This is a genomic window from Elusimicrobiota bacterium, from assembly GCA_028718185.1.
In the GTDB taxonomy this organism is placed as follows: domain Bacteria; phylum Elusimicrobiota; class UBA8919; order UBA8919; family UBA8919; genus JAQUMH01.
On the sequence record JAQUMH010000001.1, the window covers coordinates 865,073 to 922,743 of the forward strand.

Below are 57,671 nucleotides of genomic sequence, written 5' to 3' on the forward strand. Positions count from 1 at the left end.
TTTATTTTCACTTACTATTACGATATCAAGGTCGGAATAATTCTTTACTGTATCTGTTATGCGAGAACCAAATACACGAACTTCACAATTAGGAACATATTTATGCAATATCTCTTTTATAATTTTTAAATGGAGTGGAGAAACACTAATCATTTTTTGTTTCTAATACTTTCAATAGTGCCTTTGAATCTTTAACAAATTTGACCGCAGATTCATATACATCTTCCGCCTTTGTTTCATTATATGTGTGTGCCGTTTCATTACGGGATATATTATAAACAATCCATGATTCAACATTATCAATAAGCTGACTTTCAGCTGCCATCCTAAATAGTTCTTTTCGCGTAATTCCATCTACATTTGCACCAGCAACATTTAATTCAAGCCAGCGTTTTATAAATTTCCAGCATAGTTCAAATGTAAACTCAAAATTCTGTATTACTCCAGCACGGATAACTTCTTCCTGATCTGTATTAACTGGTCCTTTAATAATAGCAGAAGCAACTTTAGCAGCACGTTCTAATGAATTGACTGCCCTTCGTAAACTGCTCAAATCTAATGCCATAACATACACTCCTATATATCATTTTAGTAAATATGTCTCAATAAATAACTGAATTTTTTACAATAGTTTAGTTAAATTGTTTTTACTATTTCTTTTAAGTAATTGCACAGTTTTTTTTCTGTTCGCTTTCCGACTTCAATTACTTCCATGTGGTTTAACGGTTGTTTTGAAATACCGGCTGCCATATTTGAAATGTATGAAATACCGAGAACCTTTATACCACAATGATTAGCAACAATCGCTTCAGGAACTGTAGACATACCGACAACATCAGCTCCCAAAACTCGCGTCATACTTATCTCTGCAGGTGTTTCATACGAAGGTCCTGTAACCGCAAGGTAAACACCTTTTTGGATTTTAATTCCCAATTTTTTTGCTGATATTTCTGATTTTTTCATCAGCTCATTTCTATAGATTTCTGACATATCAGGAAAACGACTTCCTTGTAACACTCCTTCCTGACCAACAAGCGGATTGCCACCCATAAAATTTATATGGTCCGTTATCAGCATTATATCACCGGGTCTGAATTTTTTATTAACCGCTCCTACAGCAGATGTAATTATTAGTTTTTGCACACCCATATATTTCATTAACCGAACCGGGTATGTTACATCTTTAAGCGTGTGCCCCTCATAAAAATGCAGGCGACCTGCCATAATTATTATTTTTTTACCGGAAAGTTTTCCTAGAACAACTTCGCCTTTATGTCCTTCAACAGTTGATTTGGCAAAGTGCGGGATTTCGGAAAATGGGATTTTCATACTATTTAGAACAGTATCTGCAACAGACGACAACCCGGAACCTAAAATCAGTCCGATTTCCGGATTTATATCCGTTTTATTTTCAATAAACTTTTTTGATTCTTCAAGATTTTCAAGAAGACCCATATTATACCTAGCCAAAACCTTTCTTTATGTTTTATTGTAGTTGCACGCTCTTGGCGTGCATTATGTCCAACAAAAACTTATTCCTAATAATATCTGCTTGCCAAGGGCAAGCAACTACAAAACATCAGGACTATAAGGTGTTGCAACTACAACTTTTAATATATTTGTTAAATTATGTTGTTTTTACTAAAATGTCACCTATAATATCTGCTGATTCGGCTGCTCTGTCGGCTGCATTGGAAAGATGTCTGTAAATTTCTCTCATTTTAAGAATTTTTACTACATCCGATTGCTTGAAAAGTTTAGCAAGTCCTTCTCTATATTTATGTTCAATAAAATTTTCAGCTTTTCTCGCTCTTACAATATGTTCAGCACAAACCTTGGGATGCTCTTTCATTTCTTTTAGTGCGTAAGAAATATCTCTAGTCGCATCATAAAGCGCATCTACCATTTTTTTAAGAAATTCATCAGTACCAACTTCAAAAAGTGTCATCTCTTCAACAGTTGATTTGGCATAATCCAGGATATCATCAACAGACCTGGAAAGCGCAAATATATCTTCCCTGTCAATTGGTGTAACAAATGATTGGTTTAATTCATCAACAAGTACTCTTCTTATTTCATCAGCTTCTTCCTCCATATCACTTACCCTTCTACCCTTTTCCGGCGTAGGATCATAAACAAAATCCTGCAATGTTTTTATGCCTTCTTCAATCTTTGACATCTGCTCTGAAAGCATTTTAAAAAAATCTCTTTTCTTGGGAAATGGCCACATAACTTCAAATCCTCCTTTTAAATTAATGTTTTATTCAAAATATAAAAAATTAAACCTGCCATAATTCCACTTGCAGGAATGGTAATCAACCACGCAACCATCATATCCTGAGCAACCTGCCATCTAACCATTTTAGGCCGGAAAGCACTGCCGGCACCCATTATGGATGATGAAACAACTTGAGTAGTGGAAATCGGGTATCCAAAAAGTGCAGTAAAATAGATTATTAAAGTTGAGGCAGTTTGTGAAGCAAATCCGTGTATCGGTCTTATTTTGTAAAGTTTATTGCCTAATGTTTTAATGATTCGCCAACCACCGACCCCCATTCCTAGAGAAATTGTCAAGGCACAGGAAATAACAACCCAGTGGGGTACTAACATCAGTTGACTTCCTGAAATGTTATGTAATCCTAAAATAACAAGTGCAAATGTAATAACACCCATTGTTTTCTGAGCGTCATTTGTACCGTGTGCAAGCGCCTGGGTAATGCACGAAACAATTTGCAGTTTTTGGAAAACCCTATTTGCTTTTGGAGATGACCATTGCGAGAAAACCAAAGTAAACCTTGTGAAAATATATGTTATAATTAGTCCTGCAAAAGGTGACAAAATCATAATCAAAACTATATGCCATACCTTAATCCAGTTAATTACTTTAGGACCCCAACCAAAAAGAAAAGCCCCGATAAGACCTCCGATTAAAGCATGAGAGGAAGATGATGGAATACCAAAATACCAAGTACTAAGATTCCATAAAATCGCACCGATTAAAGCGGAAATAATAACTATTACACCGGAAGGACCTGTCTGCAGAAGTCGCGGATCGACTATGCCTTTAACAATTGTTTCTGCAACAGCAGTCCCTAAAAAGTAGGCGCCAATAAATTCCGAAATCGCAGCTAATGTCAGAGCTACCTCAGGTGTAAGCGCATTAGAAGAAATAACAGTAGCAACCATATTTCCCGAGTCATTAAAACCATTAGTGAAATCAAAAAACAAGGCAAGTGCAACAACAAACCCGGCAATTAAAATTACTGTATCCATATCTTCGCTTCGCTCAGAAACACGAATTATCACGAATTTCATAATTCCTCACGAATTCATCACTAATATTCGTGTGATATTCGCGATTTTCTGTTTATTCGTGCTCATTAGTGTACACTAAATCCTTTTTAAAACTTTCACCATTATGTAATTTTTCTATATTAAAAATATCTGCTATTGTCTGGCCTAAATCTGAAAATGTTTTTCTTACACCAAGATTAACGCTTTTTTTTAGTCTCTTACTATAAACCAGCAACGGAACATATTCTCTTGTATGGTCAGTATGTTTTGTATAAGTCGGGTCACAGCCATGGTCTGCAGTAATAAATAAAATATCTTCATCTGCCATTGCATCATAAATTTTTGGTAAAAATTCGTCAAACTCTTTCAAGCCGTTATAATATGAATTAACATCTCTACGATGTCCCCAAAGCATATCAAAATCAACTAAATTAGTGAACACCAAACAGCGATCCAAACTGCGTTCACGTGTTGACATGTTGATATGTTCATGTGTTGATGGGTTAACTCCTAAACAGCGTTCACGTGTTGATATGTTCATTTGTTGATTCGTTGATGCGTGAACATGTGAACCAATGAACTCGTGAACGATTTTTAATGTCTCGTCCATGCCATCTTTATTGTTTTTGGTATGTATGGATTCGGTGATACCTTTATTATTGAATATATCTTTAATTTTCCCTATTGCGATAACTTTTATATCTGAACTTTTTAACTTATCAAGTAATGTCGGTTCGGGCGGATCTATAGAATAATCGTGACGATTTGATGTTCTTTCAAAATTTCCGGGAGTTCCTACAAACGGTCTTGCAATCACCCTTCCGACATTTAGCATTTTTCTCGCAATTTCGCAGATTTCATAAAGCCGCTTTAATCCAAAAATCTTTATATCTTCATGGGCAGCGACCTGAAAAACACTGTCTGCAGAAGTATAAACTATTGGATACCCGGTTTTGCAGTGTTCAGCCCCAAGTTGTTTTATTATTTCAGTTCCTGAAGCAGCATAATTGCCTATTGTTTTAGTCCCAATCGCCTTTTCATATTTTTTTATGAAATCTTCCGGAAAACCTTTTGGATAAGTAGGAAGCGGCTTTTTTGTGATTATGCCGGTTATTTCCCAATGCCCAATCGAGGTATCTTTACCATTTGATGCCTCGGACATTTTGCCGTAACTGCCGGTTAGTTCAGAGTTAATAGTTGGGAGTTCATAGTCAGGTAGTAAATTATATAAACCTAATTTTGCTAAGTTAGGTAGGTTAAAATCTTTTATAGATTTTGCTATATTACCCAGAGTATTTGTCCCCTCATCATTATATGCTGCTGCATCAGGTAAAAAACCTATACCGGCAGAATCTAAAACAATCAAAATAACTTTCACAATAATAAAAGCACCTATGCCAACCAAGGTTGGCAACTACATAAAAATTGTAGTGGCAGAGCCTGACTGCCGTCAGGCAGGCTTGCTCTGCTAACATCTTTCAAACTTACTTAATAAATGATGGCTTGCCGAGGGCAAGCCACTACATTCAGGTTAGGATTTCTTCATCTTAATTACTTTCTTTGCTGCTTTATAAACATCTTCTGATGTACAATTAAATGCTTTCATGAGTTCGCCCGGCTCACCTGACTCACCGAATTTATCAAGCACACCGACTCTTTTCATTGCAACCGGACAATTTTCAGAAAGAACCTCAGCCACCGCACCACCCATACCGGCTGTAATTTGATGTTCTTCAACTGTAACAACTGCTCCTGTCTTTTTTGCAGATTTAATTATTGTTTCTGCATCAATTGGTTTAATCGTATGAAGATTTATGATTTCTGCGGAAATATTATCTTTGTCAAGTTTTTCCGCTGCTTTAAGTGACTCATAAACCATCGCTCCACAAGCAATGATTGTAACATGTTTGCCTTTCTGGATAACATTAGCTTTACCTATAATAAATGGTGTTTTGTCATCAGTGATCACCGGGATAGGTTCCCTGCCAAATCTGATATACACAGGACCTTTTATATCCTTCACTGATGCTATCGTTGCTTTTCTTGTTTCTATCGCGTCACATGGAACAATTACGGTCATATTAGGCAACACTCTCATTATTGCTATTTCTTCTAATGCCTGATGTGTTGCACCGTCAGGTCCGACTGAAATCCCGCCATGTCCGCCGCCAATTTTAACATTACACTCATTATAACAAATTGTTGTTCTTATCTGGTCCCAGCATCTTCCGGCAGCAAAAACACCATATGTACAAACAAACGGAATTTTTCCTACCATTGAAAGTCCTGCTGCAACACTCATACCATTCTGTTCCGCAATACCTAATGAAAAAAATCTATCGGGAAATTTTTCTTTAAACATATTAGCTGTCGTTGAGGATGTTATATCCATTCCTATTACCACGATATTAGGATTTTGTTCACCTAAAATCACAAGTCCCTCTCCATAACCGAATCTTGTCGCTTTCATTTCAACCATAAATAAATCCTCCAATCACCAAAATCTGCTATTATACAAAGAAATAATTTTATATAACTCCCAACTCTTTCAAAGCCATCGCTGCTTGTTCTTTGTTAGGTGTCTTACCATGCCAGCCAGCCTGATTTTCCATAAACGAAACACCTTTACCTTTTACTGTATTTGCAATAATTACAGAAGGTTTTTCTTTTGTTAAAGATGCCTTATCATATGCGGCAATTACTTCTGACATATTATGCCCGTCAATTTCAATAACATTCCAGCCGAACGCAAGCCATTTATCCGGAAGAGGTGCAATATTCATAACATCTTTTACCGCACCGTCTATCTGAAGTTTATTGGAATCAACAATCCCACAAAGATTATCAAGTTTATAATGTGCCGCAGACATAACTCCTTCCCAATTTGAACCCTCTTGCAATTCACCGTCACCCATTAAAACATAAACCCTGTTTGACTTTTTGTCAAGTTTAAAACCCAAAGCCATCCCGACACCCGCTGACAGTCCTTGTCCAAGAGAACCGGTTGAAATTTCTATTCCAGGAAGTCCTTTGTTTTTACCGGGATGTCCCTGCAACCTAGTACCTAATTTTCTTAATGTCATCAGCTCATCAGTCGGGAAATAACCCGTTTCCGCAAGACATGCATACAAAAGCGGGCAGGCGTGCCCTTTTGAAAAAATAACTCTATCACGGTCTTTCCATTCCGGATTTTTCGGGTTATGTTTCAATTTTTCAAAATACAATCCTACCATTAAATCTGTCGCCGAAAGCGACCCGCCCGGATGACCGCTTTTTGCTTCAGCTAACATCCTGATAATGTCAGCTCTTACAATTTTTGCCTTCTTTTCAAGTTCCTGAACTGTCATTTTTCCCCCTTTATATATTTTAATTTTCTCAATTTCCAAGTGTTTTTTCTGCTAATCTTTGTATTTGTTTAAGCAAATCTGCCGGTTCGAACGGTTTTAAAATGTAACCATCGGAACCAGCCATAAGTCCCCGCATGACTTCCATGTCCTGTCCAAGTGCCGATAAAAATAAAATTGGGATATTCTTTGTTTCAGGATTTGCTTTAAGATTTTTACAAACTTCTATACCATTCATTTCCGGCATCATAACATCAAGAAGAATTACATTTGGTTTTATCTCTAATGCTTTTTTAATACCATCGCTACCGCGATCACAGAGAGTAACACTGTAACCATGTTTAGTTAATAAAAATTCCAAAAGTTGTAAAGTAATGATGTCGTCATCCACCACTAATATTTTGTACATGCTTCCTCCTTGATAACTTTTTTTGTTTCGGTAGCAAAAAAGAAAAAGTTGAACCCTGGCCGAGATCCGAATCAATCCAAATCTTACCGCCATGAAGTTCTATAACTGTTTTAACAATAAATAAACCAAGACCGGTTCCGGAAGCAGCGCGAGTAGGAGATGAATCAACCTGGTAAAATTTATCAAATATTTTTTGATGTTCTTCTTTAGGAATTCCAATACCCCTATCAGATACAGAGGAAATAATATAATCACCTTTATCCTTTACAACAACATTTATTTTTCCATTAATATTGCTAAATTTTATAGCATTTGAAATAAGATTATTATAAACTTGAAGCAACCGCAAGTGATCAGCATCAATTTCAGGCAAGTCATTATCAATATCAACTTTTAAATCAATTCCTTTAGATTGAACCAGACTGGTATTAGTTATAACTGATTTCTTTGCTATATCCGACAAATTAACTCTTTCCAATTTTAAAGTAATAAGTCCGCTCTCTATTTTCGATAAATCAAGTAAATCTGAAATTAGTATATTAAGATGGTCTATTGACTGCTTTGCAATACCGAGAAATTTTTTCTGCTGTTCATTTACAGGACCAGCTTCGCCGTCACAAACAACATGAACAAAACCTTTTATTGCAGTAAGCGGTGTTCTCAACTCATGAGAAACCATCGCCACGAAATCATCTTTAACTTTATTTAACCGTTCAAGTTTTATATTAAATTCTTTAAGCTGACTATGGATTCTAGCATTCTCTACTATGACAGCTATCTGACTCCCTATCAATTCTGCAATACGCACTTTTTCTTCCTTAAAAAAGTTATGTTCCGTAGAACAAAAACAAAAGAGCCCTATTTTTTTATTCTCAACCTTAAGCGGGACGGAAAGATAAGAATTTATTTTAAAAGTTTTTTGTAATTCTTCCAACTCATTCTGGAACTCTAAATTTTCAAAAGATTGCACTTTACCTTCCAGAAAACTTTTCACAATGACAGAGGGACTTTTAATATTCAAATTCATTTTTTGAATACCCGCATAGTCGAGCGGAAATTTAGGCACAAGTTTTTCACCTGTTTCATCTAATAGCCAGCAAACAGCATAATCAGAACCTAAGACTTTCATCGTCTTTTCTGCTATTATCTCAATAATTTCTTCTAATTGCGGTTCAGTTCTTATAGTATCGGATATGTCCCTTAATGTAGTCAACTCACTAACACGCTGGTTAACCTGTTCATAAAGTTTTGCCCGGCAAATAAGTTCTGCTATCTGTGACGCAATTATCGATAAAAATCTTATGTCTTCATGCGAAAATTTACCAACCATTTTATTGCCAAGCACAAAAAGTCCGATGACTTTCTTTTCCAATAACGGGAGCGCGACTAAAGCTGTAACTTTATAATTCTTATAAAGGTTTTGTAAATCAGGAGCAGTCTCAACAAATAATTCATTTGAAACATAAGAAGTAACTTCCTTAAATGTTTTAACCAACACACTTCCGTTATTATCTGAAACTTTCAAGTCAAATCCTTTAAGGTCTCCATAACCCACAAGCGTATCCAAATCATTATAAATCATAAAACCGACAATTGATGTGTTTGAAGATATTTTTATTTTTTCAATTACTGATGAAAATATTTCTTCTATTTCAGATTTACTATTTGCAGAAAATATTATATCATTCAATGCTTTCATTTCTTTGACTTTTGAAATCAAACGGAGATTCGTATTCATAAGCTCTTCAGTCGTGGATTCTACTTCTAACTCGAGCCGTTTATTAAATTCCTGTATCTCCTGATACATTTTAGAATTTCCTATTGCTATTGCTAAATAGTTTGTAAGCGTTGTTAAAGTCTTGACTATTCCTGCATCAAAAAAGTTCTTTGTTTTTGAAGCAACACTGAGAATTCCTATTGATTTATCATTAACTATTATCGGAATATGTACAAACGATACAATACCTTCCTGGCTAACAATTTTTTCAGTGGCAGGATTTTTTTCCTTTGCAGTGTCGTTAACTATTATGGTTTCCTTACTTGAAAATGACCGGCCGCAGAAACCTTCGCCTGCTGCCAAATGAATATTTTGTATGAAATCTTCCGAGAAACCGCGGGATGCTTTAATTCTCAAAATTCCATCACTATCCTGAAAAGTAACGCTAGCTAAAGACATCATCATTTTATCGTACACTAAATCTAAAAGCATATTAATTACATCATCTATTTCAGTACGGGAAGTGATTGTTTTAGAAGCTGCAAAAAGAATATTAAGTGATTCTTGTGAAATCATCAGACGGTGCAAAAGCGAATTGAGGTCATAACCAACTTTATTAAAAACTGCTGGTTCTCCACCTTGGGAGTAATCACCATCTAAAGCATTGTTCAACATTTTTTCAAGTAATTTCACAGGTCTAAATATTAAACTATATCCTAATATTGAAATCACTAAACAAAATAAAATTAACAACACATTGCTTTCAATATTTTTTGCAAATATATGAGTCACTATAATCAATATTAAAAATACTAATATACAAAAACTCAATTTTATTCCAACATTCTGTTTTGTTTTCATATTCAAATTATGTTTTTGTGCCTTTTTAAACAAAAACTATATTATTTTTCCTGTTTGTTTCGTGAAATATCCTTATGTACAAGCAATGTTATATCCAAAGTAACGTTTAAATACTTATATTGTTTTGCCAAATCAGAATAAGGTATTATTTCTGCTGAAATATTATTCGTTTCGCAAATAGTCGTAATCATATTTGTAAAATCATCTTCTGAAACTGAAGTAGCCGGCGGCGGACCCAGTAAAATTATTATAGACAGATTATTAGTTTTACATAATTGAACAAAAAGTGAATAATTTATTTTTTTATCTGTTGTATAACTTTTATCAAAAACACCGCTAAGGCGAAATTTCAATTTGTGTTTCTTTATAACTTCCTTAAATAATTCTTTCATTTTTTCAAAATCATTTTCATGACCTTCCGGATAAAAATAACCTACTTCTACTGGTTTTAATAAATCATATTCGTTTTTAGCAGCATAAACAGGTGCAGGCGTAACCGGCAGAGGCTCTTCTTTAACCGGAATAACCGGCTCATTAACAACTTTTTCTTCAGTCGCTGTTGGAGGCAACGTGGGTTCAGCTTCTGGCATGACTGCAGGTGCTGGTTTGATTACAGGTGCTGGCGTGACTGCAGGTGCTGGTTTGATTACAGGTTCTGGCGTGACCACAGGTGCTGGCTTGATTACAGGTTCCGGCACGACTACAGGCGCTGGCTTAGCTTCAGCTGCTGGAGTAACTGCGGGTGCAGGGGATGAAGAAACTATTATTTTCTCTACTTTCTCTATTTTTTCTATTTTTTCTTCTTCAGGCAAAAGATCACCTATCAACTCCTTAACCAATTCCAAATTTAGCGTTGTATTACTCATCTCTATATATGCTTTAAGTCGTTTTAAAAAACCTTCGAGTTCCCTAACATTTGATTTTAACTTACTAGCAATATAAATTAATATTTTTTCATCAACTTCTAAATTCTCACGTTGTCCTTTTCTTTTTAATATTGCAACCCGAGTCTCCAAATCAGGAGGTTTTATATCAGCAATAAGCCCCCATTCGAAACGTGATTTCAACCGGTCTTCTATACCCGCAAGCTTCTTTGGCGGTTTATCTGATGTCATAACTATTTGTTTCTGATTTTCATGCAGAATATTAAATGTGTGAAAGAATTCTTCCTGCGTGGACTCCACTTCTGATAAAAACTGAATATCATCAATAAGAAGCACATCAAGTTCTCTATAATGTTCCCTAAAATCCATCAATCCGCCAGTTTTTATCGCTTCAATAACTTCTGAAGTAAACTTTTCAGTTGTAATATAAAGCACTTTCGATGACGGATTTTTGTCTTTAACAGTGTTCCCTATTGCTTGCATAATATGCGTTTTTCCTAATCCAACACCACCATAGATAAAAAGAGGATTGTATGTTTTACCGGGACTTTGTGAAACACCCCATGCAGCGGCATGAACAAAACGGTTATTCGAACCAACAATAAATTCATCGAAAACATACTTTAAATTCAGTTTTGGTTTCCAGCCTCCTCCTTTACTAACTTCTTTTTCTATAAAAGTTTTTTCTGCCATCTTTCCTATAGTATTTTCTGTTGCCTTTTCTGCTGTCTTTTCTACTACCTTTTCTGCTGCCTTTTCTACTGCCTTTTCTGTTACCCTTTCTACTGCCTTTTCTGCTACCTTTTCTGCTGCCTTTTCTGTTTTTTTAATATCTTCATGTTTAATTACCGGTTGTTCCAGTTCAGGTTCTTCTATTCCTGCTATTTTTTCTAAAATTTCTTCCAAATCCTTACCTTTAGATGTTCCTCCAACTTTTCCACTTTCACATTTGCTTTTTAAAAACTTTTCAGTAGCAATTTTCTTTTCTTCAGATACATTATATATATAAATTGCAAAATTATATTCCTGCGAAAGAGGAGTAAAAGGTTTGCCTGCATCCTGACCAAAATATTTTATCACATCGGCAAGACTATCATCTGTTGAGGAAAGCAAAAGTTTAAATCTATTTATATCCCTGTCACACGGAGATGGTACTAAATCCCATTTTTTAATCATAATTATATATTAGTGATACTGAACAATTATGTTCAGTATGATTTTTATCCAGGTTAACCTGGATAAAAATCATTTTTCTTCTTTTTCAATTCCTGTAATTTTTAACATTAAATCATCAGGATTTGTTGCGTTTTCTAATGCTTCTTCAAGTGTTATCTTTTTTTCCTTATAAAGATTAATTATATCCTGGTCAAAAGTATTCATACCATAATATTCGCCTTGCTCCATAAGCTTATAAATCTCAGTAGATTTAGCATCAGCAATATTTTTTCTAATAAGTGACGTTCCAATAAGAATTTCAGTCGCGGGCAAACGCACATCGCCTTTAATTGTTGGTATTAGTCTTTGCGCAACTATGCCTTTCAATACATTTGAAAGTGAAATCCTTACTTGATGTTGTTGGTGAGGCGGAAATGCGTCAATAATTTTATCTATTGTTTGAACTGTATCCATATTGTGAATGGTTGACAAAACAAGATGTCCTGTTTCAGCAGCAGCAATTCCTGCGGATATCGCCTCAAAATCACGCATTTCACCGATACAAACAACATCCGGGTCCTGTCTTAACACATATTTTAAACCCTTACCAAACGATTTTGTATCAACACCAACTTCCCTTTGACATACAAATGATTTTTTATCCTTGTGAAAATACTCAATAGGGTCTTCAATCATAACAATTTTATATGCAAATTTTTCATTTATATAATCAATAACCGCATTCATTGTCGTAGTTTTTCCCGCACCTGTTATACCTGCAAATAAAATAAGACCACGAGGAACTTCAGCAAGTTTTTTTAATATGCGTGACGGTAAATTAAGTTCTTCAAAAGGTTTCACTTGTAATGGAATTACTCTTAATGTAAGCGCAAGAGTTCCCCGCTGGCGATATATATTTATACGGAATCTTGAAACATCATCCACACTGTAAGATACATCTATTTCGTTTTCCGCTTCAAACCTTTTTTTCTGTTCTTCGTTCAAAAGCCCGTAAGCAATTTCCTCTACATGTTTTGAAGAAAAGTTTTCCAAACCAGTTGCAGCAAGGTTTCCATTAATTCTTACCACCGGCGAACTTCCTACTTTGAAGTGAATATCTGAAATCCCTTTTCTTAACATCGTTTGTAAAAGTTCAGATACATTCATAATAACTACCCTCGCTTCGCTCGGGAACACGAATTATCACGAATTTATAACACCTCACGAATTTATTACAAATATTTGTGTTATTTTCGCGATATTTTATTATTTTATCCCGCGATACTACCTACTATCCTACTATCCCACAATCCCACAATCCCACAATCCCACAATCCCACAATCCCACAATCCCACTATCCCACGATTCTATGACCCCACGATTCTACAACTCTTTCATTTTCCTAAAACAATCGCTACTGAAGCAGACGCCCCTATACGGGTTGCTCCTGCGTTTAACATTTTTACGGCGTCATCCTGAGTTCTTATTCCACCAGATGCTTTAATGCCCATATTCGGTCCTACTGTTGCCCGCATCAGCAGAATATCTTTAACAGTCGCACCTGATTGGGCAAAACCGGTCGATGTTTTAACGAAATCCGCACCCGCTTTTTTTGCTAACAGGCATACTTTTATTTTTTCCTTTTTTTCAAGAAGTGCTGTTTCTAATATTACTTTTAAAATTTTACCACGGGTTATTTTACGAACAGCTTTTATATCATCAAATACTAATTTATAATTACCACTTTTCAGTGCCCCTATATTTAAAACCATATCAATTTCATCGGCACCGCTTTTAATTGCATCTTTTGCCTCAATTGCTTTCACAGTAGAAGTTGTTGCACCAAGCGGGAAACCGACTACAGTACAAACCTTTACAGATGAATCAACAAGAAGTTTACCGGCAAGTGAAACATACACAGGGTTAACACATACGGATGCAAAATTAAATTTTTTTGCTTCAACACAAAGTTTTCTAATATCCTTTTCAGTAGCGTCTGCTTTTAATAATGTGTGGTCAATGAAAGCAGCAATGTGTATACTAATATTCTTCAAATTCATAACAAAATAAATGCGAGCTCTACTTCAATTCCTCCGCCTGCTTATACAACTCTTGTGCTTCTTTTATTTTGCCGGAGGACGCTAATTGTGCGGAATCAAAAAAATATTTCTTCTTTCTATATGCGAGGTCAAGCCCGATATCTTTGATTTTTGTATTAAAAAATGCGTCATGACATTTCATAAAAACTTTTGCAACCTTAGTATTATCAGAAATTGCATTAATGGCAAATTTATTTATTTCTTCTTCCATATCTTTTATCTGCTGGTACTTTGCAGTTGTTTCTTTTGCTTGTTGTTCCTGGTCATTCTGTAACGTAATTTTTGCTTCCAGTACTTTTATTTTTTCATCAGACAGTTGTATTTCTTTTTGTTTTATATTGGCTTCCTTAACAAGAAATATCCCTTCTATAATTACCGTAATTAAAAGAATTAATCCACTTATATAAAATATATTAGTTCTTCTATAAGAGGGGATTTCTCTGGTTTTATTTTTCTTATCGCTTATTGTTTTCAGCTGCTTTTCTAATTCTTGCTTCTCAAGATAAATATTGTCGCGGTCAGAAATAACATCTTCATAGTCAGAAAATATTTGTAATTCTTTCAGCCCTTCAAGAATTACCATCTGTAGGAAAGGAACTTTAGAGCTTTTTTCTTCTTGTAAGATTAATTCTTTTCTAAGTTCTACAAAAATCTTTTGATTTTGATTATATAATGCAATTTTAACCAGCGCCTCTACGGATTCAGCACGAACCTCAGCATCGGTATCATTTCTTGAAATATTTAACAGGTCATCATACAACTCAAGGCTGCAAATCCTCGCTATGGCGTGAATTGCTTCAATCCGTACTCTTCTATCTTTATCTTCAAGCGCTTTACGCAAATATGGAAGATATTTACTGCTACCTATCATTCCAAAAGCAGATATAACAGAAGCACGTATAACAGCAGATCCTTCAAGTTTTTCTATGAAATAACCGACACCCACCTCATCACCTATGTTACCAAGTGTCTTTATAATTTCAGACAAAACCACTTCATTTTTCTCTTCATTTAAAGCATCTATAAGAACTGTTGTTGCTTTTTTTCCATATTCGCCAAGCTGACTTACTGCTGATAAACGTACTTCTGAATTTATATTATTTTTTAATGTTGCAGTCAGCTCCCGGATATGAATATCCGCATCTGAGAAATTTTCAACTATCAATGAAGATTCTACATTAGTAGTTTTCTTTTTCTGTTGCATAATACAATTTATAATTTTATATTACTGAAATTAACAAAGATCCATTAACTTTAGGTCAAATTTGTTCTTGGATGGTCACTACTTTTAAAATATTTTCAAGTGAGGCTGTAATAACATCTGCTCACTACCATACAAACCGGCGGGCAGGCCACGCCACTAATACTTTGGCGGGCAGGCCGCGCCACTAGTACTTTGGCGGGCAGGCCGCGCCACTAGTACTTTGGCGGGCAGGCCGCGCCACTAGTACTTTGGCGGGCAGGCCGCGCCACTAGTACTTTGGCGGGCAGGCATCTCTGGCAAACACCTCACCGAAAAATCCATCACAAAATGTTAGCGGATTAATCTTTACGCTTTTCCGCCTTTGGTTAAACATTGCCTTCCGGCTTTACCGGGGCATTTTCTGCATAGGCGAGTAAATATCACTGTAATTCTTTCCAAATGGTTTTTAAAGATTTCTTTAATGAACCAACAGTTATCCCAATCGCTGTATTTATATCCAATGCTTCATATGATTCAGAATCACTCCAAACAACTTCACCTAACGAAACATCCGTAATTTTCGCGGAAATTGAAACAGATGCAGACACACTGAAAACACTTGCATCTTCTATCCCTAATGCAGAACCGGATGGCGAAACCGTTGTACCGCTTATAGGATAAACTTTATCCGAAATTATAACATTACCCTTATCTTTGAATATTAATAATTTATTGGAAGGGTTAAATTCAAGAACGTTCCCGGAAACAACTGCATCTACGCCCAACGATTTAATATCATTTATATATTCAACATCTGTTCTATCAACAACACTTATCCCTGCTGATATAAATTGCCTTATCAATTCATTACTTACTGCCTCGCCGCCATTACCTGATAATTTCAAGATAGCAATCTTTTTTATATTTGAAAAACTAAAGTCTTTCTTAACAACTGCTTTGTTTGAAGCACATCCGGTAAATGCAGTAACGAGCAATAAGCAAAAAATAATATGAATAATATTTCGTAATCTAACTATATTCATTGTGTACCTCCCAAGAACTGTATGTGTTTCTTGGCTATATCTTTTAATTTGGAATCTTTCAAAAGCTTATTCCAATGCTGAATTGCATTATCTTTCTCGCCTTTTTTTTCACAAAGAAGCGCTAAAGTATATTGTAATGCGGGAATTTCAGGATTAATTCTTTCGGCAGATTTGAGATGAATTTCCGCCTCCCATAAACTACCCTTTTGCAAAAACATCATTCCTAAAGCGATGTCCGGGAGCGGAGATTGCTCATCCAATTTCTTTGCTTCTAACAAAACCTTTACCGCTTCTTCGTATTTTTGCTCTTTAATAAGTTTCCTACCATCAGCTAAAAGCTGGGAAATATCACCATCCTGCGAATGGCAAAATGTAGAAAAAAGTAAAAAGGTAAAAAAACAAATAAATAATTTACTGTATTTATTTTCCATTTATCCTCCCTCGTTTTTCAATTTTTATTATTTTACTCACCCTTTTTAAGTGGCGACCACCTTCAAATTTTGCTAAAAGGAATTTTTTTATTGCTTTTTTAACACCTTCTAAAGGGAAATCTTCAGAAAAGCAGATAATGTTTGCATTATTATGCCTTACTGAAAACTCTGCAGCTTTCTCAGAATAGCCGATTGCAGCTCTTATACCTTTAACTTTATTTGCGGCAATACAAATCCCGTTTCCTGAACCACAAATTAAAATACCCCGCTGAAACTTTCCGGAAGAAACCGCTCTGCCAACTTTATAAGCAAAATCGGGATAATCACATGATTCTTCAGAATAAGTTCCAAAATCTTTTACCTTATTATTTTTAGACAGGTATTTTATAATTTTATCTTTATACTTAAATCCCCGATGGTCACTTCCAATCGCTATTTTCATAAAATAATTACCTTATCACCGTTTTTTATTCCAGAAGCATTAGCTTCGTCTGTATCCACATGAAACTCTAATGCCATATCCTCTCTTACTCGGGCAATAACATTGTCAAAAATAAGACCTCTTTCACCTTCAACTTTAACTTTTATATTTTCACCGTTTTTTATCTGAAAATTTTCTGCATCTTTCGGCGTCATATGAACATGCCTTTTTGCGACAACACAACCTTCTTTAAGTTCAACAATACCGGCAGGACCAGTAATTGTTATTGAACCGGAATTTTCAACATCACCGGATAGCCTTAACGGGGCGTTTACCCCAAGGAAAAACGAATCTGTTCTTGAAATTTCAACTTGAGTCGCTTTTCTTAAAGGACCTAACACCCGGACATTTTTTATTTCATTTTTATTGCCCTTAATTAAAACAGTTTCTTTTGATGCAAACTCTCCCGGCTGCATTAAATCTTTTATTTTTGTAAGTTTATAACCGTTACCAAAAAGTTTTTCCAAATCCGCTAAACAAACGTGCATGTGCCTGTTTGAAACATTTGCGATTATCGGCATTTGTGCCCTCTTTTCCTGCAATTGAGTTTTTTCTGTCATATAATTTACAGGTTTTTAATATTTTACCAGTTTAACAAAATCATCCGCTTTCAGCGATGCTCCGCCGACAAGAGCTCCGTCTATATTAGGTTGTTTCATTATTTCCGAAACATTATCCGGCTTTACTGAACCGCCATATAATATTCTGATATTCTCCGCAGTAGCTTTGCTATATATATCTGAACAAATCTTCCTGATAAACAAATGGACTTCTTCTGCTTGTTGGGGAGTGGCTGTTTTACCGGTTCCTATCGCCCAAACCGGTTCATATGCAATAACTAATTTTGCTGATTGTTCGTCATTTAAACCGGTAATACCAACTTTTACCTGTTTTTCAATTATCGCAAATGTCTCATTTTTTTCACGCTGCTGTAATGTTTCACCTACGCAGACAATCGGAATAAGTGCATTCTCATATGCAGAATGCATTTTTTTATTTACACTTTCATCTGTTTCGCCAAAATATTGTCTTCTTTCAGAATGTCCGATAATAACATATTCGCAACCCGCATCCTTTAACATTAAAGGTGAAATTTCTCCAGTATATGCACCTGATTTCTCAAAATACATATTCTGAGCACCCAATTTTATGTTTGAATTTTTTACAACTTCCTTAACTGCACATATAGAAATAAAAGGTGGACAAACAAGAACTTCCCGCTCTTTAACATCAGATAATTTCTGCTTGAGAGCAGTAACCAATTCTACCGATTCCTTAATCGTTTTGTTCATTTTCCAATTGCCGGCAATAAGTGAAACTCTTTTACTCATTTTTTCTCCCCACTTATAGAATTTTGGTCTTATATGTAACCAATTAATTATATATAAATATACAAAAAAGTCAATATTATTTTAAAATATTTTTTGATTGTTTTCTCACAAATAAAAAGAACCCTCACTCTCTAAAATATAAAATGAGGGTTCTTTTAGTCCTGCTTCAAAAACAGCGAATTATTTACGTGCCATTTTTGCTTTGGAAACATCACCTTGCTTGTCAAGAAAGTATAGATAGCCCTTCTCTTTCTTCACGCCAACTTTTGCAACTTTCTCAGGCTTCGTTTTCTTGCCGCCTTTCTTGCCGCGCGCCATCTTCGCTCTGGAGACGTCACCTTGCTTGTCAATATAATACAGGTAACCATCTTGTCTCTTTACACCTGCTTTCGCAACTTTTTGTGCCATTTTTATCTCACCCCCTTTTCTATTAAAATCGCTTCCCGATTAACTCGGGTTTGCCCGTTCTCAGGATAAACATAAATCTCTTTCTTCCAGTTTCTTATAATAATATTACTTTTACTCTTTGAAATTATATACTCAGGTGAAACAGGTACTTTTCCGCCACCGCCGGGAGCATCTATCACATACGTCGGCACCGCATAACCTGTCGTATGCCCGCGAAGTGATTCAATTATTTTAATACCGGCAGCTATGGCTGTCCTGAAATGGGAAGTGCCGGGCGCCAAATCACATTGGTAAATATAGTAAGGTTTAACTCTCATTTTCATTAACTCGTGCATAAGCCGCACCATAATTTTAGGCGTATCATTTATACCTTTTAACAGAACGGTTTGACTGCCTAAAGGAATCCCGGCATCTGCCAGCATACTACATGCTACTTTTGTTTCCGGAGAAATTTCTTTCGGATGATTAAAATGTATTGAAACATAAAGAGGATGATACTTTTTAAGTATTGCTGTTAATCCTGATGTAATCCTTTGTGGCAGAGTAACCGGTATTCTCGTACCAATCCGAATTATTTCAACATGTTCAATGGAACGTAAACTTTTTAAAATTGATTCTATCTTTTCATCAGATAATATAAGAGGGTCACCGCCGGAAATAAGAACATCCCGTATTTTTTTATTTTTCCTAATATATTCGTAAATAGCTTCCAAATGCTCCTGCGAAAGCGATATCTCTTTCTGCCCGACTATTCGTCTTCTTGTACAATGCCTGCAATACATTGAACATAAATCAGTGGCCAGCAAAAGCACTCTATCCGGATAGCGATGAACCAGCCCGTGAACAACCGTATCTTTTTCCTCGCCGCAAGGGTCGGCAAGATCATTTTCGGAAATATTTAATTCTTGATGTGTTGGAATCGCTTGTTTTCTTAAAGGACAGTTTGGGTCATTTTTATCAATTAAAGAAAGAAAATGAGGTGTTATTGACATTTTAAGCCGTGAATTTACAGCGAGCGCCATTGTTTCGCTTTCTGTAAGATTAACCATCTTAGAAAGTTCCGCAACATTTGTTATACGATTTTTTAATTGCCAACACCAGTCACTTTTCAGAAAGCTTCCATCACTCACTTATTTTGCTCCTTTTCAAAAAGTCCCATTTGTGGTGGTTTCGGTATCGTAATTATTTTTTCTTTCAGCCAATTATTAATAACTTCTTTCGAAAATCTGTATTGCCTTCCAATTTTAGAAGCAGGAATTTTATTTTGCCTGATTAAATTATAAATTTTAGATTTACCAAGCCCAAGATATTCCGCAAGTTCCTTTATTGACATCACATCTTTTGTCTCTGCCATATTATTTTTACCTTTCTAACCGCAAACGACTGCTATATTTTACCATGTTTTATCTTATTCTGTTATTAGTATATATATTTTATCAAGTTTTGTCAAGTACTTTTTTACTTTTGAAAATTTTTTTATTTTGAGGTAAGCCACAAGCAGTTTACATAATTGTGGTAAGCAGTGCTATGTTTTACCATTAAGTATGTTTAAGCACTTTTTAGAATTTTTATACAAAATAAAAAAGCCAACCTTTAAAATTGGCTTTAAAATAACAAGTTACATTAAGATTTAAAATTGTATTCTAAGTTTGAGAAGAGAAGCTTTTAAAATAACCTCAAGTTTTCAATGCAAGATTTCTATTGAATGTCTGAGAAATCAAACTTACTCCGCAATAACTGCCCCGACTTTCCTTTTATTTGTTAATTTTCCAACCGCAGCTAATTGCTTCTTTATTTCATAAATCGAGATAGGATGCCATTCTTTATATTCAAAGACTTTTAACGCTTTTTCATAGCATTCTATTGCTTTGATATATTCTTGTTTTTCTTGATAGATGTATCCCAAACTATAATAAAGTCCCGCCCATTTATTATCTAATTGTACTGCTTGGTTCAGAATTCTTATGGCATAATCATATCTTTGTTGCTTAAGGTAAGTATTTCCAAGCAACCAATATCCCAAAATACTTTTGGGATGTCTGTCTATCAATTCCTGAGATTCTTTAATGGCTGAGCTGTAATCCCCTTTATTCACGTAAGCATACGTTAATAATTCTTTAGCTTCTTTATCTTTAGATTTAACCTTTAATATTTTATCGCAGGTTTTAATTACATCATCATATTGATTTGTTACTAAATATAAAAAAGCAACATCTTTAAGAACTTGTAATGAATTAGGGTATTTTTCAAGAAGTTTTATATGTATTTTTTTTACTTCATTATAATTTCTATCTTTCATATAATTTCTCGCTTTGTTAATAAGAATGTATTTTTCGTCGTAAAATAAAAAGAAATAAATCCTTTTTAATAAATTATCTATAAATATTAGCAATTTTCTTAGTAATTTAATCATAAAACATATCGTTTCCCATTTATCTTTTCTATCTGCTCGTTAGTTGTGTAATGCACCCTTGATTTACCATGGCACAATTGAAAACTTCCGTTCAACCCTTGAATAATCATAACAAAATTAAAACTCAAAATTTATTGCAAAAATATATATTGTCTTTTTAGTCGTTATTAAAAATTTTGATTACTGGTAGAGAATGCCTAAGGTGTGTCCCTCGCTGTGCTTGGGGTTAAAATTTTGAATTTCAGTAGGGAACTTAATTTATTATCCCGATTTTTTTATAAAGAAATAAGTGATGGGGGTTGCATACTCGTTCGGTGCAGTAGCTCCGAACTCCTATAATAAGGATATATACCTAGTCCTTATAACAGGACCAGGTATTAAAAATTTTGAATTTCCGTAGGGAATGTAAAATTTTTAAAGCGGGTGATGGGAATCGAACCCACATATCCAGCTTGGAAGGCTAGTGTTCTACCACTGAACTACACCCGCATTGTCCGCCACTACTACTTTGGCGGATTCGCCACTGGAACAGCGGCGAAAACTACACCCGCGTAGAGACAGTAATTAGAAATTAGTAATTGGTAATTAGATGCGGGGACGACGAGATTTGAACTCGCGATCTCTGCCTTGACAGGGCAGCATGTTAAACCAGGCTACACCACGTCCCCAAAAAACCTATTAAAAGATTGAAAGATTAAAAAATTAAAATCTTTCCAATTTTTTAATCTTTTAATTTTCGTTAAATGGGCGATGCAGGGTTTGAACCTGCGACTTCCACCTTGTAAGGGTGGCACTCTCCCGCTGAGTTAATCGCCCATGTAAAACAGTTCCAAGGTTCTTATGTTCCGATGTTCAACGAAAAAAATTTAAACTAAAGAACTTAAGAACTCAAGAACTATTGAACTGTATTTTGTATGCCCCCAACCAGAGTTGAACTGGTGCTACCACCTTGAAAGAGTGGTGACCTAACCGCTAGTCTATGGGGGCAGATATAGGAAACCCCGATGTTAAACTGTGCCACAACCTATTAATTTTTAATGTTCAAAAACATTGTAGAGATAGATATTTTGTCTACCTACATATGACATGCCAAGGGTCTACGACAACTACAATTGTGACACAACTGTTACATCGAGACGGAAACTAATTATATATAAAAACTACTGCTTGTCAAGATTAAGATTCACGTTTAGAATACCAAATGGCGCCAACTACCACTAGCGTAGCTAAAACTACTATAACAGTTAAACCGGGTGTAACATGGTTGTATTGAATAATTATTGGTGCGGCAAGCACTGAAACCAAGTTTATAACTTTAATCATAGGATTCAATGCCGGACCGGCTGTGTCTTTTAACGGGTCACCTACGGTATCTCCAACAACTGCAGCTTTATGGTTTTCCGAACCTTTGCCACCATATAAACCATCTTCAATTAGTTTCTTGGCATTATCCCATGCACCACCTGCATTAGCCATAAATACTGCTAAAAGTTGTCCTGAAACAATAACACCGGCTAAAAAACCACCGAGAGCTTCAACTTGTAAAACTAACCCAACTATAATTGGTGTTAAAACCGCCATTAAAGCCAACCCGATAAGTTCTTTTTGTGCTGCTGTTGTACATATACCTACTGCCTGTTTATAATCCGGCTGAACTTTTCCTTCCATTAATCCCGGAATTTTGAACTGCCGGCGGACTTCGTTGACAATAAGCATCGCTGCTCTTGATACAGCGTTAATCAGTATTGATGAAAATAACCACGGAACAGCTGCTCCTATTAACATACCTATGAATACTTTAGGCTCTGAAACTCTGATACCTATTGTCAATAACTGTTTTAAAATATCCACACCCATTTGGCCTTGTACTTTTGAAACATCTGTAAGATACGCGCCAAACAATGATACTGCTGCAATAACTGCAGAACCGATTGCAACACCTTTTGTTATCGCTTTTGTAGTATTGCCGACGGCATCCAAATCAGCCATTATTGCTCTTGCATTTTTATCCAATCCTGCCATTTCGCCGATGCCATTAGCATTATCTGCAATAGGTCCAAAAGAATCCATTGCAACATTATTACCGGTTAAAGTCAACATCCCGATACCGGTCATTGCCACACCATAAAGCACATATGAAACAGGTTGCCCCCAGTAAATCAGGACTGATGATAAAATAGTCGCCGCGATGACCAGGATGGACCAGACAGTTGATTCAAACCCTACCGATAAACCTGTAAGTATAAGTGTAGCCGAACCGGTTGTAGATGATTTTGCAATATCCTGAACCGGTTTATGAGTTGTGTGAGTAAAATGTTTTGTCAGTTCGTCTATGACAATGGCTAATATAATACCGGCACCTACTGAAAAGAAAGCACGCCATTCATGCATGTAGTAATGAGCTATAATTGCAAACGCAACCAAACAAAGAGCAGCTGATGTATAAAACCCTTTGTTAATAGCGGCAAGCGCATTGTTTTTTTGCTGTCCCTCTTTACCTTTTACCAAATATGTCCCGACTATTGAAGAAAGGACTCCGATACCGCGAACCAACAACGGGAAAATAATCCACTTGATTTCTCCGGTAATCGCTACAAGAGATAATCCTAATATTAATCCCGATACGATAGTTACTTCATAACTTTCAAAAATATCAGCTGCCATACCCGCGCAGTCACCAACATTGTCGCCTACCAAATCGGCAATTACTGCCGCATTACGCGGGTCGTCTTCGGGTATACCGGCTTCAACTTTACCTACTAAATCAGCACCAACATCCGCTGCTTTTGTATATATACCACCGCCGACTCGCATAAATAATGCAAGTAATGTACCGCCGAATCCGAAACCCAAAAGAGCATCAGGAGCCGCTTTTTTGAAATACATAAATATAATAGTTCCGCCTAACAAACCCAGTCCATCGGTAAGCATTCCGGTAATCGTACCTGACCTGTAAGCGATTTTTAATGCTTTATCAAAACTTGTACGGGCTGCAGCTGCTACACGAACATTTCCCTGGACAGCCATTCTCATACCGAACTGACCAACCATTAGTGAGAACATAGCGCCCATTATAAATGCAATTGCTCTTCCAAACCCTATTATTACTTTTACTTGTTCCGGTGTATTACCGGCAAACCTCTCAAGCGCCTCGGGTGACGGCGGAACAATATAAACGCTCAAAAACAAAGCGACAGTTAAAACAATTATCAGAGGAATTATGGTTTTAAGCTGCTGACTTAAATATGCATCTGCACCTGTCCTTATGGCATTCCAAACTTCTTGCATCTTGTCTGTACCTTTATCATAAGCCATAATCTGTTGTCTTAAATAGAGTGCATAAATAAGCCCCAATACGGCAATACCCAAAACCACCCACAAAGAACCCATTTCAAACAACGTCCACGGAATCATGAAAAATCCTCCCTTTATTGTTTTGCAAGTTAGGCACGCCAAGGGCGTGCAACTACATCAACTTTCCAAACCTACCCGGTGACAAATTCTTAAACAGTAAATTATATATATTTTTATTTATAAGTCAAATTTTTTTAGGATTTGATTTGGAAAAATATCTTTTTCAAATTTATACTGCTTCAACTGATTTTACTTCAGGAACTTCTTTCTTTAGTGCTTTTTCAATACCATTTTTCAATGTCATTGAAGCCATAGGACACCCGGCACAGGCAAGAAGAAGCTTTACCTTTACAACACCGTCTTTTGTAACATCAACCAGTTGAACATCTCCGCCATCATTCTGCAGGAACGGCCTGATTTTTGCCAACGCTTTCTCTACTTTTTCTCTCATACATTCCCCCAAATCTTTCTTGTTAAGATAATACTATAATTGTAGTTAAATAATGATTTTTGTCAAGTGAGTGCGATTCAATTGTCAGGACTTAGAACAAAAATATCTTCAAGAATCATTTTACTTTCACCGTATTGGATTTGCGAGACTCTGGCAGAAGAAATAAGGTTATATTTAGAAAAATACTGGTTCTTTAAATCAAGATACTCCTTTTGCATTCCTTTGTCCTTGTATGCGACAGCAAGATTCCCGATATAATCAACAAAATTGGGATTTAATTCCGATGCCTTTTTAAAATTAATAATTGCCCTGCTAAAATCACTTTTCATCCAGTAGATAAACCCTAAATTATTCCAGGATTTTGCATCTTGTGGATTTTTTTCAATCGCTTTTTTATAATAATTTTCATCAATAGAAATAGGAACAGCATATGAATTCAATATTTTTGCTATTTTGTATTTTCTATCATATTCCTGTGCTAACTTTATGTGGCTGATTTGTTGATTTATCTCACTTAAATACTTATATGCATAATAATTGTTGGAATCCCCCTTTATAACTCTACCAAATTCTGAAATTGCAGAAACACTATCTCCTCTCTCCCAATAAATAAGACCTAACTTCAACTTCGCAGGAGTGTATTCAGGGTTTATTTCAAGACATTTTTTTAGATATCTTTCGCCATTTGAAACAAACCCCATAAGATAATTTAAATAATAATCTTGCGGATTTTTGTCAAGCAACTTTTTATAATCACTTAATTTTATATCATACAATAACCAGGAGTATCCAATATTACCGACAGGTTTAAATTGTTTTAACCATTTATGCGGTTCTTCAATACAAAATACGTCCTGTAAATTATTAACATTTATCAAAAATCTGCCGACAACCGGGTCTGTAGGATTTAATTTGATATCCGGATTTATTTTAAGATTTTTTATTACTAAAAACCTGTCTTGCCCCCAGTCAATATTTGAATCTGCAAGATATTTATAGCCATTTTTGGGTCCCCCTATGAACTGGTTAAAATACGCAAGATAATGCGGGTGTATTAAAACACTTTCTATAGCAAACCATACTAACAGAAACCAAATTATTACGGTAAAAACCTTCTTACGTATATTAACCAAATCGCTAATATAAACAAATAAAAACGGAAAAACCGGCAAAAGATATCGTAAACCAGGATTGCTATTAGTAAATAAAACAAACGGTAAAGTTAAACAAACTATAGGTATCAACAAATTAGATTGCTTCCCACCACTGAACCGTTGGCGGGCAGGCGCCATTTCATTCCTCGCAATGACTGCAGATCGAAGCACAGCAAAAAATATTAATAATAAAAAAGGTATCGGCACTTTAATTAAAAATGCGATTATGAAATAATACCACCAGCCTTTAATGCTTCGCTTGCCAAGTAAAAATGTGGGATGTCCTACCTCGGTAGTATGTTTCTGGATATCAAAACCATAGATAAACGGTTCCGGGATCGGAAGCGGGATTTTTGATAAAACTTTTAATCCTGATAAATCTGAAAAAAATTTGCTTTCAAACGAAAAATCTTTCAACGGTTTGAAACTACCCGTAAACTTATAACCGGCATTCAGAATAAATAAACCAACAACAATAACAATGATGAATTGTTTAAAATAATTCTTTAAACTAACTTCTTTTAAAAATAATTTTCTCAAACCAAGCAGTAGATAAATAGGAACCAAAAACACACCGGTATATTTTGATAAAAGCGCTAAACCGAAAATCAGACCTGCCAAAATTGATTTTTTAACACTTTTAATTTTTTCAAGCGAGTTTTGATATGTATAAAATCCTAAAAATATGAAAAATGCAACTAACATATCCGGAACTATCAGGCAGGAAAAAGCAATTATATTAGGACACCAGGTAAAAAGAAAAAGTGCTACAAGTCCTGACAGTTCCCCGAATTTTTCCTTTGAATATTTAAATATAAAAAAACCAAAAATAACAGGGAAAACCGCCATAATCAGCCGCGCATTAAAAATCTTGTCATCCAGATTCTTAAAACTTTTACCTTTTAATAAAAAACCGTGTATATAATAGGAAAGCGGGGAATGGAAAACAGAGGCTTCAACTACCCAGCCGGAACCGGAAGTTAAATACTCGCCGGCTCTGAGACATTTTATTTCATCATATGTCTCACTTTTAACTTTTATAGTTGAAACAATCCTGAAATAAAAAACTGAAAGAAGAATTGCGACTGCGAAATATGTAAGTTTTCTATACATTCGGGGTTTTTAGATGATAACCGGTCTGTTTTTGAAAATTATAGCCAACTTTTAAAATAGTTTTTTCATCAAACGGTTTCCCCAAAAGTTGAAGCCCTATCGGCATATTATTAGATGAAAAACCGCAGGGAATGCTTATCCCGCAAATCCCGGCAAGATTACAGGAAATTGTAAAAATATCAGAAAGATACATTTGAAGCGGGTCAGCTACTTTTTCACCGATTTTAAATGCTACTGACGGCGATGTAGGAGTTAAAATAACATCAACATCTTTAAAAACTTCATCGAAATCATTTTTTATTAGAGTACGAACTTTTTGAGCTTTTAAGTAATATGCATCATAATAACCGGAGGATAGCGTGTATGTTCCAAGCATTATTCTTCTCTTTACTTCGTTTCCAAAACCTGCGGACCGCGTTTTTTCGTACATTTCAATCAGCGTTTCTGATTCAGCACGCCTGCCATACCTTACACCGTCATATCTAGCTAAATTCGCAGATGCTTCAGACGGTGCAATAATATAATAAACACTGACGGCATATTTTGTATGGGGAAGAGAAACATCTTTTATTTGTGCTCCTAATTTTTCAAAAACTTTTATCGAATCTTTGACAGAATTTTCAACTTCCTTATCAACACCTTCTATAAAATATTCTTTGGGAATCCCTATTTTTATGCCTTTGATATCCTTTTTAATTTCGGTCAAATAATCATCCACAGGTAAATCCACAGATGTGGAATCTTTTTTATCATAACCGGAAATAGCCCTTAAAATTAAAGCACTATCTTCAACATTCCTGGCAAAAGGACCTATCTGGTCGAGTGAAGAAGCAAATGCGACTAACCCATATCTTGAAACCCTGCCATATGTCGGTTTTATACCGGCAACACCACATAAAGAAGCCGGTTGTCTTATTGAACCCCCGGTATCTGAACCAAGCGAAACGGGCGACATACGAGATGCAACCGAACAGGCACTTCCGCCCGAAGAACCGCCTGGTATCCTTTCCAGATCCCATGGGTTTTTTGTTGTAAAAAACGCAGAGTTTTCGGTTGACGAACCCATAGCGAATTCATCCATATTTGTTTTACCTATAATTACAGCACCTTCGCTTTTTAATTTTTCTATAACTGTTGCACTATACGGAGCAATATAGTTTTCAAGTATTTTTGACGAACAAGTTGTCTTTTCGCCTTTAATACAAATATTATCTTTAATTGCGATAGGAAGCCCGGCGAGCAGACCAGAAGAACCGTTTTTGTCAATATCCTCAGCCCGTTTCAATGCCTTTTCAGTAAAAACTGCATTGAAAGCAGAAACCTTTTTGTCCAATTTTTCAATCTGCTGCAAATATCCTTTCACAACCTCTCTTGCAGAGATTTCCCGTTTTTTTATTTTTTCAACAATTTCACAAGCAGTAAGATTTTTCAATTCCATACTATACCTTGATAGTTATAGGGTTATAGAGTTTTAGGGTTTTAGTGTTTAACCCTATAACTCTACGAACTCTACAAACTCTATAACTAAATAACTTTTTTTACTTTAAAAAACCTATCTTCCCGCTCAGGAGCATTATTAATTATATCATCTGCTTCTTCAGATTTTTTAGCTTCGTCTTCCCGGAAAACATTCTTCATCTCGATTGCATGCGATGTCGGCAGGACATTAGAAGTATCCAGTTTATTCAACTCATCCATATATTCCAAAATGGCATTTAGTTGTTTGGTATATTGCATTTTTTCTTCTTCTGTCAAAAGAAGCCGCGCAAGTTTCGCAACATATTCAACATCTTTTATTGTAATTTTCATTTATTTACCACTATTTACCAGACGCTTTTGTGACGGTGTGTCATCTTGTTGAACTTTCGTCTCAGTAAAAAATATTCATTAAACGGTCTGTCATCAGTAATTGAATAATCGACATCATCTGTTACAATTTTTCCAATCGGAACTTCATTCTGCAATAAAGCACGATACAACTGTTCTGGTTTTTTACCCGGATTCCACTCTACCAAATCATTGGCAGCAAGCGGTGGAATCCGCACGATAAAATTATTAACACTCGGCATTTCAAATGGTTTCATAGAAGCAAAAAAATGAAATCCCCAATTTTCTATTGAGTGGAAAACCCGCACATACGGGAACTCCAAACTTATAGATTTTGCAATAGCTTTAAAAGTCATTTCCTCTCCAAAAGGAAACCATTGTGCCAGAATACCGTCATCTTTTAACCTGGTTTTTAAAAGCCGATAAAATTCGACTGAATAAAGCAGACTGGACCCTGAAGAAGCTATAGGTGGCGGCGGGTCTATTGCAATCAAATCAAATTTCTCAGAGGTTCGCTTCAAGAATCTTCTACCGTCATCTATAACAATTGTAGCATTAGGTTTTTCCATAACCTCTTTTGCATCATCAAAATAAAAACCGAATGCATCTTTGACACTCGGTACCAGTTCTACCGCAGTGGTCTTGATTCCCCACGAAACAGCTGACCTGAAAGTTGTTCCCATTCCGAAACATATTATAAGAGCGGATTCCGGTTTTCTATTCCTGATAGTTAACGGGATATGTGCCATATATTTCGTAATAGGAGTAAGAGATGTCATGCCGATACCATTAACCAGAAGTTCTTTCTGCCTTCCTTTGCCTAATGAAATAACTGTGGCTACATAATCACGACGTATCTGTCCTGGTTTATATAGTACAATATCCTCATAGTTTACAGAAAAAAACAATGAATAAACTATAAGAACAACAGTAAAAATACTTGCAACAACAGTTTTAAAAATATTGTTCTGCCAAATCTTTTTCAGATAGTAAACAAAATATATGATAAATGGAATTAAAAATAAGAAAAGTGAAATTTTTACTCCAACAAAAGGAAGAAAAATATAACCGGCAACCAGCGGTCCGACAATACAGCCAACGGTATTGACTGCATATGCCCTTCCTGCAAATTTCGGGTTACCTTGTGAAAACTCGTCAACCAATTTTGGAGTCAAATAACCAAGTGTGGCACAAAACGGAAAAATACTTATTAAAGCAACTGCTATTTTTGCGTCAGCTCGCAGTATTTGCCATAAACGAAGATCACTTGCTAAAATCGGCAAAAAACTAAAACATACAAGCATAACCATAATATCAGAAACATCAATAATATGTTGTTTGTCTACATGTTTGCGATATAAAAGAGACCCTTGCCAGGTGGCAAACAAATAAACAGTAAGTATCGAGGCAAAAGAATATATAGTAGTTTTAAGTACCGGAGTAAATGCCCGTGTCCAGACAACTTCCATTCCCATTGAAGCAAACCCGGTGGTAAAAAGAATCAAAAGCAAAAAATTAAATCCTGCTTTATTTGAATCATCCTGTGATTTATCTACGACAATTTGTTCAAGTACCTCAAGAAATTTCTTATATGGATATTTTAAACTTAAAATAAATGCGGTTATTGCAATTAAAAAATTACAGCAAACAGCAACCAAAATAGTATTGTGCAAACCTAAAATCTCAATTAAAAAAATTGCCGTAATTATTGTTCCGCACATTGCACCGATGACATTAGCAACATAAAGGTAACTGAAACCGGTTTTATTATCACTATTTACTTCTTTCATAAACGACATTGCAAATGGGACAGTGGCGCCCATAAGTATACACCACGGCAGAATCGAAATACCAAGAATTCCGGCAGAATAAACAAGATACCTGAAAGAATTGAACTCACCGGTCGTTAATAACAATTTCTGTCCTAAGTCGAATATCCTCGGTACTAATAACCCGCCTACACCTATGAGTAATTCTGTCAAAGCATAAAAAACAATCGCTGTTTTACCAGTTTTATCAGTAAGTTTTTTTATGTATTTTCCGCCTGCCCAGGACCCGACAGCCAGCCCCAGCATAAAAACAGAAAGCACAACAGAAAGCACAGGTGTTATTATCCCAAACGCAGCAAATGCAAGCCGCAGCCAGACAATTTGATAAAGCAACCCGCAAAAACCGGACAACAGAAACAAAACAAACAACACAGAATAACCAGAATCTTTTTTAGAATTTTCCATATTTTTACCTATAGTGAACAAAAATATTTCGCACAAGTTAATGCCGACCAAGGTCGGCAACTACATCAACATTGTAGTGGCAGAGCCTGACTACCGTTAGGCAGGCTTGCTATGCCTGCATCTTTCAAATTCCCATACTAGACCCTAATCGCAGAGTGAGCAAGAAATTTTCGCAGAGCCTAAATTTGCGACTTATTAGTTCCAGGAGCAAATGCCAGAGCAAGTTCTAACGAGCGTCTCAAAGAAATTTGTTCCCGAGCTAACTTTTCTAACCACTACTCTTCCATCCGAAGTGAGCAAGAAATTTTCGCAGAGCCTAGATTTGCGACTACACTTTCAAGAGCAAATCTCAGAGCGAGTTGGTGCCGAGCGACTCAAGAAAATTTGCTTGCGAACGCTATTCTATTCGTTCCAAATTAGCATACTTCACCAGCAGTTTCTTCCAGAACCCGGCATCAAACTGAACAATAACCTTCAAATCATCACCGGAGCCTACTACTTCAATAACCTTTCCTACCCCAAATTCCGAATGTCGTATCCGTAATCCTTTATAAAAACGCAAAGCACTTTTAGGAGTAGCTGTCTCATTTATATCTATTTCTGTTTCAATTAAAGAATTATTTCTGAATGAAAGTTCTGTCGTCTCGGTTCTTAAACCAACTTCTTTTACAAACCTTGAAGGAATACACCACCGCATTTGCCCGTATATTCTTCTTTGAGCTGCACCGGAAAGATAAAGACGCTCTTTGGCGCGGGTCATACCGACATAACAAAGCCTTCGTTCTTCTTCAAGTGTTTCCATTGAATACATAGAATTGTTTACAGGGAAAAGCCCCTCTTCCAATCCGGTTACAAAAACACAGGGGAATTCTAAACCCTTTGCAAGGTGCAGGGTAATGAGAGTAACATAATCACTGTTTTCATTCCAAACATCCACATCAGAAACAAGTGCAATGTTTTCTAAAAATGTTGTTAACCTTTTATCCTCAGCTCCCTGTTCAAAATCAACAATAGCTGATACAAGTTCTTTTATATTTTCAATCCGCGAACGGGACTCAAAATCGTTCTGTTCTTCCAGAATTTGGACATACCCCGTTTCTTCAATAATAATCTTTGCAATTTCAGAAGCATCCATATTGTCTTTTTCCGCTATCATTGAATCAATAAGTTTGATAAATTTCTCTGCTTTCTTAAGCAACCCGCTGTTATACATATCTTTTGCTGATTCATAAAGCGTAAGTTCTTTTTCAATAGCGTTCTTTTCAATTGTTAAAAATGTTGTTTTGCCTATCCCTCTTGCCGGTATATTAATTATCCTTTTAAAACTTATACTATCAGCAGGATTATTGATTAATTTCAGGTATGCAAGTATATCTTTAACTTCGGCACGGGTATAAAATCGCTGACTTCCTACTACAATAAACGGAATCCCAAAACGCGTAAATGTCTCTTCAAAAATTCTTGATTGTGCATTTGTCCTGTAGAATACGGCAAAATCTGAAAGTGAATGACCCTCGTTTTCTACAAGCGTTTTAATCTTGCTGGCAACACTATTTGCTTCCTCAAATTCATTAGGAAACTCCGTGTAACACACTTCTTCACCTTGCGGTTTGTCTGTCCAGAGTTCCTTCGGTTTTCTATGGTGATTTTTTTGAATAAGTTTTCCCGCCAATCCAAGTATATTTTTTGTGGAACGATAATTTTGTTCTAAAAAAACAATGTTTGTTTTAGGATAATCACTTTCAAATTCCATAATATTTCTTATATCTGCACCGCGCCACGAATAGATTGCCTGGTCGTCATCACCGACAACACAGATATTTTTATATTTTGCCGCAAGCAGTTTTGTTAAAACATATTGTGCATAATTAGTATCCTGATATTCGTCAATCATTATATACCTGAACCTTTCCTGATATTTTTCTAAAACTACTTTATCATTTTTGAAAAGGTCTACGCTATACCTCAAAAGGTCGCCAAAATCAACCGCATTCGCTTCTTTTAATTTCTTCTGGTACAATTCATAAACGTCAGCGGTAATTTTCCTAATCGCTTCAGGCGTTGTCATGGCGTGAATAATATACGATTCTGAATCTAAAAGCTTGTCTTTCGCCGATGAAATCATTTCACAGATAAGTGAAGGTTTAAATTTTTCTACATCAAAATTTAATTCTTTAAGACAACTCTCAATGAGTTTTTTAGAATCGTCATCGTCGTAAATAGTAAAATCCTTATTTAACCCTATATTTGCCGCTTCCATTCGCAACAATCGGGCACAGAAAGAGTGGTATGTTGAAATCCAGATATTCGAAGATGAAGCCCCCGCAAGTTTAGTAATGCGTTCCTGCATCTGTTTAGACGCTTTGTTGGTAAATGTCATAGCCAAAATATTCCATGGATTTACACCATTCTGGATAAGGTAAGCAATACGGTATGTTATTACGCGGGTTTTACCGCTACCGGCACCGGCAAGTATTAAAAGCGGACCTTCGGTACATTTTACTGCCTCTGCCTGTTTTGAGTTCAAATCATCTAAAAGATTCATTCTTCAAACCATATACAAATTATGCTTGCCAAGGGTCTGGCGGCAACTACAAAACTATAATTAAATTGTAGTTTCACGCCCTCGGCGTGATAACATTGAAATTCTTATACATCAAGTTAATGCCCCGATTGACATCGGGGCAACTACATCAAAATTGTAGTGGCAGAGCTTGCTCTGCCTACATCTTTTCATATTTCTATACAATTAAATATTTTTGGGTACCTTTTTCAATAAAAACTAACCAAATTCCTATCTTTAATCAGCAGTAGCAATCTCCTTATAAGATATGCCTTCCTTAAGAAAGAAATAACCACCAAGTAGTATTACATAAATTATACCTATGCTATGGATAATTAAAGCACTTGCTAATGCTTTCCCCTTGCTGACGCCAAAAAACATCATACTTGCAACAAAGAAAAATTCAAACGTCCCGATAGAACCCGGAGCGGCAGGAATTGTAACGCCAATTACTGTTGCAAACACAATAAAAATTACAACAAAAATTGATAAATGCACACCAACGACTTTCATAAAAAAGAACATAGTTAGTGTTTCGCACGTCCATACACATAAAGAGAATAATATTACTGTAAAAAAAACCTTTATATCTTTAATAATTTCAAAACCTGTTATAAACCTTTTTATCTTGTTAATAATTTTTTCTTTTAATTCACATTTTATGCACGGTATTTTCATTAGTAAATCTATAAAATGTTTTTTTATAATAAGTATTCCTGCAACGACAAGAGTACCGACAAAAAAAAGTATCGAAAAAAACATTGCTCTTTTTGTCCATGGCGGAAATTTTGGCAGAAATATTAACGAAATACTGACCAGAATCAATATTCCAACACCATCCATAATCCTTTCGAAAACAATTGTTGCAAAAGAGGCACTCTTGGATACATTATGTTTTTTACCGACAATATACGCTCTGACAAATTCCCCGAATCTCATCGGGAAAATATTGTTTGCTGCAAAACCCATTATCAAACTTGAAAATAACTGTTCAGGTTTAATGTCTTTTATCGGTAAAAAAAGATATTTCCACCTGATTGAACGGAACAGGAAACCTAACGTAGTGGTCAGAAGGGTAGGTAAAACCCACCAATATTTTCCGTTAGAAATAATCTCCAGTATATTTTTAAGATCAATATTCCTTAAAACAAAATATAAAAAAAATACGCTTATTAATATTCCAAACAAAATTCTTTTTTTCATTAAGTTATTATCTGCAACAGTTTAGCCATTCTAAAATAGCCGTCATTGCGAACAACGTGAAGCAATCTCATGAGATTGCCACGGTCGCAACAGCGACCTCGCAATGACTTCATACTGACTTAACTATTACTATTATCTCTATCCCAATTACTAACTACTCACTACTAATTACTGCCTTTATTGCCGGGAGCCGGACTTGAACCGGCATGCCCCTTGAAGAGCGAGGGATTTTAAGTCCCTTGCGTCTACCAATTCCGCCATCCCGGCAGTAGTTAGTTAATTATATAAAATTTTATTTGTTTTTCAAGGATTTTTTTAGGCAAGGCTTATTTATTAATTGGATTTGTTACTTTAAAATGTTTTTCCAAAGACTAACATTAAAGATGTAGATTTAATAAGAGAAGTAATATTTTTTATTCCTAATCTCCCTCAATCTCTCTATATAAAAATAGATAAATTATAAAATGTTAAAAGGAAAGCTCCTCACACTAAGTCAACCACTCAAACACCGTCCCGTGAGATTAGCGAAATGCTTAACAGCTGGGCTTGGAACAGTAGGTACGCAAAACAAAAAGGCGGGGGTTATGTGGCTCCCGCCTTAATCTTCAATTAATATACTTTTAATATAAGAATCAACGACGGGACTGTTTCGAACAGCACCAATTATTTCTTTTTGAATTTTTTTAGATATTGCATCTCTAATAATTTTAAATTCTGATTTGTCCCTTATTCTATTTTTTAGCTCTTCTCTTGTTAATCGTACTACTTGATTACAATCTATAATACTATCTTGTTTCAAACAATTAAAATCTTTTTTTCCAATATATACAAGAGAATTTATAGCTTTTTGTCCGATTGAAGAACTTTTGTCATAATATTTTTTTCTTTTTTCTACTTTAGATGTTATAAAACATACTAATAAACAGGTATTGTCTGTAATTGGTATGAATATATTATAGTGTGGTGGACTATTCGGCTGGTGAGTACTATCGGCAAAATAACATATATGAAACTTTTTATTGTCTATTAAGGAAATCCAATGATCTGCGAGTTCTAAAGAAATCATTTAACATTTTCTTGTTCTTATTATCTCTTTTGTTTCTTTAATATGTTCTTTTGAAAAATTATAACCATCTTCAGGAATTACCGAAACTAAATCCTCTATGTTTATTTTTTCTCTTCTACTTTTACCACCCCTAAGCAATTCTTCATAGCATTTCCATTCCGGATATTTATGAGTAAACTTAACCAAATCCCATGTATTCATTTTTCCATAATTATTTATTACAAAATCTAGTGCGTCTTTATCTGTTTCAGACAACATTAGATATTTCACCTTTTGTTCTTTGCTAATAAAACTATTTTTTGATGTTTCATCAAACAAACTTTTCGCATAGTTATATTCGGTCTCAGAAAGATTTAGTTTATCGTAACTTAAAACATTTAATACCGTTGAACCGACAGGACCATTTTGCATTGCGTAGTAATCATCTTCAGTTACTGTTTTTCCATATTTTAGCAAATGGTATTTATCGGCAAGATATAATAGCTTTACTATTTTTAATTTATCGAGGGCTTTTGCTTTTTTGTTTAAAAGATAGGAAACTGCTTGAATAATTTTTTTAGTTTCTATCATAGTTATATTATACAGAACAAATGTTTTATTGTCAAGGTACTTTTTCGAACTATTTTTTATCCAGGAATTCCTCACCTGTCGGCGCACCACCCAAACCCCAATTTTCTTTTTCAACCCCACTTATGACTTCTTTCATAAGTCAACCATTCAAACACCGCCCCGTTGCTCTTATTTTCGGGAGATTTTAACTCTTAATATCTCATTTTTAAATATCGAGTCACCTGAAATTTCTTCATATATGGTTTTGAACTGTTAACTGCAATCGAATATTGACCCAGGGTTGTAATCCAATATTGACACATCTATAATTGTGTTACCGATAATAAAAATGAATTGGGTGGGTCATTTTTCAATTGCAATTATGTGCCCAAGTGGGTCAATCCTAGAATACATTTAACAAATAACCTTATACTCATAAGTATAATACTAAAAAGTATATCTTTTATCAAGCACTTTTCTTGTTTTGAAGTAGGGTTAAGTATTAAAACTCAATGGTGTAATAGCAATAGGTAAACCATCAGTGGTCGTCAGGGACGAAGTTAACTGAGACTTCTCCTGAACTAACAACCGGTGCTTTCACGCCCATCAGGACAGGAACCTGCCATTTGCCGGCTCCATAAGAACCTTTCCAGACCAACTCATTTTTCCCTGCTACTAATGGTATGTAAAAACGCCTTGGCAGTTCCTCATCCCACGCATCCCATGGTACAACAAAACGGCGAGGGTCAATTTCAAACTCTTTATTGTTTACCATTAGAATAACTGGTGGCAAAGCATATCCCTGCCAGTCCAAACGATAAAAACCTTCAGACTCAACATTGACAGAGCATCTAAGAATATATTCTTGTTCTATTGTAGCATTAGGGTCAGCAGGTGCAATCGCCCCTGAAGAAGGAACTGGTCGTTTATTTGTTATTGGTTTAGTGGGCTCGGCAGGTAATACCGGACAAGCTCGCCATTTTAAAGCTCCCACACCACTAAGATTTGCACTTTTGGTCTTCAAAGGACCGCTTACTTCGACTTCTACGATAGGATGAGGAACAGGTGCCAGTGACAACCAGTCAATTCCCACCCAAGCAGATTTTTGCTTTGAATTTGACGAAAAAGCTTCAATGGAGAGATACCCATCATCATTCCGTCGACGAAAAATTGCACCCATATCCCGAACAATTGCACCACGATGCGAAGCATGACAATTTATTTCATCAAATTTATGTTGCAATTTAGATTTTAGCCGTACAGACCCGTATTCAGGTCCCGTCGTCCAGCGAATACGCAAAGTATGCCAACCATCGCTTTCCACCGAAGGTAGCCGAACTGAAAAAGATGCTCCTTCTTTCCCGGCTTTCTGCAGTAATTGTGCACCATTAGCCCAATCCGGTCCTTCATCAATCATGCTCACTGAAACCGGTTTCGCACCGGAGAATGAAATAACTTCCAAATCCTCACCTTCCGTTGGCAGAATAGGTGTTTCCCACCACCAACCGGGAGACCCGGAATCAGGGACACAAACATATTCCGGTTCCGGCGGTAAGTCTAAAGTACGAAATCTGCGAGCTGTCGCAGGCAATAAAGACGGTAGTGGTGCATGGGGTTCTGTCTGGTACCAAAAAGCTGTTGAATCATAATCATACCGGGTAGTGTTGGCACAGAATACCTCAAAACTGAACCGCAGAGACCGTTCAAAGCTTATGGCATCAGTCAGATGAACACGAAAGCACTCATGTATATTCATAACCTTTATTCCTGCGGCAAGAGCACCATCCATGGTCCTCGGTCCCCACGCCATATCGAAATAATCTTCATTGCCTGTGCCCGGGCTTGAACCCGGAGCAGATTCACCGTCAACAAAAACGAATTCATCGCCTTCTGACCTACCGTAACGATGATTCATTGTAGCGACATAATGACCGCGACCCCTGATATCAGCTACGAGATGATTGTAGTATGGATCACATACAGGGTTTATTACACGTTCAAAAGCCCGGACGGGTACCGGCTGTGTTTCTATATCACGCCTCCAACTTGCATGGAATGTTCTAAGCGATGTTGGAAGATCTGCATTTTTATCTACAATAAGTTCACCGTTAATTTCCATGGTCTCTTTGCCTTCATTCTCAATGTTCAATACCGCCGAAGTCCGAAAAGGCATAGGAAAGTAGCAATATCCCATACCGCCTGATTCAGTACCCAGGACCAGACTTTTAAAACCGCTGCCGAACATATCAGCGAGAGGAATATTTATACTGGGCACCGGTTCTCCGTCCCATGTTGCTTTGAAAAGCGCCATGCGTCCGGACTGACGGTCCATATTCGGCCAATTAAGACGAATTCCGCGAATGATTGCGGGACCGTCCAGATTTGCAATCAATCCGGTCTTACCCGGTGGTATGGAAATTTTAATTGCATGTTTTTCCCCGCGCACTATAGCAGGCATTTTCCCAAAAGCAGAGAATTCGCGCGACAATCGTTCAAGATTCTCCTGATGGCGAGTTGCCAAAGGCAGTACCAAAGGTTCCACTTCAATTTCTGGAGAAAACTTTACATAACCCGCTTGAAAAAAAGTCAGGGTATCACGATAAATGCGGCATGATTTAGCAAATGGAATCGGAATATATGCCCAGTGATAGCAACGTATGTCGTTTTTATTAGGTGTCCGCACAAACGGCTCGACAAAAGGCGGAAATTTACCAAGAAAAAGATTCCGGAAATCAGTATGTATTACCGGTTGTTCTTCACCATCCAAGTAAACCCATATCTTGCCGGTGGGATTCGCAGACCACAGACGCACCACGGCACCGGGACCTTGTACATCTGCCATAAGATACTTGTCACCCTCTTTTCGGATGAATCCTACCGAATCGGCGTTTGCCAGAGTGCGGTCATAACTCGATGCCATGCCGAATTTATGTCCCGGATCTTCGTATAATCTGTCAAAATAACTAGTACGCTCTAAAAACCGGGAAAAATCCCACCCGACTGTTTGATTTTTTTTTGTCATGTTCTTTTTTGCCCCCCTCCTTAAAAATAATGCAATGGAACTTTAGTGCGATGGTGCTATGGTGCGATTGTGCGATAGTGAACTTTTGCACTTATGTTCTTATGTTTTCTAATTTTTAATCTTAAATCTTAGATTTTAGATCTTTCTTTTCTCTCTATTTTTTATCTATATGGCTCAACTTTTTTTATAAGTGTTTCTAATTCTTTTTCGTCGTTGAATTCAGCATGAATATACATTCCTTTCCCGCCTACTGCATCAAGCAGTGGAATTACTTCTTCAGGTTTGATTCTTATTACTTGAACTGATTTTCCTGCATCAAGTATTTTTCTGTAAAGACTATACCACTCTTTATTGCCGCCTGAAGGTATGGTAGGGTCGGGTGTCCACTCAATCGCATCAAGTCCTTTTATAGAAAGCAAACTATCAAGATGAGCAAGACACTGGTGACCGTCAAGGTGGAACATGGAATAATCCAGCCAGTCACACTGCCTGCTTAAAGCAGGAACAACAAACTGCTCAAACATGGCTGGTGAAAACATAGCGGATGCATCACACTGCACTTTTGCTGTTTTGCCGGGTCCCCAAACATAAAATGCTGTAAAAGCACTACTACCGTCTTCGAGTTTTATAATGTCGTATATCCGGCTGTATGCATCAAACCAAACCTGATTAATCTCATCCAATTTCTGTTTTACCCAGTCCGGTCGTTCAACCATATCCATAAGCAGTGTTTCGGTACCGCGTAAAGAAGCAAGGATATCTATGTTTTCAATAAGGTCAGGACAACCTACAATGTATTTATTATTTGAAAGTTTTACAGATTCTTTTAGTAATGCTTCGGTTATTTTCCACCATTTGTTTTCAGGATTAAACTTTAACGCCGGTCTGTTTTCCGGGTTTTCGTCATCTTTCATAACGGGATTAAACCATATAGTATCTTTAGAAAAACCTGGTTCCGAACCAAGAAAAAGGGCAAGAGAACCCGGTCCCAAATCAAGAAATGCAATGGGAATAATATCTCCCTTAAAGCTCCGTTTTGACATAGAATAATGATTTTTCTTAGACCTGAATTCAGGATTAATAAAAGACTCTTCTATTGATTTAACTTTGCCCGGGTTTGGCACAATTTCATGCGGGTTAGCAGCATAGGGTGCGCCCCATGTTCCCAATATAAATCCTTTCTGGTTCCACCAATCTGTAAAATGCTTTTTCGTTTCCTGCCAATTTTGTTTCCACAAACATTCCATAACAAATCCCTCAATAATTGATTATGTTCCTTTTGAAATCTTTTCGAGAATTTTCCGGACAATATCGGCGTTCTCTTCTACCATATTATCCTTGTCGCCGCGATATATACCTACATTTACCATGTCGCCGGGTTTGATGTTCTCGAATGCAAACTCAATAGCCATAGCCGGATCTATGCGGCCGGCCCCCATTATCTTATATCCAATGCAAGGTTTCCGTATACGGCGGATGCATTCTACGGCAGAGAAGATATCACTTAAATTCCATCTCTCATCTTTATTAACAGCATGAACGCTGGCACAATTAAAAAAGCACACGACATGGAAATCCACAAGATCAAGACTGTCCACCCACTTGTGCGTTGCAGGCGAGTGCCCTGCTACACCCACCGGAATACTATGAGAACGAGCATGTTGCACCCATTCCCGAAGTGTGCCATCATCCCGCTGTTCACATAAGTCGTCAACTATCATCCCATGAAAAAATATTGCTTTGGCACCTATTGCCACTGCTTCATCTATGGCTTCAAACATACTGGAGTGAGTCCGGTTAGCAATCTGTCCAATCCACTGGAGACTTCCTCCGTTTTTTAGATACTCTTTTACCGTATTAATGACACGCAGCGTCTCATTGTTGGTTATCATAGTATTGATACCCGCCGCATAAGCACGATCCCAAGTCTCGCAAATGCGTTCCGGAGTATAATATGCCATCATCTCCGCATCACGTTCCTTGTTCTTATGGCTGAAACCCGCAAAGGGATTTGCCCCGATAATCAGACGAGTGATTTTAAGACCGCATAAATTCACCACCGGTAACATGTTATTACTACCTCCTGATATTTTATTTAAATTTCCTTACAAAGTTTACTTAAAATTTGTCTTATACCGAAATATACCTCTCTTGTAGCGACTATCCCATGCTTTTTCTCTACTATATCCTCTAATTCTTGCGTTACATCAGACGGGCAGGCCGGTAAACCGACACTTTTTAACATTTCTATATCATTTTCTGCATCCCCGATTGCACATACATCTTTTAACGGTATACCTAAATAATTTGACAGATATTTCACACCGTCACTCTTATTCGCTATACCTATTTGTATAAAATAGTCCTGCAATTTAACAAAACTCAATTTCCATTTGTTTTTATGACATTCTTTTTTTAATATTTTTATTATTGGTGCCATACTATCTTTCGGGTTTACCAATATTATGTCAAGAGATGTCTTTGAACGTATTTTTAGATATGTTTTCCCCAAGCAATAAATTTTATAATAATTATTATCAGTCAAAACAGGGTCTGATGTTTTTATTCTTTTGGCAATTTTAAAAAAATATTTTTTTAAACCGCTTAAATGCTGCCATTTCTCCTTATTTTCCCTTTCATAACACATTAATTTTTTATATGAACCGTCCTTTTGTCTTAAATATATAACAGCCCCGTTTTCCAGGACCATAAAATCCAATTTATAATATTTAGAGAATTTTTTGGTAAACTTACCATCAATAACATGCGAAGTGGCTGTGCCAAATTTTATCCCTTGTTCTCGCAATTTTATTATACTGCTGCGAATAGCGGAATCCACCGGTTTTGTTTTATGTCCCGTTAAAGTCCCATCAACATCACAAAATATTATCTTAAACATCATATTCTATTCCCCTATAAACAAATCTTCTTTTCACATCAAGTTAGGCTTGCCAAGGGTCTGGCGACAACTACGAAAATTAATTATATTGTAGTTTCACGCCCTTGGCTTGATATTATTAAAATTCCTAGACAACAAGTAAAGCAAAGCTTCGCTTTGCAGCTACAAATAAATTATTCCCATTTTGTCAGCCAATGCCCTACTATTAAACTATTAATATCAAGTTTTTCCTTGGATTGAACGCATATTTCACGCGTGGTACCTGCTGACATATCAAAATAGTTATCTGAAAACGATACATTAACATTATCTTTTTTTAACAATAAGTGGCAAAAACGCACAAACGTATCTGTTTTTAACCGAATATAAGAATTCCATTCCCCGTCAACAAACTTCTGCCTGATTAATTTAATTTTAATATCAGGAGCCGGCCAATTTATGTTCTTCCAACCGTCAGGAAAATAAATTACCCGCGGAAGTTTTTTGCCGTTAACTTCAGCATCAATAAACAGAAAATCTCCCGTAGGAATTATTTTCTTGCTTTTTTTAATTGCATCAAACAAAACAGTTGAATTAGATTTAACTCTTAAATTCTTTTGTTTTTTCCATACTTGTTCCCCTTCCAATTTTTCCTGACCGTATATCAGTTTTACTTTCAAATCTTTTGGCGAATCATTCCCAAAAAAGAACTCTATTTTTCCTGCACGTTCGAAAATAATAGGCAATAAAGGTTCACACGCACGTTTGGCTGCATAAAATGCAGGTTTTGGGTTTCTATAGTAATCTATAGTTGACCAATTGCTGGTGGGCCAGCAATCGTTGAGCATCCATACCATAGTACCGCCATTGTTAGGGCAGTCACGCCTGGCACTTTCATATTCGGCTCTCATCATTTCTATATGGGTGGCTTGGCCGTATTTTACATATTTCTGAAGGCTGTCTATTTTACCGAAAAGCCCGCCGGCAATCATAAGTGTCTGTTCATGGTGCGATATATTTCTATGACCACGCTGGACATGATACGTCCACACGTCGTTAGGAGGCCAGAGGTTTTCGGGAGAAAGAAATTTTTTAAATGTCTTTTCACTGCAAGGTCCTTCAATACAAAATTCCGAGTCAAACGAACAGACATCTTCAAAAAGGCTCCGAAACAGTTCGGGCTTCCCGTTGCAATGAAAAAGGGCATGTTTCCAGCAGGAAATATGACAATTTCCGGAATCAGGCACATTCCCTATATCATCGTATGATTGCGGACTTGATTCTATATAAGGAACACCTAACCCGAGTTTACCTACCAGTCCCCTTAAAATCATAGTATATATTTGTGGGTCTTCTTTAAATCTGTCAATAGCCCACCCGTCTTCTACTTCCGAATAAACACCTTTGTCCTGCTGAACATCGTCTACTGTTTCACCTTCATAATCCCATGCAAATATATCTTCATTACTGCCACACCATATTACAATACACGGGTGATTTCTAAGCCGTTTAATTTGGTAGTCGGCTTCAGCAATAATCTCATCACGTAAAATATTAACCGGATAACCCGTAGAGGCAAACATAAAATCCTGCCAGACCATTAACCCAAGTTTATTACACAAGTCATAAAAAATATCTGATTCATAGATGCCGCCACCCCATACGCGAATCATATTAAAATTGGCTTCTTTTGCTTTTTTTAGATAAAACTCATACTGTTCTTTTGTGGAATTTGCGGGCCATAGTTCAGTGGGAACCCAATTTGCACCTTTACAAAATATAGTTTCACCGTTAATTTGAATCTCGAACGAAAAACCATTTCCTTTTTTCGTGGTAAATGGTCTTTCAACAATTTTTGATTCGCGGAATCCTATCTGTCCTTTCCGAATATCTACAACAGAATCATTTACTAAAAGCTCAATTGAATAATCGTAAAGCGGTTGTTTCCCAAAACCATTCGGAAACCACAATTGCGGATTACGAATATTTAAACTTTGATAAGATTTAAAAGCGTTTTTTGAAATTCTGCTTTTTACATTTGCACCGTGTCCCTTAACGTTTATATTTATGCAGTAACCAGTATCTTTTACCGCTTTATTAACTTCAAAGAAGAAATCAACCCTACCGCTTACATAAGGTCTGATTGAAAAATCTTTTAAACGATATTTATTGTCGCATTCAATCCATACATTGCCCGAAAGACCAATTGAGGGAAGAGGTAACGCCCAATCCCAACCGAACGAGAACATCGGTTTGCGGATGAAACCTCTTCTATCTTTCCAACCGGCAAGTTCATCAAGACGCGGTCCGCCAAGAATCCGGTCAAGCGACTTAAAACGAATTAGAAGAACATTGTTTTTCGATTTTAATAAACCGGTTATATTGAAGCGGAATAAACGAAAATCATTCTTCGTTTCACCTAGATATTTATCATTAAGCCAGATATTCGAATGTCCGTCAACTCCTGTCAGACAAAAATCTGAAATGGCATCGCTGATTTCAGAAACATCAAATTCCAAACGATACCACCACTCTTTACTAGTAACCCAATAGCAATCTTTTGCCTGCGCGTTATAATGAGGGTCAGGTATTTTTTTGTATTTTAATAATGTTGCATTTACATCACCGGGAACATCAACTGTCATCCAGTCTCCGACAGTAGAATCCGGTTTTATAATCTTGTCCAATATATCCGGCTGGGGTTCACAACCCAAAAGCATCCATTTGTGATTTAGATTAATTTTTTTCATTTTTTATTTTGAAAAACTTCTGTGCCAAATTCCTTATCTCTTTTGAATTCTGTGAATTCAGACAGGTTTATATACTTACAAGTTAAGCAAAGCTTCGCTTTGCAGCTACAAACCAATTGATATTGTAGCCGCAGAGCGTTAGCTCTGCTAAACATTGAAAATCCTATATTATAAATTATAAAACTTTTTATATAATTTTCAATTCTTTACCGACTTTTTTTAATTTATCAAGGGCAAAATCAAGGTCTTGTTTTGAGAATATAGCAGACATTTGGATTCTTATCCTCGCGGAACCCTTTGGTACAATCGGATAAAAAAATCCTATTACATAAATACCTTCCTCTAACAGCCTTTCTGCCATTTTTATCGCAAGTTGAGATTCACCCAATAAAACCGGCATTATCGGGTGGTCACCAATTTTAATTTTAAAACCATTTTTTATCATGCCATACCTGAAATATTTTATATTTTCATGAAGTTTTTCTAATAATTCGGTTGATGATGAAACCATTTCCAATGCTTTTAATGAAGCTGAAGCAACTCCGGGAGCAAGAGTATTTGAAAACAGGTACGGACGTGAACGCTGCCGCAACATATTAATAATTTCTTTCCTGCCGCTGGTATAACCACCTGAAGCACCACCTAACGCTTTGCCCAGTGTTCCGGTTATTATGTCTATACTGTTCATTACATTGTTATATTCATGACTCCCGCGACCCGTTTTACCGATAACACCTACAGAATGAGAATCATCTATCATTACCATTGCTTTATATTTTTCGGCAAGATAACAGATATCTTTTAATTTGGCAATTATGCCGTCCATGGAAAAAACACCATCGGTTGCAATCAATTTAAATCTTGCAGAAGATGCTTCATTTAACTTTGACTCCAAATCAAACATATCGTTATTTGCATATCGCAACCTCTGCGCCTTGCATAATCTGATACCATCTATAATGCTTGCGTGGTTTAGCTGGTCACTGATGACAACATCTTCTTCTGAAAGAATGGTTTCAAATAATCCTCCGTTTGCATCAAAGCAGGAAGAATATAATATTGTGTCTTCAGTTTTCAGAAATTCCGATATTTTATTTTCAAGTTCTTTGTGAACTTCCTGTGTACCGCATATAAAACGTACTGATGAAAGTCCGTATCCCCATTTCTCAACTCCATCTTTTGCCGCTTTAACCAGTTCAGGATGCCCTGACAAACCGAGATAATTATTAGCACAAAGATTAAGAACTTTTCTGCCATCTTGAAGTGTTATCCAGGAACCCTGCGGGCTGGAAATTACTCTTTCTTTTTTATAAAGATTGTCTGTTTTGATTTGATCGATTGTATCAGTTAAATATTTTTTAAATTGTTCAGTTAACATTTTCTCTCCTTCCAACCTAATCCCATTCAAGTATCACTTTGCCGGAATTATGTGAACTCATTATTTTAAAGGCTTCTTTATAAAGCGATATCGGAAATCTATGGGTTATTACCGGACTTATATCAAGACCGCTCAAAAGCATTGACGTCATTTTATACCATGTTTCGTACATTTCGCGGCCATAGATACCCTTGATGAAAAGTGATTTAAATATTACCATATCCCAGTCAATAGCAGTTTTAGGCGGAAGAATTCCTAATAATGCAATCCGGCCGCCATGACACATATTAGCTAACATTGAGCGGAAAGCTTCGGCACTTCCGGACATTTCCAGTCCGACATCAAACCCTTCTTTCATTCCTAATTCTTTTTGCGCATCTTCTATTTTTCTCTTAGAGACATCTACTGTAAGTGTTGCACCCATTTTTTTTGCAAGTTCCAGCCGGTAAGGATTAACATCTGTTATAACAACATATCTTGCACCCACATGCTTTGCTATTGCCACAGCCATACAACCTATAGGACCGGCGCCGGTTATTAACACATCTTCGCCGACTAAATCGAAAGATAATGCAGTGTGTGTTGCATTACCAAAGGGGTCAAAAATAGAAAGTTGTTCCATGGGTATTTTTTTATTTGCGTACCAGACATTGCTTACAGGAATACACAAATATTCTGCAAATGCGCCTGCACGATTAACCCCGACACCGGAAGTATTCGGACATAGATGGCGCCGGCCAGCAAGACAGTTCCTGCACAATCCGCACACAAGATGTCCTTCACCGCTTACAACATCTCCTTTCTTAAAATCGTGAACATTGCTTCCTATTGACTCTATTGTACCCGCAAACTCATGTCCGATTATTAACGGTGTTTTAATATGTTTCTGCGCCCATTTATCCCAGTTGTAAATATGGACATCAGTACCGCAAATTGCTGTTTTATTTATTTTTATCAGCACATCGTTGCTACCAACTTTAGGAATTGGTACTTGTTCCATCCAAATACCGGGCGCGCGACGGGATTTTACCAAAGCTTTCATTTTTTTCATATATATCTCCTATTAACTACAAATTATAATATCTAAATACTAAATCCTAAATAAATTTTAATTTACTAATTCTCTAATTAACTGGCACCATAAGATGGTGCAGCTACTTCTAACTTATGACCAAGGACGTCGGACTTCGGACGCTTTTGTCTCTACTTAATTATTGCTAATTTCTTTTTAACTGTTACTTTTTCATTTGTATCAAGTTCTCTAAGGTCAAGTATATAAAAATATATCCCGCTTGCTATATTTTTAGTATTCCAGATAAACTCATATTTTGGCGGGGTCCTGGTTATTTCGTCATCTTTTACCAACTTGACTAATTCACCTGCAAGATTATAAATCCTAATTTTTGTGGTATGATTGGGATTCGGGACTGAATATCTTATTGTTATCTTATTAATTTTGCTTGGATTTGGATATGCATAAACATCTTTCTCTTTAAGTCCTATAAGTCTTACTACTGATACAATTATCTGGTTTACTCCGACAAGATAGTCGTCTGCTACAGCATGGACCGTTATTGTATGTTCGCCTTTTGTATATTCGGTGGTGTCCCAAAAGTATTCAGGGGTTTGTGATATCTTAACAAGTTTGGTGTCTATAAAATAGCGATATGATATAACAGAGCTGTTTGTCTCGGGATTCTTAGTGGCGCTTGCTGCAATTTTTGCTGTTCCTCTCACAACTTCTCCATATGTTGGTGCAGTTATGGAAACAGTCGGTGATGGTTTGAAGAAGTTGTCGTACATCACCTTATCATACTTCGCTCTATCTTCTGTAGGTGAATCGTAGAGTTTAAATATTTCCAAACCAAGCCCGGCCATCTGAGGCGATGCTGCTCGCAGGTATTTTATCCATAAATCAATGTCGGGCGGTAGACCGTTATAGTCATCTCTGCCGCTAAGAATACCTATATTCTTCCCTTCAAGCCCGTAGAGTTTTATCCAGTCAATAAAATCCTTTATATATGAGTTATATGGTCTGAACCCACGATAAATGTACATCTCTGCCGTATAAAGGTCCACCGCATCAGCTCCGCCTGAAATTACATCATCCATACTACCGCCATAATAAGCAGCCATAACAAAAAAATTCGGGTATTGTTGTCTTACTCTTCTGAGGGCATTAATAGATTTTTGAGCCCGTGTATCACTGTCCCATGGAGCCCATTCATCAATATCTAATCCATAATATCCTTCCCTTGCAATCTTCAGATAATTTGCGTACATTTTTTCTTCAGTCTCAAGATACCAAATGCTAGTGATTGTATATGTAGCAACCCTGACAGCGTAAGTAAACGGTATCGGTAATTTTCTTTTCCTTACCATAGTATCGTGCCATGACTTGTCAATATATATGTAAGCAGAAACAATTGAGGTTTCATGAAGTTGCTCGCCACCACCGGCAAACCATGAAATGATATATGGAGGATTCATAGGCGCAAGATTGGTATTTGGGAATACTGCACCTTCATGAAAAAGCAGATTATTATTTGGTGGTGTCGCAGGAGTTGGGGTTTTAATACCCGGTGAATTTGATATTCCTGACCAGTTCGGAACATTATCTGCTGTCTTTATTGCAAAATAATATTGGCTGTTAGGAGAAACCCCAAGTGCTACACATGATTGGTTTGCCCCGGCCCATCCGTCCGAGTTTTCAAACTTGTTCATTTCAATCGGAGTGGCTAAGTTCCAGTCTGACTCCGTTACTATCGGCAAAGAACGATATCTCATTTCATATTTTGAAACTCTGCCCGTATTGCCGTTACTACCTGGGGCAGTCCATGTAAGCGTGATTGAGGCAGGTGTTGTATTGCTTATAGCAAGATCATTTATCGCAGCCGGAGGTACTGAATCTGTTAAAGCAGGAGTCGTTCCGCTAGGTATATTTGATAATGCTGACCAATTAGGCACATCATCTGCAGTTTTTACTGCAAAGTAATATATCGTAGAAGGTGAAAGCCCGGCAACAACAAATTCTTCCTGACTGGATGGCTCTTTAGGTGTCGGTGTACCTGTGACTTGTGTCGCCGAATCCCAATTAATATCTGTTATCGGTGAAGTATAATATCTTATGTCATATGGTATATATCTTGACGGCATACCTGCGGGACCCACATCAAGCGGAGCAGACCATTTAAGTTTAATTGATTTTGCTGTAGCGTTACTTGTTGCCAAATCGGTTATTGCCGCCGGTGGTGTTGTGTCTGTAAGAGCAAGCGTAGTGTTGCTCGGCGAATTTGACAGTCCAGACCAGTTAGACGCCTCATCTCCTGATTTTATTGCAAAGTAGTATTGTGTTGAAGGTGAAAGTCCGGTTACAATAAACGTTTCTACTGAACCGGCAGGTTTTGGATTTGGTTCACTTGTTACCTGTGTTGCTGTACCCCAGGCAGATTCAGTAGTTATTGCGGAAACTGAATATCTTATATCATATTTAGTTGCCGAACCGGAGTAACCGTCATTAATAGGAGCGCGCCATACTAGTGTAATTGACTTGGATGTCGGGTATCCGGTGATAAAATATGCTATTTTGGCAGGCGGGACTGTAGCAGCCATGATTTGAGTAGTATTAAAAATACTTGCGAGTAAGATAAACAACACATACATAACCGCCATAAATATACCACATATTTTAGCCAAATTTTATTGCAACAGATTTATTTGTCTCTGCAGATTTATAAAGTCCGTCAAACATTTTCAACATTGTTATACCCTGCTCTAAAGAAACTATGGGTTTTTTATTGTTTCGGATACAATCAATAAAATGTTTAGCTTGTTCATCAAACTTGCTGTCTTCTCTTATTTCCGGCACAATAACTGACGGGCTACCTTCAATATATTTGATTAACTTCAATGGCGAGAATTCAGCACCGCCTTCAGTACCACACAAAACTGAAATGTTTTGAGTATTTTCACTGATATTTAATGCCCAGCTTATTTCTAAAGATAATGTAGCTCCGTTTTTAAATTTTATCAGTCCAACAGCTAAATCTTCTACATCAAAAGTTGTACCCTTTCTTTTGGATTGCCCAAAACCCGAATCTCTTAATCCTTTTGAACCAAACTCATCATATGTTGCACCAAAAACTTCTACCGGTTCAGGACAACCCATTTCCCACCAGGCAAGATCTATCGCATGAACACCAATATCAATAAGAGAACCCCCACCTGAACATTTCTTAGTTGTAAACCAACTGCCTATGCCGGGTATTCCATGCCTTCTTAGCAGTTTTACCTTGGCATAATATATTTTGCCAAGCTCATTTTTATCTATTAATTTCTTTAAATATTGAGCTTCACTTCCAAATCTGCACACTTGTGCAATCATGAATATTTTTTTGCTTTTTGCCAAAGGACCTGCAATTTTTTCCGCCTCTTCTGCATTTATACTTAGCGGTTTTTCGCATATTACATGTTTGCCTGACTCAAGTACCTTTATTATCTGCGGCACATGTAAAAAGTTCGGCGTGCATACACTTACCGCATCAAGTTCATCAAGTGCAAGCATCTCTTCTAATTTTGTAAATTTTTTGGGTATGTTATATTCATTAGCGATTTTGTCCAATAATTCTTCATTAAGATCACATAATGCCAATACCTTTACTCCTTCTATTTTTTGATAACCTTTTATGTGCTGCCATGCCGGCCAGCCTGCCCCGATTAATCCCACATTAATTTGCTTTGACATGATAAACTCTCTCCTTTTATAAACTTGTGCTGATACTATTAAATACTTTTGACATACTCTTCAATTATTTTTTTGTCTTCAAAACTAATCCTATTAAACTCAATACCTATGCCTTCCACAAAGTTATCATTGCTAATCTGCTGTCTAATTATTTTTCCTATTAAACGTATCGGTCTTTCTGCGTTAGGCAGTTTAAATCTTAGATAAATCTCAGAGCCTACATCAAATGAAACTGATGATTCTAAAAAAATACCACCGACACTAATATCGCTGGCATAGAGACATATAACTCCTTTACCTCTCTGCCTGGTTTGATTATTAGTTCCCTCAACAAAAATCTCCGTATCAATCGGAGCTCTGGGGTATTTCCTTTTTTCTATAATATCTTCCATAATCTCCCAATTTCCTTCTTTCTCTATTTACGTAAATCACTCATATTTGAACAACATAATCCTCAACTATTTTAACATACTCCTCAATCAATTTTTTATCTTCAAAACCAACCCCATTAAATTCAACCCCTATACCTTCTACATAGTTATCCCCATTAAATTGTTGTCTAACTATCTTTCCTACCAGATGTATTGGTTTTTCAGCATTAGGTAGTTTGAAACGAGTGCTTATTTCAGAACCTACATCAAATGTAACCGGTGATGCTAATGATATTCCCCCGACACTAATATCGCTGGTATAAAAACATATATCTCTTTTACCTGTTTGTCTGTTTTTATAGTTACTTTCTTCAATATAAATCTCTATATAAATCGGTACTCTAATGTATTTTCTTTTTTCTTTAACATCATCCATGATTCCTCCTTCTCTTTCATTCTCTAATTACACAAATCACCTGAATTTTAGCAATAATAATATCCTTTTGCACTTTTAGGTTAAAGTATATCAAAAATAGACAAAAAAATCAATAAAAAAACGACCGTTAACAACCCGGTCATTTTGTCTTTTGTAACAATATCCCTTTTACTTTATATAATACCAAAAGAGTTACTTAATTAGTGAGCATTAACAAGCGATCTAATTTGTCTATAAGAACAGACAATATCAATCTGGCAAATTAACATTTATTAGTTAGCTGCCATATTATTTTTTCTTCCTACTTTTATTTTAAATAAGAAAAATGGCCGGATATACTTATATTTTGCATCTTCCTGATATCTAAACAACAGTGGAAGAATAGTAATAGATTTTGTTTTTTCTGTTTTGGTTTCAACGGACTTAGAATCATAAATTAGCCCCGGTAACCCAAAAATTGTCCCTATTTTTAGTCTTTGTTGTTTTTTATCTCCCCTGGAACTATAACCATAATGGAATAATGGTAAAAAATCAATATTTTTATTATTATCTTTTTTGAGATTATATTTTACACTTTCATCATATCCAAACAACAGAGGAAGAATAAAAAAAGATTTCGTTTTATCAGATTTGGTCTCAACGGATTCAGAATGAAAAATAGCCCCTGCCACTATGTTTAGTTTTGCTTCTTTTTTATCTTCCTTGGAACTATAACTATAGCCGGTTAATAGAGGAAAGATAACAATATCTTTTCTTTTATCACTCTTAGTCTCAACAGATTGGGAACCAAAAATTAACCCTAATCCCATGTATAGTTCCTTTTCTTTTTTATCTCCCTTGGAACCATATCTATAGTCGACTAACGGGAAAAAACTGATATTTTTATCATCTTTTTTAAGGTTATATTCTCCAAGTGGCCAGAGAAAATTACCTGACTTGTCAAAATCGCTTTTATAATATAAAGGCCAAAATTTAGTAAAACTATATAAAGGATTAAATCTTATGAAAGATTTTTCATCTTTAATACCAAATTGTAGCATCAAAGGAACCAAACTATAAATTTTATTATTTTCATTTCTTTGGTAACTAAAAATCGGCATTAATTCTGTTTTTGCTTTTGAAGTAGATGTGTAAATAGAAAATAAAGGATTTACTATACTTAGGTCCGATTCAACTCGTACAAAATCCGATGTATGAAAATCAGTGCTACTTGTATTTATGCTCATATTTGTTTCTGTTTTATCGGGTCTAATATTTGTTGTTTTTATTCTTATTAATGATGATGGAATTATTAAAGGATTTAATATTGCTAAGTCCTTACTTAAATTGTTACGACTCGCAGATTTCTCAGAAACGAACAGCGGTAAACAACCCCAAGCTGTTACACTTTCCTTGCTCGTTTTATAGTTATAATATCCACTAAGTAATGGAACTAAAATTGCATATTTACGAAGAGTAAGTTCTCCTTCATCTTTAACATAATATTTTTTATACCAAGAAAGTAACAATATAGAAGAATAATTCCATTCTTCAAGACCATCTTTATGATACAGTTTATACCCGCCTAAAATCGGCCAGATAAATAGTTTCTTGTCATTTGTGTATTGATTGTATTTATATGTAAAAATCGGTGGGACAAGCGTAGTGCGAGTATATTTCGGTTTTTCTTTTTCAACATATTCCGGTTTTTCCTTTTCAATATAAGGAACGTTTTTGTATATTCTACCAAGAATATCATAAAAACCGGTTGATTGCAGTTGTTTTTCTTCTTGTGCCAGTAAATAAAAATTGGAAATAACAATTAAGCCAAATATTAAACATTTTTTAAACATACCATCCCCTCCTCTTAAAATTTGGGTCATCTTTCTACTAACAGTTTTGCCCCTTTAGGTATAGAAACTTCAAATTCTTCTTTTTTTATTTCCTCATCTATTTTAATATTATTAAAATTAATCACCATAACTGATTCGTATTCAGAATTTAAAACTTCAATCTTTTTTATCAGCCAGCTTTTTTCTTCTACCCAGAGTTTAACTGATGTGAATTGGTTGTTCTGATAATTCTTTTTGAAATATGATTGTAGAACAAAAGTTTTTATTTTATCGTTTTTAGTGAGAGTTTCCAACAGTTTTACTGTGTCAATATCATATAAACTGAACTGCGGAAAAAACTGAGTGATTTCACCCGATGCGGCTGACGATGAAACAGTTTTAATTATCTGGTTTTTAAATGGGTCATAATCATAAACATATTGCCCGGTACACAAATTAAATATATTGTAATTTTTGCCTTTAACATTTAAATTTAAAGATATTTTCCATTTGTTAGGTTTTTCTACTATGATATTACCGGTAACTTTATCGTACGGATAAACCTTGCATTCTATTTGCGCATTAAAACTTTTCAATTCACCATATTTTTTAAGCGTCTGCTGATATATAGATGTAGCATCTGTTTTTGTTTCTGAAAAAATATTTGAATTGGCAATAAAAACGATTAAAATAGAAGTAAAAATAAATATTTTTTTCATAATTTATTATTCTCCCCCTTTTTCTTAGGTATATTTCTTTTATTTATAATTAATTTATTAAATTCACATAATTGTATCATTATTTGTCTTAATGCCTGTTGTTGTTCAATAGTTGAAAAGTCTTCTGTTTTTTCAGAAACTAACATTGCTTTTATTAAATTTGCAGACATTTCCGGGGTATAAGCAATGGAACCGGCTGATACTGACATATAAGATTGTTTTTTATACTTGAATTTGGTCCCCAGATAAAAGAACAAACCGGCAACGATTAATAAAATAGGCACCCTTATCAAAACAAGTTTATAAATTTTAAAATCCGGTAATCTTAATATCGGCAATTGAAATGTGAATTTCCTGGATTTTTCTTGTTCTTTTATTTTCTCCTGTATTTTTGCCCATATATATTCAGGAGCTTCTTTTTTGTGTAGTAACTCCAGTTTATTTTGTAAATTGTTTAATAAATCATATCCGCTCTTGCAGGAATCACATTCTTTTAAGTGATTTTCTAATTCTTCTTTTTTTTCTTTATTTAATTCGTAATCAATGTAGCCTGAAATTAATTCTTTATAATGATTACATTTCATCTTTTATCACCCCTTGATATATGGTTCTAATTTATCTTTCAATATATTTCTTATTCTGCACAACTGGGATTTAACTGCTTTTGTTGAACAATTAAAAATGTCAGATGCTTCGGAATATGAAAGTTTTTCTACTGCTACCATTGTAAACAATGCCCGGTGCTTCTCCTTTAAAGAAAAAAGAGCATCTTGCAATACTTTGTCAAATTCTTTGTCAGCTAATATTTTTTCCGGTTCATCTCTGCGGTCAGGAGCGGATAATAACTCTGCATTTTCAATGGAAGACAAATTTTTATTGTTTACTGTTACAGAACCTTTTCTCCTTTTTCGTAAAACCAAAAGACAGGAATTTATCACTATTCTATATAACCACGTTTTGAAACTCGCCCTAAAATCAAACTGCCCTAATTTCCGGTAAACCGTAACAAATGTTTCCTGGGTTACATCAGCAGCTTCCTGTTCGCCAACTATTTTGCAAGAAATATTATATACCATATCTTTATATCTCTGATAAATTTTAGCGAAAGATTCGTTATCATCCGCTAAAAACTTTTTAATAAGGATTATATCTGTTTCTTCAATATTCACAATTTTTATCCTTCTATCACATTAGATACACAAGCACTAAAAAAGTTCCGATTTGAATATTAGTTTTTTATTAATAAGAATGCTGGCAGGAATATTTTATGTGAAGAGTCCCAATTATCTATTATTCTACGATTTCTGAATAATATACCCTTTTATTACATCTTCTTCGCTGACTTTAATATACCGCTTTTCTTTGCCTATGGATACCGTGTAATTTTCTTTCGTCCTAACCTGATGTTTAGCACCATATGTTGAATAAGGAAATGTTAGTTCAAAATTACCCATGCTGTCACTTTTAGTTTTATATGTATAAACGAATTCTCTATCAATATTGGTAATTACAGGAATACTGATTTTAATTTCTGTATTTGAAGTTGTATTACCATAATAACAAGCCCCTTTAACATATTCAAAGACTTTCTCCCTGGCGGTTCTAACATTGATACCGGAACATGGAAACTCTATATATTCCGCTGTTTCAAAAAGAAGCCGATAATGTCTTAATTCTTCAATTCCCATACCAAGAAAACTACTATAAGACCCATCAAACAAATGAAGCCTTATAGTTAAATAAGATGAAAATTCCTCATTAGAAATATTTAATTGATATCCCTTGGGAGTAAGAATACTATCCTTTACCAAAGAGTGATTATCCATTTCTCTCAACCATTTAAGCACCATTGTCGGATCGGAAGTTATGCAGTAACGAAAGTTGTTTTCTTCCATAATTTTATTTGCTTCTTTTTCGTTCCGGGCAAGATAAAATTTTATCATTTTTTCAATACCCTGACCGTAGGGATTTACCGCAGCCGGTCTCTCTGAAACATATTCTATAAAATGACCCCATGACCAGAGACACATAATACCATATTCCGGTTTTTTTACCGGGTTATTATAGAACGAAGTTACCGGAGTATTATCTTTTATCCAGCTAAGAAGCTCATATTCACTTGGAGAAAGCGTTGGTCTTTCAGACACAATTTTATTTTTCAGCAATTTTGAGTTGCTATAAAGCAAAATAAGAATTACAACATAAGATATATGTTTGGGTTTGAGAAATGGGGCTAAACTTATTTTTCTTTTTTCCAATTCTTCATAAAGAAGGTAAAATGTATATGCCGAAAACAAAGAAACACAGGCACCGAAATTATATGAATACCGGATTACTTTAAAAGCTATAATTCCAAACGTTACTGTCCAAATCATAACAAAAATACTAACAGGATAATCCTTTTCTCTTTTAATTGTCACAATAGTAAAAACAAACAGTCCTACCGGCATAATGAAAAATCCCCAAGTAAGCATTTCAATTACAGTGTAAAGATTAAATTTGCCATTAACATACAGAAGTGGTTTATTTTCGGAAATAATTTCAAGCCATTCCGGCGAATAAGCACCTCTTTTGGCAAGAAAATTTAATCCTTCGATAAATTGATTCTTTATTTCAGGAAAGAATAGGGAACATAAAACAATAAATATGCAGTAAACTATAGTCACACCAAACAACAAATGGATATTTTTCAATTTTGAGAAAATCTTAATTTTAAAACTTATGAATGCAATTAAAAAGAAGGTAATTGAAAATATTAATAAATAAATCTGGAACAACGAAAGTGCTTTAAAACTGACCATTCCCTGTCTCCCCCACCAGGAAGTAAGGCAGGGATAAAGCAGAAAAATCAGTGTCGACATAAGAACCGCAAAATACGCTTTCAAATGTTTAAGAATTTCGCTTCCTGACACTGTGTAAAGTGATAAATACATTGTCAAAAGTACCGATCCCAAGTATATTGTTGCTCCTGTCCAAACCGTGTAAGAAAACCAG

At 35.8% G+C, this 57,671-nt stretch carries 49 protein-coding genes and 5 tRNA genes (2 of these 54 running past the window's edge); all 54 read right to left on the reverse strand.

The window, feature by feature from the left end; translation table 11 throughout:
• A protein-coding gene (locus tag PHE88_04195) for a nucleotidyltransferase domain-containing protein (GenBank protein MDD5687019.1) crosses the window boundary here: on the reverse strand, nucleotides 1–153 show its beginning. Its footprint begins 162 nt before the window's first position; the window shows 153 of its 315 coding nt (coding positions 1–153); the start codon lies at nucleotides 151–153; its stop codon lies beyond the left edge, outside the window.
• The gene (locus PHE88_04200; GenBank protein MDD5687020.1) at nucleotides 146–565 is read right to left on the reverse strand and encodes a nucleotidyltransferase substrate binding protein; all 420 of its coding nucleotides are present in this window, start codon (nucleotides 563–565) and stop codon (nucleotides 146–148) included. The genes PHE88_04195 and PHE88_04200 overlap by 8 nt, the downstream gene beginning before the upstream one ends.
• Before the next feature lie 71 nt (nucleotides 566–636).
• Complete coding sequence (locus tag PHE88_04205) at nucleotides 637–1,455, reverse strand: purine-nucleoside phosphorylase (protein MDD5687021.1); 819 nt, start codon at nucleotides 1,453–1,455, stop codon at nucleotides 637–639.
• 172 nt (nucleotides 1,456–1,627) lie between these two features.
• A complete protein-coding gene (locus PHE88_04210; GenBank protein ID MDD5687022.1) occupies nucleotides 1,628–2,230 on the reverse strand; it encodes a DUF47 family protein in 603 nt (200 codons plus the stop codon).
• A 17-nt stretch (nucleotides 2,231–2,247) separates the two neighbouring features.
• Nucleotides 2,248–3,315, reverse strand: coding sequence for an inorganic phosphate transporter (locus tag PHE88_04215; GenBank protein MDD5687023.1), 1,068 nt, complete (start codon nucleotides 3,313–3,315; stop codon nucleotides 2,248–2,250).
• 52 nt (nucleotides 3,316–3,367) lie between these two features.
• The gene (locus PHE88_04220; GenBank protein ID MDD5687024.1) at nucleotides 3,368–4,672 is read right to left on the reverse strand and encodes a phosphopentomutase; all 1,305 of its coding nucleotides are present in this window, start codon (nucleotides 4,670–4,672) and stop codon (nucleotides 3,368–3,370) included.
• Nucleotides 4,673–4,825: 153 nt separating this feature from the next.
• A complete protein-coding gene (locus PHE88_04225) occupies nucleotides 4,826–5,773 on the reverse strand; it encodes a transketolase family protein (protein ID MDD5687025.1) in 948 nt (315 codons plus the stop codon).
• Between the two features lie 49 nt (nucleotides 5,774–5,822).
• On the reverse strand, nucleotides 5,823–6,641 hold the full coding sequence (locus tag PHE88_04230) for a transketolase (protein MDD5687026.1): 819 nt from the start codon (nucleotides 6,639–6,641) through the stop codon (nucleotides 5,823–5,825).
• Between the two features lie 28 nt (nucleotides 6,642–6,669).
• Nucleotides 6,670–7,047: a response regulator gene (locus PHE88_04235; GenBank protein MDD5687027.1), complete on the reverse strand. Its 378-nt coding sequence runs from the start codon at nucleotides 7,045–7,047 to the stop codon at nucleotides 6,670–6,672.
• Entirely contained in the window at nucleotides 7,022–9,625 is a 2,604-nt protein-coding gene (locus PHE88_04240; GenBank protein ID MDD5687028.1) for a GAF domain-containing sensor histidine kinase, read from the reverse strand. The genes PHE88_04235 and PHE88_04240 overlap by 26 nt, the downstream gene beginning before the upstream one ends.
• Before the next feature lie 41 nt (nucleotides 9,626–9,666).
• Nucleotides 9,667–11,685: a chromosomal replication initiator protein DnaA gene (gene dnaA / locus PHE88_04245; protein MDD5687029.1), complete on the reverse strand. Its 2,019-nt coding sequence runs from the start codon at nucleotides 11,683–11,685 to the stop codon at nucleotides 9,667–9,669.
• 69 nt (nucleotides 11,686–11,754) lie between these two features.
• Nucleotides 11,755–12,831, reverse strand: coding sequence for a PilT/PilU family type 4a pilus ATPase (locus PHE88_04250; protein MDD5687030.1), 1,077 nt, complete (start codon nucleotides 12,829–12,831; stop codon nucleotides 11,755–11,757).
• A 228-nt stretch (nucleotides 12,832–13,059) separates the two neighbouring features.
• Nucleotides 13,060–13,704: a deoxyribose-phosphate aldolase gene (deoC, locus tag PHE88_04255; GenBank protein MDD5687031.1), complete on the reverse strand. Its 645-nt coding sequence runs from the start codon at nucleotides 13,702–13,704 to the stop codon at nucleotides 13,060–13,062.
• 40 nt (nucleotides 13,705–13,744) lie between these two features.
• Complete coding sequence (locus PHE88_04260) at nucleotides 13,745–14,968, reverse strand: HEAT repeat domain-containing protein (GenBank protein MDD5687032.1); 1,224 nt, start codon at nucleotides 14,966–14,968, stop codon at nucleotides 13,745–13,747.
• 419 nt (nucleotides 14,969–15,387) lie between these two features.
• Nucleotides 15,388–15,990 (reverse strand): hypothetical protein, encoded by a 603-nt coding sequence (locus tag PHE88_04265; GenBank protein ID MDD5687033.1) that lies wholly within the window; start codon nucleotides 15,988–15,990, stop codon nucleotides 15,388–15,390.
• Entirely contained in the window at nucleotides 15,987–16,421 is a 435-nt protein-coding gene (locus tag PHE88_04270) for a hypothetical protein (GenBank protein ID MDD5687034.1), read from the reverse strand. Before PHE88_04270 ends, PHE88_04265 begins: the two co-directional genes overlap by 4 nt.
• A complete protein-coding gene (rpiB, locus tag PHE88_04275; GenBank protein MDD5687035.1) occupies nucleotides 16,411–16,863 on the reverse strand; it encodes a ribose 5-phosphate isomerase B in 453 nt (150 codons plus the stop codon). The genes PHE88_04270 and rpiB overlap by 11 nt, the downstream gene beginning before the upstream one ends.
• Complete coding sequence (locus PHE88_04280) at nucleotides 16,860–17,423, reverse strand: phosphate propanoyltransferase (protein MDD5687036.1); 564 nt, start codon at nucleotides 17,421–17,423, stop codon at nucleotides 16,860–16,862. Before PHE88_04280 ends, rpiB begins: the two co-directional genes overlap by 4 nt.
• A 54-nt stretch (nucleotides 17,424–17,477) precedes the next feature.
• A complete protein-coding gene (gene tpiA, locus PHE88_04285; protein ID MDD5687037.1) occupies nucleotides 17,478–18,233 on the reverse strand; it encodes a triose-phosphate isomerase in 756 nt (251 codons plus the stop codon).
• Between the two features lie 180 nt (nucleotides 18,234–18,413).
• Nucleotides 18,414–18,641, reverse strand: a complete 228-nt coding sequence (locus PHE88_04290) for a hypothetical protein (protein MDD5687038.1) — start codon at nucleotides 18,639–18,641, stop codon at nucleotides 18,414–18,416.
• 2 nt (nucleotides 18,642–18,643) lie between these two features.
• Complete coding sequence (locus PHE88_04295) at nucleotides 18,644–19,771, reverse strand: KamA family radical SAM protein (protein MDD5687039.1); 1,128 nt, start codon at nucleotides 19,769–19,771, stop codon at nucleotides 18,644–18,646.
• A complete protein-coding gene (locus PHE88_04300) occupies nucleotides 19,768–19,995 on the reverse strand; it encodes a helix-turn-helix domain-containing protein (protein ID MDD5687040.1) in 228 nt (75 codons plus the stop codon). The genes PHE88_04295 and PHE88_04300 overlap by 4 nt, the downstream gene beginning before the upstream one ends.
• 369 nt (nucleotides 19,996–20,364) lie before the next feature.
• Entirely contained in the window at nucleotides 20,365–20,940 is a 576-nt protein-coding gene (locus PHE88_04305) for a tetratricopeptide repeat protein (GenBank protein MDD5687041.1), read from the reverse strand.
• Between the two features lie 532 nt (nucleotides 20,941–21,472).
• Nucleotides 21,473–21,543: transfer RNA gene (locus PHE88_04310), tRNA-Gly, on the reverse strand.
• A gap of 103 nt (nucleotides 21,544–21,646) precedes the next feature.
• Nucleotides 21,647–21,722 (reverse strand) — tRNA-Asp (locus tag PHE88_04315).
• A gap of 76 nt (nucleotides 21,723–21,798) precedes the next feature.
• A tRNA-Val gene (locus PHE88_04320) sits at nucleotides 21,799–21,870 on the reverse strand.
• A gap of 99 nt (nucleotides 21,871–21,969) precedes the next feature.
• Nucleotides 21,970–22,041, reverse strand: a tRNA-Glu gene (locus tag PHE88_04325).
• Between the two features lie 189 nt (nucleotides 22,042–22,230).
• Nucleotides 22,231–24,468: a sodium-translocating pyrophosphatase gene (locus PHE88_04330; protein MDD5687042.1), complete on the reverse strand. Its 2,238-nt coding sequence runs from the start codon at nucleotides 24,466–24,468 to the stop codon at nucleotides 22,231–22,233.
• Between the two features lie 169 nt (nucleotides 24,469–24,637).
• Complete coding sequence (locus PHE88_04335; GenBank protein MDD5687043.1) at nucleotides 24,638–24,859, reverse strand: NifU family protein; 222 nt, start codon at nucleotides 24,857–24,859, stop codon at nucleotides 24,638–24,640.
• Nucleotides 24,860–24,936: 77 nt separating this feature from the next.
• Nucleotides 24,937–27,126, reverse strand: a complete 2,190-nt coding sequence (locus PHE88_04340; protein ID MDD5687044.1) for a tetratricopeptide repeat protein — start codon at nucleotides 27,124–27,126, stop codon at nucleotides 24,937–24,939.
• Nucleotides 27,119–28,564: an Asp-tRNA(Asn)/Glu-tRNA(Gln) amidotransferase subunit GatA gene (gene gatA, locus PHE88_04345; protein ID MDD5687045.1), complete on the reverse strand. Its 1,446-nt coding sequence runs from the start codon at nucleotides 28,562–28,564 to the stop codon at nucleotides 27,119–27,121. The genes PHE88_04340 and gatA overlap by 8 nt, the downstream gene beginning before the upstream one ends.
• 86 nt (nucleotides 28,565–28,650) lie before the next feature.
• Nucleotides 28,651–28,935, reverse strand: a complete 285-nt coding sequence (gene gatC, locus PHE88_04350) for an Asp-tRNA(Asn)/Glu-tRNA(Gln) amidotransferase subunit GatC (protein ID MDD5687046.1) — start codon at nucleotides 28,933–28,935, stop codon at nucleotides 28,651–28,653.
• 14 nt (nucleotides 28,936–28,949) lie between these two features.
• Entirely contained in the window at nucleotides 28,950–31,187 is a 2,238-nt protein-coding gene (locus tag PHE88_04355; protein MDD5687047.1) for a hypothetical protein, read from the reverse strand.
• 397 nt (nucleotides 31,188–31,584) lie between these two features.
• On the reverse strand, nucleotides 31,585–33,732 hold the full coding sequence (locus PHE88_04360; GenBank protein ID MDD5687048.1) for a UvrD-helicase domain-containing protein: 2,148 nt from the start codon (nucleotides 33,730–33,732) through the stop codon (nucleotides 31,585–31,587).
• A 255-nt stretch (nucleotides 33,733–33,987) separates the two neighbouring features.
• Nucleotides 33,988–34,953, reverse strand: coding sequence for a lysylphosphatidylglycerol synthase transmembrane domain-containing protein (locus PHE88_04365; GenBank protein MDD5687049.1), 966 nt, complete (start codon nucleotides 34,951–34,953; stop codon nucleotides 33,988–33,990).
• Nucleotides 34,954–35,134: 181 nt separating this feature from the next.
• Nucleotides 35,135–35,220: transfer RNA gene (locus PHE88_04370), tRNA-Leu, on the reverse strand.
• 331 nt (nucleotides 35,221–35,551) lie between these two features.
• On the reverse strand, nucleotides 35,552–36,019 hold the full coding sequence (locus PHE88_04375) for a hypothetical protein (protein ID MDD5687050.1): 468 nt from the start codon (nucleotides 36,017–36,019) through the stop codon (nucleotides 35,552–35,554).
• A complete protein-coding gene (locus tag PHE88_04380; GenBank protein ID MDD5687051.1) occupies nucleotides 36,020–36,703 on the reverse strand; it encodes a Panacea domain-containing protein in 684 nt (227 codons plus the stop codon).
• 403 nt (nucleotides 36,704–37,106) lie between these two features.
• Nucleotides 37,107–39,590 carry a DUF2961 domain-containing protein gene (locus PHE88_04385; GenBank protein MDD5687052.1) on the reverse strand — a complete coding sequence of 828 codons (2,484 nt, stop codon included), beginning with the start codon at nucleotides 39,588–39,590 and terminating at the stop codon, nucleotides 37,107–37,109.
• Nucleotides 39,591–39,751: 161 nt separating this feature from the next.
• Complete coding sequence (locus PHE88_04390) at nucleotides 39,752–40,837, reverse strand: hypothetical protein (GenBank protein ID MDD5687053.1); 1,086 nt, start codon at nucleotides 40,835–40,837, stop codon at nucleotides 39,752–39,754.
• Nucleotides 40,838–40,858: 21 nt separating this feature from the next.
• Nucleotides 40,859–41,659, reverse strand: coding sequence for a hypothetical protein (locus PHE88_04395; protein MDD5687054.1), 801 nt, complete (start codon nucleotides 41,657–41,659; stop codon nucleotides 40,859–40,861).
• Between the two features lie 26 nt (nucleotides 41,660–41,685).
• Nucleotides 41,686–42,492 (reverse strand): HAD family hydrolase, encoded by an 807-nt coding sequence (locus PHE88_04400; GenBank protein ID MDD5687055.1) that lies wholly within the window; start codon nucleotides 42,490–42,492, stop codon nucleotides 41,686–41,688.
• A 170-nt stretch (nucleotides 42,493–42,662) separates the two neighbouring features.
• Entirely contained in the window at nucleotides 42,663–45,218 is a 2,556-nt protein-coding gene (locus PHE88_04405) for a hypothetical protein (protein MDD5687056.1), read from the reverse strand.
• Nucleotides 45,219–45,405: 187 nt separating this feature from the next.
• Nucleotides 45,406–46,596, reverse strand: a complete 1,191-nt coding sequence (locus PHE88_04410; GenBank protein MDD5687057.1) for a glycine C-acetyltransferase — start codon at nucleotides 46,594–46,596, stop codon at nucleotides 45,406–45,408.
• Nucleotides 46,597–46,612: 16 nt separating this feature from the next.
• Nucleotides 46,613–47,647: an L-threonine 3-dehydrogenase gene (gene tdh, locus PHE88_04415; protein MDD5687058.1), complete on the reverse strand. Its 1,035-nt coding sequence runs from the start codon at nucleotides 47,645–47,647 to the stop codon at nucleotides 46,613–46,615.
• Nucleotides 47,648–47,799: 152 nt separating this feature from the next.
• A complete protein-coding gene (locus tag PHE88_04420; GenBank protein MDD5687059.1) occupies nucleotides 47,800–50,268 on the reverse strand; it encodes an Ig-like domain-containing protein in 2,469 nt (822 codons plus the stop codon).
• Between the two features lie 16 nt (nucleotides 50,269–50,284).
• Nucleotides 50,285–51,340, reverse strand: coding sequence for a Gfo/Idh/MocA family oxidoreductase (locus tag PHE88_04425; protein MDD5687060.1), 1,056 nt, complete (start codon nucleotides 51,338–51,340; stop codon nucleotides 50,285–50,287).
• Nucleotides 51,341–51,378: 38 nt separating this feature from the next.
• A complete protein-coding gene (locus PHE88_04430) occupies nucleotides 51,379–51,732 on the reverse strand; it encodes a PilZ domain-containing protein (protein MDD5687061.1) in 354 nt (117 codons plus the stop codon).
• Between the two features lie 40 nt (nucleotides 51,733–51,772).
• Nucleotides 51,773–52,147 (reverse strand): PilZ domain-containing protein, encoded by a 375-nt coding sequence (locus PHE88_04435; protein MDD5687062.1) that lies wholly within the window; start codon nucleotides 52,145–52,147, stop codon nucleotides 51,773–51,775.
• Between the two features lie 272 nt (nucleotides 52,148–52,419).
• Nucleotides 52,420–53,979, reverse strand: coding sequence for a hypothetical protein (locus PHE88_04440; protein MDD5687063.1), 1,560 nt, complete (start codon nucleotides 53,977–53,979; stop codon nucleotides 52,420–52,422).
• 26 nt (nucleotides 53,980–54,005) lie between these two features.
• Nucleotides 54,006–54,677, reverse strand: coding sequence for a hypothetical protein (locus PHE88_04445; GenBank protein ID MDD5687064.1), 672 nt, complete (start codon nucleotides 54,675–54,677; stop codon nucleotides 54,006–54,008).
• A complete protein-coding gene (locus PHE88_04450; protein MDD5687065.1) occupies nucleotides 54,674–55,261 on the reverse strand; it encodes a zf-HC2 domain-containing protein in 588 nt (195 codons plus the stop codon). Before PHE88_04450 ends, PHE88_04445 begins: the two co-directional genes overlap by 4 nt.
• 6 nt (nucleotides 55,262–55,267) lie before the next feature.
• Complete coding sequence (locus PHE88_04455) at nucleotides 55,268–55,846, reverse strand: sigma-70 family RNA polymerase sigma factor (GenBank protein ID MDD5687066.1); 579 nt, start codon at nucleotides 55,844–55,846, stop codon at nucleotides 55,268–55,270.
• A gap of 126 nt (nucleotides 55,847–55,972) precedes the next feature.
• A protein-coding gene (locus PHE88_04460) for an STT3 domain-containing protein (protein MDD5687067.1) crosses the window boundary here: on the reverse strand, nucleotides 55,973–57,671 show its 3' portion. 611 nt of this gene lie beyond the right edge of the window; the window shows 1,699 of its 2,310 coding nt (coding positions 612–2,310); the start codon falls outside the window, past its right edge; it ends in the stop codon at nucleotides 55,973–55,975.

Bases quoted from the DNA above. Each gene is read 5' to 3' on its own strand.
- PHE88_04200 (MDD5687020.1), bottom strand. From the start codon at position 565: ATGGCATTAGATTTGAGCAGTTTACGAAGGGCAGTCAATTCATTAGAA.
- PHE88_04205 (MDD5687021.1), bottom strand. From the start codon at position 1,455: ATGGGTCTTCTTGAAAATCTTGAAGAATCAAAAAAGTTTATTGAAAAT.
- PHE88_04210 (MDD5687022.1), bottom strand. From the start codon at position 2,230: ATGTGGCCATTTCCCAAGAAAAGAGATTTTTTTAAAATGCTTTCAGAG.
- PHE88_04215 (MDD5687023.1), bottom strand. From the start codon at position 3,315: ATGAAATTCGTGATAATTCGTGTTTCTGAGCGAAGCGAAGATATGGAT.
- PHE88_04225 (MDD5687025.1), bottom strand. From the start codon at position 5,773: ATGGTTGAAATGAAAGCGACAAGATTCGGTTATGGAGAGGGACTTGTG.
- PHE88_04230 (MDD5687026.1), bottom strand. From the start codon at position 6,641: ATGACAGTTCAGGAACTTGAAAAGAAGGCAAAAATTGTAAGAGCTGAC.
- PHE88_04235 (MDD5687027.1), bottom strand. From the start codon at position 7,047: ATGTACAAAATATTAGTGGTGGATGACGACATCATTACTTTACAACTT.
- PHE88_04240 (MDD5687028.1), bottom strand. From the start codon at position 9,625: ATGAAAACAAAACAGAATGTTGGAATAAAATTGAGTTTTTGTATATTA.
- dnaA (MDD5687029.1), bottom strand. From the start codon at position 11,685: ATGATTAAAAAATGGGATTTAGTACCATCTCCGTGTGACAGGGATATA.
- PHE88_04250 (MDD5687030.1), bottom strand. From the start codon at position 12,831: ATGAATGTATCTGAACTTTTACAAACGATGTTAAGAAAAGGGATTTCA.
- PHE88_04260 (MDD5687032.1), bottom strand. From the start codon at position 14,968: ATGCAACAGAAAAAGAAAACTACTAATGTAGAATCTTCATTGATAGTT.
- PHE88_04265 (MDD5687033.1), bottom strand. From the start codon at position 15,990: ATGAATATAGTTAGATTACGAAATATTATTCATATTATTTTTTGCTTA.
- PHE88_04270 (MDD5687034.1), bottom strand. From the start codon at position 16,421: ATGGAAAATAAATACAGTAAATTATTTATTTGTTTTTTTACCTTTTTA.
- rpiB (MDD5687035.1), bottom strand. From the start codon at position 16,863: ATGAAAATAGCGATTGGAAGTGACCATCGGGGATTTAAGTATAAAGAT.
- PHE88_04280 (MDD5687036.1), bottom strand. From the start codon at position 17,423: ATGCCGATAATCGCAAATGTTTCAAACAGGCACATGCACGTTTGTTTA.
- tpiA (MDD5687037.1), bottom strand. From the start codon at position 18,233: ATGAGTAAAAGAGTTTCACTTATTGCCGGCAATTGGAAAATGAACAAA.
- PHE88_04290 (MDD5687038.1), bottom strand. From the start codon at position 18,641: ATGGCACAAAAAGTTGCGAAAGCAGGTGTAAAGAGACAAGATGGTTAC.
- PHE88_04300 (MDD5687040.1), bottom strand. From the start codon at position 19,995: ATGGCAGAGACAAAAGATGTGATGTCAATAAAGGAACTTGCGGAATAT.
- PHE88_04305 (MDD5687041.1), bottom strand. From the start codon at position 20,940: ATGAAAGATAGAAATTATAATGAAGTAAAAAAAATACATATAAAACTT.
- PHE88_04330 (MDD5687042.1), bottom strand. From the start codon at position 24,468: ATGATTCCGTGGACGTTGTTTGAAATGGGTTCTTTGTGGGTGGTTTTG.
- PHE88_04335 (MDD5687043.1), bottom strand. From the start codon at position 24,859: ATGAGAGAAAAAGTAGAGAAAGCGTTGGCAAAAATCAGGCCGTTCCTG.
- PHE88_04340 (MDD5687044.1), bottom strand. From the start codon at position 27,126: ATGTATAGAAAACTTACATATTTCGCAGTCGCAATTCTTCTTTCAGTT.
- gatA (MDD5687045.1), bottom strand. From the start codon at position 28,564: ATGGAATTGAAAAATCTTACTGCTTGTGAAATTGTTGAAAAAATAAAA.
- gatC (MDD5687046.1), bottom strand. From the start codon at position 28,935: ATGAAAATTACAATAAAAGATGTTGAATATGTTGCGAAACTTGCGCGG.
- PHE88_04355 (MDD5687047.1), bottom strand. From the start codon at position 31,187: ATGGAAAATTCTAAAAAAGATTCTGGTTATTCTGTGTTGTTTGTTTTG.
- PHE88_04360 (MDD5687048.1), bottom strand. From the start codon at position 33,732: ATGAATCTTTTAGATGATTTGAACTCAAAACAGGCAGAGGCAGTAAAA.
- PHE88_04365 (MDD5687049.1), bottom strand. From the start codon at position 34,953: ATGAAAAAAAGAATTTTGTTTGGAATATTAATAAGCGTATTTTTTTTA.
- PHE88_04375 (MDD5687050.1), bottom strand. From the start codon at position 36,019: ATGATTTCTTTAGAACTCGCAGATCATTGGATTTCCTTAATAGACAAT.
- PHE88_04385 (MDD5687052.1), bottom strand. From the start codon at position 39,590: ATGACAAAAAAAAATCAAACAGTCGGGTGGGATTTTTCCCGGTTTTTA.
- PHE88_04390 (MDD5687053.1), bottom strand. From the start codon at position 40,837: ATGGAATGTTTGTGGAAACAAAATTGGCAGGAAACGAAAAAGCATTTT.
- PHE88_04395 (MDD5687054.1), bottom strand. From the start codon at position 41,659: ATGTTACCGGTGGTGAATTTATGCGGTCTTAAAATCACTCGTCTGATT.
- PHE88_04400 (MDD5687055.1), bottom strand. From the start codon at position 42,492: ATGATGTTTAAGATAATATTTTGTGATGTTGATGGGACTTTAACGGGA.
- PHE88_04405 (MDD5687056.1), bottom strand. From the start codon at position 45,218: ATGAAAAAAATTAATCTAAATCACAAATGGATGCTTTTGGGTTGTGAA.
- PHE88_04410 (MDD5687057.1), bottom strand. From the start codon at position 46,596: ATGTTAACTGAACAATTTAAAAAATATTTAACTGATACAATCGATCAA.
- tdh (MDD5687058.1), bottom strand. From the start codon at position 47,647: ATGAAAAAAATGAAAGCTTTGGTAAAATCCCGTCGCGCGCCCGGTATT.
- PHE88_04420 (MDD5687059.1), bottom strand. From the start codon at position 50,268: ATGGCGGTTATGTATGTGTTGTTTATCTTACTCGCAAGTATTTTTAAT.
- PHE88_04425 (MDD5687060.1), bottom strand. From the start codon at position 51,340: ATGTCAAAGCAAATTAATGTGGGATTAATCGGGGCAGGCTGGCCGGCA.
- PHE88_04430 (MDD5687061.1), bottom strand. From the start codon at position 51,732: ATGGAAGATATTATAGAAAAAAGGAAATACCCCAGAGCTCCGATTGAT.
- PHE88_04435 (MDD5687062.1), bottom strand. From the start codon at position 52,147: ATGGATGATGTTAAAGAAAAAAGAAAATACATTAGAGTACCGATTTAT.
- PHE88_04440 (MDD5687063.1), bottom strand. From the start codon at position 53,979: ATGTTTAAAAAATGTTTAATATTTGGCTTAATTGTTATTTCCAATTTT.
- PHE88_04445 (MDD5687064.1), bottom strand. From the start codon at position 54,677: ATGAAAAAAATATTTATTTTTACTTCTATTTTAATCGTTTTTATTGCC.
- PHE88_04450 (MDD5687065.1), bottom strand. From the start codon at position 55,261: ATGAAATGTAATCATTATAAAGAATTAATTTCAGGCTACATTGATTAC.